We start from the raw sequence: 57,671 nt of genomic DNA, 5'->3' as shown, positions 1-57,671 counted from the left end.
CGCGACGAGTCAGGGCGCGTCTGGCCCGGCGGATGACCGCCACCCGCAGCCCGGTGCGGCCGGTGCTCGAACCACTTGCGACGCTGCATCGGGAGATCTACCCGAAGGCCGATGTCGCGCTGCTGCAGCACGCCTATGACGTTGCCGATGAGCGGCACACCGGCCAGAAGCGTAAGTCCGGTGACCCCTACATCACCCATCCGCTGGCCGTCGCGACGATTCTGGCCGACCTCGGGATGGACACCACGACGCTGGTGGCGGCCCTGCTGCACGACACCGTCGAGGACACCGGCTACTCCCTCGATCAGCTGGAGAAGGATTTCGGCGCCGAAGTGGCGCACCTCGTCGACGGCGTGACCAAGCTGGACAAGGTGGCGTTGGGCAGCGCTGCCGAGGCCGAGACGATCCGCAAGATGATCATCGCGATGGCGCGAGACCCGCGGGTCTTGGTCATCAAGGTGGCCGACCGGCTGCACAACATGCGTACGATGCGGTTCCTACCGCCGGAGAAGCAGGCGCGCAAGGCCCGCGAGACCCTGGAAGTCATTGCGCCGCTCGCGCATCGACTGGGTATGGCGACGGTCAAATGGGAACTCGAGGATCTGTCGTTCGCCATCCTGCATCCCAAGCGTTACGAGGAGATCGTCCGGCTCGTCGCCGATCGGGCACCGTCGCGGGACACGTATCTGGCTCGGGTGCGCGCCGACATCAACAATGCGCTCGGCGGCGCCCGGATCTCCGCGACCGTCGAGGGTCGGCCGAAGCACTACTGGTCGATCTATCAGAAGATGATCGTCAAGGGCCGTGACTTCGACGATATCCACGACCTCGTCGGGATCCGCATCCTGTGTGATGAGGTGCGTGACTGCTACGCCGCGGTCGGCGTGGTTCATTCGTTGTGGCAGCCGATGGCGGGTCGATTCAAGGACTACATCGCCCAGCCCCGGTTCGGGGTGTACCAGTCGTTGCACACGACGGTGATCGGCCCGGAGGGCAAGCCGCTCGAGGTGCAGATCCGGACTCACGAGATGCATCGGACCGCCGAGTTCGGCATCGCCGCCCATTGGCGCTACAAGGAGAACCGCGGAAAGGGCAAGGGGCCACGTAAATCCGACGCCGCCGAGATCGACGACATGGCGTGGATGCGTCAGCTGCTCGATTGGCAGCGTGAGGCCGCCGATCCCGGCGAGTTCCTGGAGTCCCTGCGCTACGACCTCGCGGTCCAGGAGATCTTCGTGTTCACCCCGAAGGGAGACGTGATCACGTTGCCCGCCGGGTCCACGCCGGTCGATTTCGCGTATGCGGTGCACACAGAGGTCGGTCACCGCTGCATCGGCGCCCGCGTCAACGGCCGGCTGGTGGCGCTGGAGCGCAAGCTCGAGAACGGTGAAGTGGTGGAGGTCTTCACGTCGAAGGCACCCAATGCCGGGCCCTCGAAGGACTGGCAGAACTTCGTCGTGTCGCCACGGGCGCGTGCCAAGATCCGGCAGTGGTTCGCCAAGGAGCGGCGTGAAGAAGCGCTGGAAACCGGCAAGGAGGCGATCGCCAAGGAAGTTCGACGCGGCGGACTCCCGTTGCAGCGCTTGATGAGTGCCGACTCCATGGCTGCGATCGCCAAGGAGTTGCGCTACCAGGATGTGACCGCGCTCTACACCGCGGTGGGGGAGAATCATGTGTCCGCGCGACACGTGGTCAACCGGCTGGTGGCGTCGCTGGGCGGCCTCGACGATGCGGTGGACGAGATCGCCGAGCGGTCGACGCCGTCCACATTGCCCACCCGCACACGCCACGGCGGCGATGCCGGCGTCATCGTGGAGGGCCTCGACAACGTGTTGGCGAAGCTCGCCAAGTGTTGTACGCCGGTACCAGGCGACGAGATCATGGGGTTCGTGACCCGCGGCGGTGGTATCAGTGTCCATCGCACCGATTGCACCAACGCGGCGTCGCTGCGTGAGCAGTCCGAACGGATCATCGGCGTCTCGTGGGCACCGTCACCGTCGTCGGTGTTCCTCGTGGCCATCCAGGTGGAGGCCCTCGATCGGCATCGGCTGCTCTCGGATGTCACCAAGGTGCTTGCCGACGAGCGCGTGAACATTCTCTCGGCGTCGGTGACCACCAGCCGTGACCGGGTGGCTATCAGCAAGTTCACCTTCGAGATGGGCGATCCGAAGCATCTCGGACACGTGCTCAACGTCGTCCGCAACGTCGAAGGCGTCTACGACGTCTACCGGGTGACCTCAGCCGCCTGAGCCTGAGCAGCGTGACCTCGGCCGCCTGAGCCCTGAGGAGCGAGGCGCTAGCCGAGTGTCACGAAGGGTCAGTCCTGATTGCCCGAATCAACAGTCGCGGAGGTGATTTCCACCGGCTGCTTCGGCTTGCCGTCCTCGGCGCTGCCGTTCGGCCCCGGCGTCAGGCCGTTGGCCGCGATCTTGTCGAGCACCGTGAGGCCGTCAGGGTCGACCTGGCCCACCACGGAGTAGTTCGCCGCCAACTGGCTGTCCTGGAGCACCAGGAAGACCTGGCTCGAACCGGTGTCGGTCTGACCGCTTTGCGGGTTGTTGCTGTTGGCGATCGCCACTGTGCCACGCGGGTAGATGACCGGAGCGGTTCCCGACATGGGGTCGGGCTCACCGGCCGGCTTCAGGTCGGTGGGCAACTCGTCGGGGCTCGACCATCCCGGACCACCGGCACCGGTACCGGTGGGGTCGCCGCACTGCAACACCTTGAGCGACTCGCTGTTGGTCAGTCGGTGGCAGGGGGTGTCGTTGTAGAAATCGTTCTCGGCCAGCGAGATCACCGCGCCGGTGTTGCATGGCGCGCCCGTGCGGTCCAGGGTGATGGGAACTGCGCCCTGGTTGGTGTCGAGCACCAGGTTCGCGGTGCCCTCCTTGAGTTGCTTCTCGTCGGGCTTGGGGGCGGTGCGCTGTTTGGACTCGCCGGCACGCATTTCATCGAGGTAGGCCTGGGCCTGTGCTCTCTGTTCGGCAGGGACCTCTGCCGGTACCTCGTCGGGGAGTTCGTCGAAGCGACTGGGTTGGTCGGTGTACGAGCATGCGGTCCAGCGGGCTGCCTCGCGATCGTCGAGCACCTTCTTGACGATCAACGTGGTGGCAGTGGCCACGATGGCGACGACGACCACGGTCGATACGGAGGCGATGATGATCTTGCGCCGCCGCTTCTCCTGCCGCTCCCGCTCGAGGCGCTCCTCGAGCTTGCGCTTGGCGGCTTCGCGGCGTTCCTCGTTGCTTGACACGCGGTTGGGTCCTCCTGAAGTCGTGTGCCGTGGCTCCCCCGGGGGATGGCATGGGCGTACGTGCGGTCGGGCGGCACGTGAATCGGCGCTGATGCTACATCGACAGGCCAGTGTGCCAGCTGAACCTGAGAGTTCCATGGTCGGGGCGAATCGAGCATGCGGAACCGGCGGATTCTCCGAGCGTGACCGTCGCGGGTGGAGGTGCCGAGCCGTTTGTCACAATGGACAGATGCTGATCACCGGATTTCCGGCCGGAATGTTCCAGACGAACTGCTATCTCCTCGCCAATGAGGCGGGCTCAGAGGCGGTCATTGTCGATCCGGGCCAGGACGCCGCGGTCCGAGTTCGTGAACTGCTCGCCGAGCACGATCTGACGCCGGTCGCGGTGTTGCTGACGCACGGGCACCTCGATCACACCTGGAATGCCACCGAACTGTGCGACGAGTTCTCCATTCCGGCGTATATCCATCCGGCAGATCGGCCGATGCTGACCGACCCCGGTATGGGGTTGGGGCAGGCCCTCGGTGGCCTGATCGGTTCGATGGAGTTTCGCGAGCCGGAGAAGGTGGTCGAGTTCGCCGACGATGAGGACGTGGAGCTGGCCGGTATCCGGATCACTGTCGACCTCGCTCCGGGGCACACCCGGGGATCGGTGTTGCTCGGCATCGAGGTGCCGGTGGAAGCAGACACCGCCGAGGGCGACGATTCCGTCCCCGAGGTCGTACCCGTGTGTTTCTCGGGAGATGTCCTGTTTGCCGGTTCCATAGGTCGAACCGACCTACCAGGCGGTGACCATCAGCAGTTGCTCGACTCGATCGCCGCCAAACTGATGCCGTTGCCCGATCACACCCAGGTGCTTCCGGGGCACGGCCCACAGACCTCGATCGGTGCCGAACGCGCTGGCAACCCATTCCTCGTCGACCTGCCCGGGCGCGGGGATTCCACACCCAAGAAGGGACGTTTCGGACTGTGAGCGCCGAATTTGCCGCTCCGCGGGGGATACCGGACTATTTTCCCCCGGCCTCCGCGGACTTCCGCCGAGTTCGTGACACCCTGACCGACGCCGCGCATCGCGCCGGCTACGGACACATCGAGTTGCCGATCTTCGAGGACACCGCGCTGTTCGCTCGGGGCGTCGGAGAGTCCACCGACGTGGTGAGCAAGGAGATGTATACCTTCGCCGATCGTGGAGATCGGTCGGTGACGCTGCGCCCCGAGGGCACGGCCGGTGTGATGCGCGCCGTCATCCAACACGGGCTCGATCGGGGGCAGCTGCCGGTAAAGCTGTGCTACGCGGGCCCCTTCTTCCGCTACGAGAAGCCGCAGACGGGTCGGTATCGCCAACTGCAGCAGGTCGGCGTGGAGGCGATCGGTGTCGACGACCCCGCGCTCGATGCGGAGGTGATCGCCGTCGCCGACGAGGGCTACCGGCGTCTGGGGCTCTCCGGATTCCGCCTGGAGATCACCTCGCTGGGTGACGCCGCCAGTCGCGGCCCGTATCGGGAGGCCCTGCAGCAGTTCTTGTTCGGCCTCGACCTCGACGAGGCCACCCGGCGCCGCGCAGAGATCAACCCGCTGCGCGTGCTCGACGACAAACGCCCCGAGGTGAAGGAGGCGACGGCGGACGCGCCGCTGCTCATCGACTATCTCTCCGATGATGCGCGTGCGCATTTCGATCTGGTTCTCACCCACCTGAAGCGGCTGGGCGTGCCGTACGAACTCAATCCGCGTCTGGTGCGGGGACTCGACTACTACACGAAGACCACCTTCGAATTCGTACACGACGGACTCGGTGCCCAGTCGGGTATCGGTGGGGGAGGCCGATACGACGGCCTGATGCAGCAGATCGGCGGCAAACAGGACCTTTCCGGGATCGGCTTCGGACTCGGTGTCGACCGCACGATGCTGGCGATGGAAGCCGAAGGCGTGGCGCACGCCGATGTCGCACGGTGTCGGGTGTTCGGAGTGCCGCTCGGTTCGGACGCCAAGGCTGAATTGGTCGGTGTCGCCGGACAACTGCGCGCCGCCGGGATCGCGGTCGATCTGGCTTATGGTGACCGGGGGCTCAAGGGTGCGATGAAGGCTGCCGACCGTTCCGGTGCCCGCCTCGCCCTTGTTCTCGGCGACCGGGAACTGGCCGATCGCCAGGTCGAGGTGAAAGATCTGTCGAACGGTGAGCAGCGCAAGGTCTCGCTGGATTCCATTGTGGACGAGGTGCTTTCGATCCTCAGCTAGTCACCGCACCCTCGATGGGCCACGACGATGAACGCTCTCGTCGTGGCCCGTGTGCGTTGTGGACGAGTTCGGTTGAGTTCGGTCACCGTGTTGGCAGCGCCCGGACCCCTTCGTATCCCCACGTCACCCCTGTTCCCCGAGGAGCGTCCGAGCTTGCGGGGCCGCGTCACGAAGGGTCCACCCACGCAACCACACTCACTCACCAAGAGTTGTCACATCCCGCCGATATCCTGAACCCAACAGCTCGCCGAACACGTCCATTCGCACCCCACCCGCAGCACCCCGAAGTTGTCAGACCTGACCGATAGTCTGATACCAGTCCGATTCCCCGCCAACGACTCCCGCCCTTCAGGTAACCGAGATAGACGCCGCACCCGGATCCCTGAGGAGCGTCCGAGCTTGCTAGGCCGCGTCACGAAGGGTCCACCCACGCAACCACTCTCACGCACACGAAGTTGTCACACCCTGCCGATATCCTGAACCCAGAACCTCACCGAAAGATCCATCCACACCCCACCCGTAGCGCACCAAAAGTTGTCAGACCCACCCGATAGTCTGCTAGCAGTTCGATTCCCCACCAATCCATCCCGACCTCAGAGGCCGTCTTCGCTGGAAAGGAGCGTTTCGTGTTCACGTTCACCGACCGTGCTGCCGACGACGCTCTGTTGGCTTCCAGCAGTCTCGATGAGTTGGCGCAGTACGGTCGCGATCTGTTGCGGTTGAGTAATCAAGCCCAGGCAATCGCGATGCAGATTGCCCGTCAGATCGGGCAATCCACTTACAACGATCGTCTGGCCGGGTACAACGATTTCGTTCCGAACCGGGTCCGCAATGCCGCGGACAAGGCCGCGAAAGGCGAAATCTCGCTGCAGTTGGGTATTTCTAGACGCACAGCCGGTGAATGGGTCGGTCTCGATGAATTGCTCGACGAGCACCCCAAGATCCGTGATGCCTTCCGTGCCGGCGATTTGAGGCCCCACCGGCTGGGTGTGGCCATCCGCGGCGCCGCCACCGGGCCCACCGGCGACCTGCGGGAGCGACTGGCAGACCTCGCCGACAACGCCCACACCGACGAACCCGACAGCAAGGATGTCGAGGAGGAACTCACCCTCGACCTCGACGACCCGGAGGCCGACCTCGACGCCGACAGCGACGACGCCGGCACAGACGGTGAGGGCACCGACGACACTGATAGCGCTGCGGCCGAGACTGACCCTGCCGCCACCGACGATCTCACCACCGACGATCCCGATGATGAGCCGTGGGATTTCGATGATGTGGTGCTCGATCTGGCCAGCCGACCCACCACCGACACTGCGCTGCGAGATGATCTCGACGCGATCATCATCAGTCTTGATCCGGATCGGGCGGCCGAGACCCGCGATGACATCGCCGACTTGTTTGGGGATGTGACGATCGGTGCCGAAGCGTTCGGGCACATGACCGTCGATGCCTGCATCCCCGCCGAACACGGCGTGCACCTGCGTGACCGCATCAGCGCCTTGATCAGCCGACGGGTGTGTCGTCGTGATGGGCGCAGCATCAAAGCCCAACGTGTGGCCGCGTTCGCCGAGATCATCAAGGCTCCCGGCGCGAAGCTGCGCTGCCACTGCGGCGATGACACCTGCCCCGCCACGCAGACCCGCACCAGCAACCGGGCGCAGGCCACGGATGCCACCCCGAGTTCGGTCACCGACAATGTCCGCGACTCGTCGGTCGACACCAGCACGGCTGACGGCGTCGACACAGCCGTCGAGACCCCCGACGAACCCGCGCGGGGCGGGCCTGATGCGGCCGAAGAACAGCCAATCACCCTCGCCGACATCAACGACGACATCGACTCGGACGTCGACCCCGCTCAGGATGTCGCGCCCTCCCCGGAACCGCGACGAGAGTTCATCACCGCACCACCTGCCGAGCACGACGCCGACGTGGCCGATGCGGAACCAGCCCACGACCCCGAACCGGACCCCGACTCCGACCTCGTCGTGCCCGGCCTGACGCTGCTCCACGACCCCACCGGTCTCGACCCGACCCGCCTGATGGGCTACGGCGCCATCGACCCGGCCCACGCCGCGCGGATCGCACCACACGCCACCACCATCACCGCCCGACCGAGTGACACCCGCACCGCCAGCGGGTTGATCATCTTCGGCAACCGCGCACCAGCCCCACCGATCGACCTGACCGGGCACGGTGGGTTCGCCGCCCCACCACCGGGGGCGCTGACCTACAGGCCGTCAGCCGCGTTGCGGGCGGAGATCATCCAACTGGACCGGCGCTGCCGTTATCCCTACTGCGGTCGCCCGTCTGAGGAGTGCGAACTCGACCACCTGCTCAAGTTCTGCCATGCCGACCCGGTGGCCGGTGGCTGGACCGTGGCGTTCAACCTCGCACCGCTGTGCCGCCCCGACCACGACCGTAAGCATGACGGGCCGTGGATACCGACCATGCACACCGACCGCACCATCTCCTGGCGCAACGCGCGCACCGGACAGGTCATCGTCACCTACCCCAGATGACAGCGGGAGCTCACCCCGACGCGAGTTCACCGGCCAGCACATCGAGGGAAACTCCGCCGAGGGCCAGTGCGCGAGTATGGAAATCCCTCAGCGTCCAGTCGCGGTGGGTGGCGAGCGCTGCGGTTCGGGTCTCTTCCCATACCCGCTGTCCGAGCGCATACGACGGCGCCTGACCGGGCCATCCCAGGTAGCGGTCCAGTTCGAAACGCAACACCGAACGGTCCATCGCCACCGAATCGGTGAGGAACTGCCAGGCCTTGGCTGCGTCCCAGGTCCCGCCGCCCATCGCAGCGGGGGCGCGGAGCCTGCAGTGCACACCGATGTCCACCACCACGCGTGCCGCTCGCAGACGTTGCGAGTCGAGCATGCCCATCCGATCGCCAGGATCGTCGAGCCATCCGAGTTCGGCCATCAGTCGCTCAGCGTAAAGAGCCCAACCCTCGCCGTGGCCCGAGGTGAACGACGCCAGTTTCCGCCACGCGTTGAGATCGTCACTGACGATCGCAGCGCCGAGTTGCAGATGATGCCCCGGAACCCCCTCGTGGAAGACCGTGGTGGTCTCCTGCCATGTGTGGAACACCTCCTGCTCCGGCGGTACCGACCACCACATGCGCCCGGGGCGGGACAAATCTGCACTCGGCTGGGTGTAGTAGATGATCCCGGTCGACGAAGGCGCCAGGCGACACTCCAGCCGGGTCAACCGCACCGGGATGTCGAAATGTGTTCCGGCCAGGCCCTCCACTGCGCGATCGGATAACTCCTGCATCCACGCGACGAATTCGTGGCGATCGTGAACTGCATAGCGCGGCAGCGTATCCAGATGGGCCATCGCCTCGGCGACCGATGCACCCGGCAACAGGTCGTGGGCGAGCGCCGCCTGCTCGGCGACGATCGCCGACAGTCGGTCGGTCGCCCACGCATACGCTTCGTCCGGGTCCACGTCGGCGCCGAGGTAGGCCGGGAGAAAACGCAGATATCGTTCGCGCCCAACCCCATCCACCGCGGTTGCCGACGGTGCGGCCTCCGCACGCAGCACCGCGACGAGGGCCCCGAACGCCACCCGCGCGTCACTCAACGCCACCTCGAGCGGACCCTGCAGGCGGGGGTCGGCGGCGAGCGGACCCGTGTTGGAGGCGATCGCGTCGGCTGCGGTGCTTGCCTGTGCCGCAACGAGTTCGACCTGCCTCTGGGCGAGCGGCGGGCCGTGAGCGATCCGATGACGCAGGCCGTCGATGATCGTGTCGACACACTCCGGCAGCGCGCGCAGACGCTCCAGGAAAACGTCGCGCTGCGTCGGCGTGTCGGCGGGCATGAGGTCGAAGATGTCGCGGACCGCCTGGAGTGGCGAAGCGATCACATTGCAGTCTCCGACACGTTCACCGGCTTCGGCGAGGGCGATCTCGCGGCGCAACGATGCACACATGGTGGCGACCGTGACCCGATCCACATCGTCCACGCAATGGGCCTCGGCCAGTGCGTGGACGGTCGCCCGCGCCGACGATGCGCGCGCGGCACAGGCGGCGGGGGAGAAGTCGGTCAACAGGTGATCGTGCCCGGCCACGCCGATCTCGGTGGCGAACAGCGGATCCTGGGCCGTCAGATCCGATAGGTACTGCTCGGCGATGCGATCGATCGCACTCGGTTCGCGTGGCATCGATCCGGCGGGCCCGGTCATAGGTCGTTGGTCGCGAAGGTGTCGCAGCGCCGCGGGTCACCGGAGTCGTAGCCGACGGTGAACCAACGGGCGCGTTGCTCGGACGAGCCGTGGGTCCAACCCTCGGGGTTGGAATTCGCGCCCTGGATGGTGTCGTCGCCGATCGCCTTCGCGGTCTGGATCACCGTGTCGATCTGTGTGGGGGTCAACGGCTCGAGCATCGCGTCCGGGCCGTTGTCGGCGTGATACGCCCACACCCCGGCGAGGCAATCGGCCTGCAGTTCCACGCGGACCGAACCGGAGCGCGGACCCTGCGACCCCATGCGGTTGCCCTGCTGGAGCACCCCGGTCAGATTCTCGATGTGATGGCCGTACTCGTGGGCAACCACATACTCCTGCGCGAGTGGCCCGTCGCTGCCGCCCATCTGTTCGAGCTGGGCGAAGAAGGAGGGATCGAAGTAGGCCGTCTGGTCGGCCGGGCAGTAGAACGGCCCGGTCGCCGACGTCGCCGGGCCGCAGCCGGTACTCACCGCACCGGTGAAGATCTTGGTGCTCGGCGGCGTGTAGCCCGGCATCAGGTCCGACCACACGGCGTCGAGACTGTTGGTGGTGGCGACGATGCGGCAGATGGTGTCCACGTTCGCCTTTTCGATGGTGCACGACTGGATGTGCTGGTTGATCTGCGCCACGTCCCGGTTGTCGGCGGTTCCACCGCCATACGACGAACCACCGGTGAGTGAACCGGGGTCGATTCCGAAGAACAGCGCGACGATGGTGATGATCAGACCGGCACCACCCCCGACGGCGATACGGCCCACACCGCCACCGCCACCACCACCGGAGACCGAGCCGGTGTCGAGTGGCCCGTCGCCCTGAAAAACCATCCCCGCTCCTCGCGTTCTGCGCCACGGCCCGACCGTCCCGCACCGTTGTCCGGTCCGGCAGGGTCGAGCATATTCGCCCACCTGCCCGGTTGCGGGTCGGTCCTGGTCACGACAGTAGGATGAGCCGAGATTCGCCTCGATCTCCATTGGGAAGGACTCCTGAGTGCTCCGCACGCATCTCGCCGGCTCGCTTCGTCGCGCCGACGCCTCGCAGACCGTCACCGTCGCCGGGTGGGTCGCGCGCCGCCGCGATCACGGTGGCGTGGTCTTCATCGATCTGCGCGACAGCTCCGGGCTGGTCCAGGTCGTCTTCCGCGACGAGGCGGTGGCAGAGGCCGCACACCGGTTGCGCGCAGAGTTCTGTGTCGCGGTCACCGGCGTCGTCGAGGTGCGCCCCGAGGGCAGCGAGAACCCGAACCTGCAGTCGGGCGAGATTGAGATCAATGCCGTCTCCCTCGAGGTCCTCAACGCCGCGGCGCCGTTGCCGTTTCAGCTCGACGAGAACCCGGGCGAGGAAGCGCGGCTGCACTATCGTTACCTCGACCTGCGCCGAGAGGGGCCGGCCCGCGCGCTGCGGCTGCGCTCCAAGGTGAACGCGGCCGCGCGTGGCGTACTCGCCGAGCACGACTTCGTCGAGGTGGAGACCCCGACCCTGACGCGATCGACGCCGGAGGGGGCGCGCGACTTCCTGGTGCCCGCCCGCCTACAGCCCGGCACGTTCTACGCCCTGCCGCAGAGCCCGCAGCTGTTCAAACAGCTGCTGATGGTCGCCGGGATGGAGCGCTACTACCAGATCGCCCGCTGCTATCGCGACGAGGATTTCCGTGCCGACCGGCAGCCCGAGTTCACCCAGCTCGACATCGAGATGAGCTTCGTCGATCAGGACGACGTGATCGCGCTGGCCGAAGACATCCTGCGCGCACTGTGGCAGCTGATCGGCGTCGAGATCACCTCGCCGATCCCACGGATCACCTACGCCGACGCGATGCGGCGGTTCGGCACCGACAAGCCCGACCTCCGGTTCGACATCGAACTCGTCGAGTGCACCGAGTACTTCAAGGACACGCCGTTCCGGGTGTTCCAGGCGCCCTACGTCGGCGCGGTGGTCATGCCCGGCGGCGCGTCGCAGCCACGCCGGCAGCTCGACGCCTGGCAGGAATGGGCCAAACAGCGCGGCGCCAAGGGACTGGCCTATGTCCTCGTGGGTGAGGACGGCGAACTGGGCGGCCCGGTCGCCAAGAACCTGTCCGACGCCGAACGCGCCGGGCTCGTCGAGCACGTGGGTGCGAAGCCAGGGGACTGTGTCTTCTTCGGCGCCGGCGCGGTCAAGTCGTCGCGCGCTCTGCTCGGTGCCGCCCGTGGTGAGATCGCCGATCGCCTCGGCCTGATCAAGGACGGCGACTGGGCGTTCACGTGGGTCGTCGACGCCCCACTGTTCGAACCGGCCGACGACGCGACGGCCTCCGGTGACGTCGCCGTCGGCTCCGGCGCCTGGACCGCCGTGCACCACGCGTTCACCGCCCCGAAGCCGGAATCGATCGAAGCTCTCGAATCCGACCCGGGTTCGGCGCTGGCCTACGCCTACGACATCGTGTGCAACGGCAACGAGATCGGCGGCGGTTCGATCCGTATCCATGAGCGTGACGTGCAGGAACGGGTGTTCGAGATCATGGGCATCGGCCACGACGAGGCGCAGGAGAAATTCGGCTTCCTCCTCGACGCCTTCGCCTACGGTGCGCCGCCGCATGGCGGCATCGCCTTTGGCTGGGACCGCATCACCGCGCTGCTGGCCGGGGAGAGTTCCATCCGCGAGGTCATCGCCTTCCCGAAGTCCGGTGGCGGCGTGGACCCGCTCACCGATGCACCGGCGGCGATCACTGCCCAGCAGCGCAAGGAGTCGGGAATCGACGCGAAGCCGATTCCGCGCAAACAGACCGGGACCGGCGACGGCCCTACGACCACCGAGTCGGCGGCTACCGCCGAACACACCACCGGCGAATCCTGACGTGGTCCACCGTCGGTCGATCCGGATATGTCATCCCGATCGGCCGACGGCGCTTCGGCTATGTCGGTGATGCCCACCGCAAACCCGGCATCGGATCGGTAATTGTGATGTGATTTCTGACCATGACGATCAAGGTGGCCCTCGAGCACCGCACGAGTTACGCATTCGATCGCCCGGTCAAGATCTTTCCGCATGTGGTGCGGCTGCGACCTGCGCCGCACTCGCGCACGCCGATCGAGGCGTACTCGCTCAATGTCGAACCGGCACAGCACTTCCTGAACTGGCAGCAAGATGCCTTCAGCAACTATCAGGCCCGGTTGGTGTTCCCGGAACCCTCGTCGGTGCTGTCGATCTCGGTGAGTCTGATCGCCGACCTCACCGCGATCAACCCGTTCGACTTCTTCATCGAGGACTGGGCCGAGAACTACGGTTTCGACTACCCCGAAGAGCTGCGCCACGATCTGGAGATCTTCTTGCGGCCCGTCGGCGTCAGCGAGGGGGAGTTCGTGGGTGCGCCGGTGCATCCGTCGGTCGCCGAATTCGCCGCGCGACACAAACCCACCGCCGAGATCCGGATCATCGACTTCCTGGTCGCGCTGAACCAGGCCGTCCAGCAGGCCGTCGGCTACACCGTCCGGCTCGAGGCCGGTGTCCAGACGCCCGAGCACACCCTGGCCAGTGGGATCGGATCCTGCCGTGATTCGGCGTGGCTGCTCGTCGCGATCCTGCGGGAACTGGGGCTTGCGGCGCGCTTCGTCTCCGGCTACCTGGTGCAGCTGACCTCCGACATCAAGTCGCTGGACGGCCCGTCGGGCCCCGACGCCGACTTCACCGACCTGCACGCCTGGACCGAGGTCTACCTGCCCGGCGCCGGCTGGGTGGGTATGGATCCCACCTCGGGCCTGTTCGCCGGCGAAGGCCACATCCCGCTCGCCGCCACCCCGAACCCGGGCGGTGCGGCACCGATCGCCGGTGCGACCGGTCCGTGTCACGCCACCCTCGACTTTTCCAACACGGTCACCCGATTCCACGAGGATCCCCGCGTCACGCTGCCCTACACCGCGTCGCAGTGGAAACGCGTGCAGGAACTCGGCGCCGACCTCGACCAGAAGATGGCGGACAACGATGTCCGGCTCACCATGGGCGGTGAGCCGACGTTCGTCTCCATCGACAATCAGACCGACCCCGAATGGAACACCGCCGCCGACGGCCCGCACAAGCGGGCGCTGGCCTCCGACCTCGCCGGGCGCCTCAAGGATGCCTACGCACCGACCGGGCTGGTGCAGCGCAGCCAGGGCAAGTGGTACCCCGGTGAACCGCTGCCGCGCTGGCAGATCGCGTTGCTGTGGCGCACCGACGGCCACCCCATCTGGCGTCGTCCCGAGTTACTGGCCGATCCGTGGCGCAATCGCGCCGCGGCGCAGGCCTCCATCGAAGTCGAGACCAGCGGCCCGGCGCCCGGCACGCGCGGTACCTCGGAGACCGCGCAGAAACTGCTGACCGCTTTTGCCGGCCGGCTCGGACTTCCGTTGTCGCAGGTGATGCCCGCATTCGAGGACCCGCTGGTGCGGATGCGGGAACTCGCCGCCCTCCCGCCCGGCGACCCCGGCGCCGATCCCACGCTGCGCACCGTCGTCACCTCCAAGCTCGCGGAGGCGGCGGTCGAGGCCGCCGACTCCGACGAGGACCTCGAACCACCGGCCGACACCACGCCGGCGCGGCGGGCACTGCTGGCCAAACTGGATGAAGCGGTGAATGCGCCGACGGCCTATGTGCTGCCGTTGAGCCGCTCCGAAGACGAGACCGCATGGCACAGTGCCCGCTGGACCACGCGCCGCGGACGGTTGGTGCTCACCCCGGGCACCTCCCCAGCAGGCCTGCGGTTGCCCCTGAACTCGTTGTCTTGGGGGCCCGCGCCGACCCTGTTCGAATCCGACCCGTCGGCCCGCCCCGACCCGCTGCCCGACGATCCCGCCGAAGCGTTGGGCGTGACGGTCCGCGAGATGGACCCCGCTGCCTTCGTGCCACGTAGCGCCGTGGTCGCCGAGATGCGTGGGGGAGTGCTGCACGTCTTCCTGCCGCCGACCGCCACGCTGGAGGAGTTCCTGGCCATCGTCGAGATGGTGGAGGAAGCCGCCACTGCCATCGACACCCCCGTGGTGGTCGAGGGGTACGGCCCGCCCACCGATGGTCGTCTCACCACGCTTACCGTGACCCCGGATCCGGGAGTCATCGAGGTCAACATCCAACCCACCAACAGCTTCGGAGAACAGTCCGAACTGCTGGAATCGCTATACGACCACGCGCGACGGGCCCGCCTCGGGACCGAGACCTTCGACCTGGACGGCAGTCACGGCGGCACCGGCGGAGGCAATCACATCACGCTGGGCGGGCCCACGCCCGCCGATTCCCCGATGCTGCGCCGACCGGATCTGTTGGTGTCGATGCTGACGTTCTGGCAGCGGCATCCGTCGCTGTCGTACCTGTTCTCCGGGCGGTTCGTCGGTACCACCTCACAGGCGCCCCGCGTCGACGAGGGGCGGGAGTCGTCGCTGTACGAACTCGAGATCGCGTTCGCCGAAATCGACCGACTCGCGGTGAAGGCAGCCGCCGGCGAAGGCGTCGACGCGCCCCCCAACCCGTGGGTGACCGATCGCGCGCTGCGACATCTGCTCACCGACATCACGGGCAACACCCACCGTGCGGAGTTCTGCATCGACAAGCTCTACAGTCCCGACTCGCCCCGCGGACGTCTGGGGCTGCTGGAGTTGCGGGCCTTCGAGATGCCGCCGCATCATCAGATGGCGATGGTGCAGTCGCTGCTGGTGCGCTCGCTGGTGTCCTGGTTCTGGGAACAGCCCTACCGCGGCCGACTGATCCGACACGGCGCCGACCTGCACGGCAAACACCTCCTCCCGCACTACGTCATCGCCGACATCGCCGCGGTCGCCGAGGAACTGCGCGAAGCCGGCTACGCATTCGATACGGCATGGCTCGATCCGTTCACCGAGTTCCGCTTCCCTCGGTTGGGGACTGTGCAGATCCGCGACCACGAGGTTGAACTGCGCGGCGCGATCGAGCCGTGGAACACCCTCGGCGAGGAGTCCACCGGTAGCGGCACCGCCCGCTACGTCGACTCGTCGATCGAGCGGGTGCAGGTACGGGTGCTCGGCGGCGACGACGACCGGTTCCTGCTCACGTGCAACGGTTACCCGATACCGCTGCGGCCCACCGGACGCACCGGCGAGCAGGTGGGCGGTATCCGCTTCCGCGCCTGGCAGCCGCCGAGCTCGCTGCATCCCACGATCACTGTTGACACCCCGCTGACCTTCGATCTGGTCGACACCGTCTCCGAACGATCCGTCGGTGGTGCCACCTACCACGTGGTGCACCCCGGCGGGCGGGCCTACGACCGTCCGCCGGTCAACGCCGTGGAAGCCGAATCACGACGCAACGGCCGCTTCGAGGCATCCGGCCACACGAGCGGTTCCGTCGACGTCGGGCTCCTGCGGGAGCGGCAGGCGCGCATCGCCACCGACACCGGGGTCCCGGCAATTCTGGATCTGCGTCGGGCACGTACAGTTCTCCGGTGACTGTTTCGTCGGACCACCCTGCCGGCGTCGGCCTGCCCGCGGTGTTCGACCGGTACCGTCCAGACGGTTCCGCCCTGTTCGACGTGGCACGACTCGCCGCGCCCACCGCATCACCGAGTGCGACGACTCCGTACGACGAGATGCTGGACACCGACGGTCGAGTGCGAACGGCGTGGACAGATCTGGTGGCCGGATACGGGCTGCGCGGAGACGCGCGACTGCGGTCCGCGGCCGGTCGGCTCGCCACCGCGATCGGCGACGAGGGTGTGGTCTACAACCAGGTCGTCGGTGGCGTCACGGTGGCGCGCGACTGGCAGGTCGACCCGGTACCACTGGTGGTCGACGGGGTCGACTGGTCCGATCTGGAAAAGGCGATCATCCAGCGATCGACAGTGCTCGACCTGTTGCTGCGCGACCTGTACCGCGACCAGAAGACCATCCGCTCGGGGCTGGTCCCACCCGAGATGGTGTTCGGCCACCCCGGCTACATCCGCAAGGCGGTACGCCTCGAACTGCCCGGTCCGCACGCGCTGTTCCTGCACGCGCTGGATCTGGGACGCGCCCCCGACGGCCGTTTCGAGGTCTTCGCCGACCGCACTCAGGCGCCGTCGGGCATCGGCTTCGCGATGATCGACCGTCGGCTGCTGTCGCGTACCTTCCCACAGCTGTTCCAGACGTGTGCACCTCGTCCGGTCACCAACTTCGCCGGCACCGTCCGGCTGGCCCTGTTCGACTACGCGCCACCCGGCGTCGATGACCCCACCGTGGCGGTGCTGAGTCCGGGCAGCATGTCCGAGACAGCCTATGACCAGGCATATCTGGCTGCGGTTCTGGGCTTCCCCCTCGTGGAGGGCAGCGACCTCACCGTGCGAGACGGGGTGGTCTACATGCGCTCGCTCGGCAAGTTCAAACGTGTCGACGTGCTGCTGCGGCGGATCGACGCGGAGTACGCCGACCCGCTGGACCTTCGCACCGACTCACGCCTGGGTGTCGCGGGCCTGGTGGAGGCCGTGTCGCGGGGCACGGTGACCGTGGTCAACACTCTCGGCAGCGGGGTGGTCGAGAATCCCGCCATCCACACGGTCCTGGACAGGCTGGCCCCGGTTCTCGTCGACGAGGAGCTCGCCTTACCGTCGGTGCCCACCTACTGGGCCGGCGATGACGTGCAGCGCGGAAAGATCCGTGCCGACCTCGACCACCTCGTGCTGACCAACTTCCGCACCGGCGAAGAGGTCGTGGCGCCGCTGGTCGACGCCGCGGCACGCGCCGAACTGGCCGCCCGCGTCGAGGTCGAGTCCTGGCAGTGGGTGGGACGGGAGCTGCGTTCCTATTCGGTGGCGCCGAGCATGACACCCGGCCGAAACGATGCGCCGGGTGCCGGTTCGGTACGGCCCGCGCCGGTCGGCATCCGAGCCTTCAGCGTCGCGCAGGGCCCCACCTACGCGGTGATGCCCGGTGGTCTCGGTGCCGTGTTGACCGATGGACCCGCGGGAGCTGCACAACGTACGATCGCCGCCAAGGACGTCTGGGTCACCAGCTCGGACATCGGCGGTCACGTGTCGCGGCGTTCGACCACCACGGCGACCGGGGCGGTCGACGAAGCGGTGTCGCGGGGCGCGGTGCGGCATGCCCGCGCACTCGAATACTCCGACGTCGCAGCGGCGGCCAGCCCACGCGTGCTGGCCGACCTGTTCTGGTTCGGTCGCTACGGTGAGCGCACCGAGGCCACCACCCGGCTGGCGAAAGTGGCCCGCGAGCGCTACCAGGAGGTGCAATACCGGCCCTGGATGAGCGGTACCGCGGCCGTGCCGCTGGTGCTGCATGCCGCCGCCACCGTGACCGGAACTGCCGCCTACCTGCGGACCGCCGAGCTCACCGCCGAGGCCGAGGACGGCACGCCGAGCCCGCAGCGGGTCGTCGACGCGATCGCGAAACTGACCGATCTCACCGTGGCGCGGGTCGTGCCGGGAACGATCGCGCACTCGGCAGAGCGGTTGGTGTCGACCGCCCGCGCGGTGCGCGACCAGATGTCGACGAGCACGTGGATGGTGCTGGCGCCGGTCGAACGCGCCATCGAGCAGCTCGCTGCCCAGGTCCGCGCGGCCCGCGAGACCGGCGGCACCGATGCGGGGCTCGACCTCGGTTCCGAACTGGGTCACACCCACGACGAGGTGCTCCACGGTGTGCTGGCCCTGGCCGGTCTGCAGGCCGACTCGATGGTGCACGACGCCGGGTGGCGGTATCTGGACATCGGCCGACGTATCGAACGAGCGGTCAACCTGGCCGAGTTGACCCGCGCCCTCTTCGTCGAACATCACGACCGGGAGGTCGAACAGACGCTGCTGGAGTCATTCCTGGTCGCCAACGAGTCGTCGGTCATCTACCGGCGCCGTAACCGCGGCCTCTACCAACTCGACGCCGTCGCCGAGCTGCTCTTCTTCGACGAGACCAACCCACGAGCGATGGTCTTCCAGTTCAACCGGCTCCAGGAGAACCTCGGCGCCCTGCCGGATGCGCTGCGATCCGCGGCCGCCGAACGCATCATCGAGGATCTCATCGCCGAATTGCGCCGCTCGGACCCGGACGATCTGGCCACCGTCGACACCGCAGGCCGACGGACCGACCTCGAGGAGTTGATGACCGCCATCGGTGCCGGGGTGCGCGAGCTGTCCGACGTGCTCAACCGGACCCGATTCGCACCGCCGCGCGAGGCGCAGCCCATCTGGGGCGGGGGAGGTGCGCTGTGATGAGCAGTCCCGAGCAGGGCCGGGCCGTCGAACCCGGTGCCACCCGCCGGTATCGGGTGATGCACCGAACCCGCTACACCTACGACGACGTCGTGTCGTCGTCGTACGGGCGGTGCTACCTCACGCCGCGCGACCTGCCCGGTCAGCGAGTGCTGGACGCCGAGGTGAGGATCGATCCGGAACCCGACGACTGGTCCACCGGGGTGGACGTGTACGGCAACAGTGACTCGTACTTCCATGTGCGCAGCAACCACGACGAGCTGACGGTGACCGCCACATCCGTCGTCGAGGTCGACCCACCCGACGCCACCGTGCTGTTGTCGGCGGCTGCGCTCGGACCGTGGGAGCTGGCGCGCCCGGCTGCTGCCGGGGTGGCCGGGGCGGCCGCCACCGAGTACGTCCTCGATCTGTACCCGCCGGAGATCACCGCTGCGGTCCGCGAGTACGCGGGCGACGTGTTCACTCCCGGTCGGCCGATGATCGAGGCGGTCACTGACCTCACCGGACGCATCTACCGTGACTTCGACTACAAGTCGGGATCGACGGCCATCAGCACCCGGGTCGACACCGTGATGCAGCGGCGGATGGGCGTCTGCCAGGACTTCGCGCGGGTCGCGATCGCATGCCTGCGTTCGGTCGGGCTCGCTGCACGCTACGAATCCGGCTACCTCGCGACCGACCCGCCACCGGGTCGCGAACGCATTTTCGGCGCCGATGCCAGCCACGCGTGGGCGGCCGTGTGGTTGCCCGATGACCACTGGGTGGCCTTCGATCCCACCAACGACAAACTCGTGGACGAGCGGCACGTCACCGTCGCGTGGGGGCGCGACTACGATGACGTACCGCCGCTACGGGGTGTGATCTACACCGAGTCGAAGAAGAGCCGGATCGACGTGTCGGTGGACGTGAGTCCCATCGAGAGCGCACCCGATGAGGTGCCCGAGACATCGATCGGCGTCACCGACTGATCCCGCGCTTGTCACGGGCTCGCGACGATGGTGGTCCGAACGTACGACATGTGCTGACGTGGAGTCTTAACGGCGCGACCCTTGTTGTGCGAGACAAGATCTGGGGTTTTTGGAGGGGTTGCGTGCGGCAACTGGGTTGCAGATGGATGAAGACGACGACACCGCGATCGCGGATTGGGTAGGTTGGTAGACGACATGACGGTAATAACTGAGAGTCGCATCACCAGTGTGGTGCGTGCAGCCGAGGCGGTGCTGTCGCACCGGGCCGGCGCCCCCGTCACCCTCGCCGACCCAGAAGACCTCGGCGGCAGCGGCCGTACGGTCGTGGTCCGGGCGCGGGTGCTGGCCAACCCCTTGTCGATGGACCGCACGCTGGTCATCAAGGTGCTCCCCGCCGACGAGGATCCGCGCGCATTCCACCGCGAGCTCGCGTCCTACAAGTACGCCAATGCGTTGCCGAGTGAGTCCCGGCCGGGACCACAGCTGATCGCCTCTGATTCGGAGACCCGGGTGTTGGTGCTCACCGACCTGGGACACGGGCGCTCGATGAACTCACTGCTGGCAGGCCCCGACGCTGCCGACGCCTCCCATGCGGTCAGCGCGTGGGGGCAGGCGCTCGGGCGGATGCATGCCGCGACGGTCGGCGGAGAGATCGACTTCCTCGCCATCCTGCGTCGCGACGCGGCGGGTTCCGAGGATGTCGACATCCTGGCCGAATCGGCCGGTCGCGCGATCGCCGACGCGCCCGCACAGTTGTCACGGCTGGGAGTGGACCTTCCCGACGACATCCGGGACCGCCTCGCCGCGGCGTGCACCCTGTTCGTCGACGGCGATCACCGCGCTTTCAGCCCGTCGGACGTCGGCCCGGAGAACATCCTGCTCAACGATGACGGCGTCCAGTTCATGGACTACGAATGGGGTGGATTCCGGGACGCGACCCTCGACATCGCCTACGCCCTGGTCACCTGCGGCGCGCAACTGTCACCGGTCAACGCCGGGCACCGGGCGGATCTGGAGATCGCGCTCGTGGACGCGTGGCGATCCGAGGTCCACGCCATCTGGCCGTCGCTGGGCCGCGACGCCGACTGCGCCCGCAAGATCCTCACCGCACGACTGCTGTGGACCTGGCTGTCGACGACGTGGATGCTGCCGGCCAAGGACGCCTCCACGGCTGCGGAGATCGATCAGTTGAATCAGGCCGGCTTCGCGATCAGTCCGGCCGGCTACACCCACGACTGGGCGTTGCACACCAACGATCCGCGAGTCGTCGTGGCCCGGTGGACCGACCTGTCCGCCGCTGCGGTGCGCGGTGGTGATCCGACGATCGCCGAGTTCGCCGCGCAACTAGGGGCGGCCTTGCAGCGCACCTGGCTCACCTGACCCGGTATGGATGGGCTCTTCGACCCTCCGCCCGGCCCGATCGCCGCGCCCGGTGGTGGTGCGGTGACCGGCGGTGCGCTGACGAGCACGCCGTCGCCGTCTGCGCCGCTGGCGGTGCGGATGCGGCCACAGTCGCTCGACGAGATCGTCGGTCAGCAGCATCTGCTGGGCGCCGGCTCCCCGCTGCGTCGCCTGATCAACGGTTCCGGTGCGGCGTCGGTGATGCTCTACGGACCGCCGGGTACCGGCAAGACCACCATGGCCGCGTTGATCTCGCGCGCCACCGGTGGCCGGTTCGAGGCCCTGTCGGCGTTGTCGGCCGGGGTCAAAGAGGTCCGAGCCGTCATCGACGTGGCACGACGGCGGTTGGTCGACGGTCAGCAGACGGTGTTGTTCATCGACGAGGTCCATCGGTTCTCCAAGACACAGCAGGATGCGCTGCTCGATGCAGTGGAGAACCGCATCGTGCTGCTCGTCGCCGCCACCACCGAGAATCCGTCCTTCTCGGTGGTCGCGCCGTTGCTGTCGAGGTCTCTGGTGTTGCAGCTGCGGTCCTTGACCGACGCCGACATCCGCGAGGTGCTCACCCGGGCCATCACCGACCCCCGGGGACTCGACGCCGGTGTCGAGGTCACCGACGCCGCGCTCGATCATCTGGTCGCGGTGGCCGGCGGTGACGCGCGCAGAGCGCTGACCGCACTGGAGGCCAGTGCGGATGCGGCACTGCGGGGCGACGACCGTGCACGCGACCCCGACGACGACCCGACTGATGCCGACCCGACCGACGATGCCGACCCGACCGACGACGAATCGACGTTCGAATCCGGGGCGTCCGCTGCGCCCGTGATCGACATCGCCGACGTGGAGGCCGCGATCGACCGCGCTGCGGTCCGCTACGACCGCGACGGCGACCAGCACTACGACGTCACCAGCGCGTTCATCAAATCGATCCGCGGTTCCGATGTCGACGCCGCGCTGCACTATCTCGCCCGGATGATCGTCGCGGGGGAGGACCCGCGATTCATCGCGCGGCGGCTGATGATCCATGCCAGCGAAGACATCGGTATGGCCGATCCGATGGCACTGCAGACCGCCGTCGCCGCAGCGCAGGTGGTCGCCCTGGTGGGCATGCCGGAGGCCCGCCTGGCACTGACCCAGGCGACCATCCACCTGGCGACCGCGCCCAAGTCCGCCGGAGTGGTATCGGCGATCGGTGCCGCGATCGCCGACGTCGAAGCAGGCAAGTCGGGTGCGGTGCCGGCGCATCTGCGGGACAGCCACTATGCGGGGGCACAGGGTCTGGGCAGCGGGATCGGCTATCGCTACCCTCACGACGACCCCGATGGAGTGCTCGCGCAGCAGTATCCCCCCGACGATCTCGTCGGCGTCGACTACTACCAGCCGACCGATCACGGCAATGAGCGAGAGATCGGCCCGCGACTGGGCAAGTTGCGTTCCATCGTGCGGGGTGTCACCAGCCGGGCGCGCCGACGGTAGGCTGGTGTGTCGACCAGCCCGGACACGAGATCACCGGGGCAGCGGGACGTCGACGGCGTGACCGACCACCACTTCAAGGACGAACTCAGTGCAGACGCATGACATCAGGCAGCGCTTCCTGGATCACTTCATCAAGGCGGGCCACACCGAAGTGCCCAGCGCCTCGCTGGTCCTCGACGATCCGAACCTGCTGTTCGTCAATGCCGGCATGGTCCCGTTCAAGCCGTACTTCCTGGGCGAGCAGACCCCGCCGTTCGACCGTGCGACCAGCGTCCAGAAGTGTGTGCGCACCCTCGACATCGAGGAGGTCGGCATCACCACCCGGCACAACACCTTCTTCCAGATGGCGGGCAACTTCTCGTTCGGTGACTACTTCAAGCGCGAGGCGATCGGGTTCGCCTGGTCGCTGCTGACGAACAGTGTCGACGAGGGCGGCTACGGGATCGACCCGGAGAAGCTGTGGCCCACCGTCTACCTCGACGACGACGAGGCCGAATCCATCTGGCGCGACGAGATCGGGGTACCCGCCGAGCGCATCCAGCGTCGGGGGCTCAAGGACAACTACTGGTCGATGGGCGTGCCCGGCCCGTGCGGCCCGTGCTCGGAGATCTTCTACGACCGCGGACCCGCCTACGGTGTCGAGGGCGGGCCCGAGGCCGACGAGGACCGCTACATCGAGATCTGGAATCTCGTCTTCATGCAAAACGTCCGCGGCCCGGGCGGCGGCAAGGACAACTACGAGATCCTGGGTCCGCTGCCCAAGAAGAACATCGACACCGGTCTGGGCATCGAGCGGGTCGCCTGCATCCTGCAGGGTGTCGACAATGTCTACGAGACCGACCTGCTCAAGCCGATCATCGACCTGGCGTCCCGGCTGACCGGTCGCGCCTACGGGGCCGGCAACCACGACGACGACGTGAAATTCCGGGTGATCGCCGACCACGCCCGCACCGCCGCACTGCTGATCGGCGACGGGGTCCTGCCCGGCAACGACGGACGTGGCTATGTGCTGCGCCGATTGCTGCGGCGCGTGGTCCGGTCGGTGCGGCTGTTGACCGCCGGGAGCGAAGCGAGCGGGACGGCTCCGGCAGCGGCGGATCAGCCGACGATGGGCGACATCATCTCGCTGGTCGTCGACACCATGTCGCCGTCCTATCCGAACCTCGCCGAGCAGCGTGAGCACATCGTCGATGTCGCCGTCGCCGAGGAAGCCTCGTTCAGCAAGACCCTCGCCGCCGGCTCGAAGTTGTTCGCCGACGCCGCAACGGCCACCAAGGCCGCCGACCGTTCGACGATCAGCGGTGACGACGCGTTCACCCTGCACGACACCTACGGATTCCCGATCGACCTCACCCTGGAGATGGCCGCCGAGGCCGGCCTCTCGGTCGATCGTGAGGGGTTCACCGAGCTCATGGCCGAGCAGAAGCAGCGTGCCAAGGCCGATGCGACGGCCCGCAAATCCGGCCATGCCGACCTGTCGGTGTACCGTGAGTTCCTCGACCGTGGGCCCACCCTGTTCACCGGGTTCGACGAACTCATCTCCGAGGCGACCGTCCTCGGCCTGGTCGCCGATGGCGCCCGCGTGCAGAGCGCAACGCCGGGCCAGGAGTTGGTGGTGGTACTCGACCGCAGCCCGCTCTATGCCGAATCCGGTGGCCAGATGGCCGACGTCGGCACCATCACCACCGGTGACGGTGTCCGGTTGCGCGTCACCGACGTGCAGAAGGCGGGCAAATCCGTCTGGCTGCACAAGGTCACCGTCGACGAAGGTGAGATCGCCGAGGGGGATGAGGTCATCGCCGCGGTGGACCAGTCCTGGCGCCACGGAGCGACGCAGGGCCACTCCGGCACGCACATGGTGCACGCCGCGCTGCGTGAGGTGCTCGGACCCACCGCCACCCAGGCCGGCTCGCTCAACCGTCCGGGATATCTGCGCTTCGACTTCCACTCCGGCAAACCGTTGTCGGACAGTCAGCGTCGCGAGATCGAGGAGATCAGCAACGCCGCCGTGGAGGCCAACTATCCGGTGCACACCTTTGAGACCGGGCTGACCGAGGCCAAGCAGATGGGCGCAGTCGCGTTGTTCGGTGAGAACTACGGGGACGTCGTACGCGTCGTCGAGATCGGCGGGCCGTTCTCGATGGAGTTGTGCGGCGGCACACACGTCGCGTCGTCGGCGCAGATCGGTCCGGTGACCGTGATCGGCGAGTCGTCGGTTGGTTCGGGGATCCGGCGTGTCGAGGCCTACGTGGGCATGGATTCGTTCCGGTACCTGTCCAAGGAACGGGCCCTGATGGCCGGCCTGGCGTCCTCGCTGAAGGTGCCGTCGGACGAGGTGCCCGACCGTGTCGAGCAATTGGTGTCACGCCTCAAGGACGCCGAACGTGAGGTCGAGCGGCTGCGTGCGGACTCGGCTCGCGCTGCCGCCGGCGGTCTGATCGATGCGGCGACCGTGTCGGGCGACACCCTGCTCGTGGGTGGACTGGTGCCCGGCGGGCTTGACGCCAACGGTCTGCGGGGTCTGGCGACCGATCTGCGCGGCAAGGTCGCCGATCGACTCGCGGTGATCGCGCTGTTCGCACCGAGTGCCGACGGCACCAAGGTGCCGTTCGTGGTCGCGACGACGGAATCCGCCCGGAGCCACGGCATCAAGGCAGGTGACCTCGTGAAAGAGGTCGCCCCCCTCGTCGGGGGCCGTGGCGGCGGTAAACCCGACCTGGCGCAGGGAGCCGGCTCGGACCCGGCCGGGGTCGAACCGGCCATGGGCCGGATCCGCGACGTCGTGCGGGATCGATGACCTGGACTCGCGGACGGCGTCTGGGGGTCGACGTCGGTTCGGTGCGTATCGGGATCGCCGTGTGCGACCCCGACGGCATTCTCGCCACCCCGGTCGAGACGGTACGGCGTACGCCCGGTGGTCACTCGGATCTCACGCGGATCGCCGCGCTGGTCGAGGAATACGAGGCCGTCGGTGTCGTGGTGGGGTTACCCAAGACTCTGCGCAACGAGAGTGGTACCGCAGCCGGACTGGCGCGGGAGTTCGGTGACCTCCTCGCCGAGCGCATCGCGCCCGTGACGGTCGAGTACCACGATGAACGACTGACCACCGTCACCGCGAGCCAGGCCCTGCGAGCGAGTGGACGCAACGCCAAGTCCTCGCGTGCCGTGATTGATCAGGCGGCCGCGGTCGCTATCCTGCAAGGGTGGCTGGACTCGCGACGATGACTTCTGCATGCGTCCGTCCAGACGGCACAACGCAATTCGCGATCACGAAGACTGCGTGTCCCGCGACCGAATCATGCCCGACCCGGGGAGGAATCGCTCGGTGACCGACGAACGCCACCGACCGAGGCGGCACGATCTGTCCGACCAACCCACCGAACAGCTCGATCTCGAGCGGTTGCGGTACTTCACCCAACCCGCCGACGGAAAGCCCTCCACACGCCACCGGCGGCGCCGGGCCGTGCCGGGTGACCCGACGATGACCGGGCCGCAACCAACGGTGCAGCCGCCCGCGACGACGGGTTCCGGTGGAGCCCGCGGCATCGATCCGCAGGCCCACGACGCACCCGCACCAACCACCGGGCCGACGCCGTCCTCACCGCCGTCACCGTCGGCGGCTACCGGCGGGTGGCCGGCTCCGCCGCCCGCAGGGCGACCGGGCCGACCGCAACCCGAACGGGTGACGCCACGCCGCCTACCGCCACGTCAACCCGTCGATCATTTCCACGAACCCGACAACGCCATTCCGGTTCGCGGTGGCGAGTTCGACGACCCCATGCGGCGCGCCGTGCCCCACCGGGTTCCGCCGCGACCCGTTGCGGCGCCCCCCAACGTGCTCGACGAGGACCGTGCGGACGCCGGTGACAGCGCCGAGGGTGTCCTGGACCTCTGGGACGACCGCGACGATCCGGAATCGGTGAACCCCGGGCGCCGTGACGGCGGCCGGACCCGCCGTTCGGGCGCGGGGAAGTCGGGACGTACTCGGCCGGCCACCGCGGGTCGGCTCCGCAAGCGTGTCGTGTTGGCGATCGTGCTCACCTGCATGCTGATCCTGGTCGTCGGCGTCGGTTTCGTCGGTCTGCGAGCCTTCGGGGTCTTCGAGAACACCAAGGACTACACCGACGCCGCGGGCACTGCCGACGTGATCGTGGACATCCCGGAGAACTCGACGCTGATGGACTTCGGCCAGATCCTCGAGGACAACGATGTGGTCGGTAGCGTGCAGGCGTTCATCAACGCCGCCGACGGACAGCCGATGTCCGGCGGGTACTACAAGCTGCGCACCCAGATCCCGGCAGCGACGGCGGTAGAGATGATGACCGACGACACCGCGCACCGGGTCGGGCGCATGGTGGTGCCCGAGGGGCTGCAGCTCGACAACAAGGAGGGGGTCGACGGCAAGATCACTCCGGGCATCTTCCAGATGATCGAGAACGCCACAGCGGTCACCGTGAACGGGGAGCGCATCGGTACCGACGTCGCCGAGCTGGAACAGGCAGCGGCGCAGGACACCCCCGAACAGCTCGGCGTGCCCGACTGGGCGCGTGCGGAGGTGCAGAATCTGGACGGAGATCATCGGCGGATCGAGGGCCTCATCGCGCCGGGCACCTGGGAGACCATCGACCCCAACGATTCGGCGACGTCGATCCTGCACGATCTGATCACGGCCAGCACATCTCGATTCGAGCAGTGGGGGCTGCTCGAACCACACGACTCGGGGTTGACCCCGTACCAGACGCTGGTCGCCGCGTCGGTCGTCGAACGGGAGGTCACCGACCCCGACGACTATGCCAAGGTCGCCCGGGTGATCCTCAACCGCCTGGACAAAGGTCAGCGGCTGGAGATGGACTCCACCGCCAACTACACCGCCGAGGTCACCAACATCGACGTCTACGGTGAGGCCTACCGCGCCGACAACGTGTGGAACACCTACCGCATCGAAGGCCTGCCGGCTACGCCGATCGGTGCGGTCGGGGAGCGTGCGCTGACCGCCGTGGAGTACCCGACCCCCGGAAACTGGCTCTACTTCGTGACCATCGATCGGGACGGCACCACGCTGTTCGCCGACACCTTCGAACAGCACAAACGCAATCGTGAGCAGGCCTGTGAGAACCAGTTGCTGACCACCGGGTGCAGTTGACGACGATGACATCCACCACACGCCGGGCCGCCGTGCTCGGATCCCCGGTCGGGCACTCGCGTTCCCCGGACCTGCACCTGGCCGCCTACCGGGCGCTCGGGCTCACCAATTGGACCTATGACCGCATCGAGTGCACCGCCGAAGCGTTGCCGGAGTTGGTGTCGGGGCTGGGGCCGGAGTTCGTCGGGTTGTCGGTGACCATGCCGGCCAAGCTGGCGGCGTTGGCGTTCGCCGACGAATGCACGGCTCGTGCAGAGCTGGTCGGCTCGGCGAACACGTTGGTGCGCACCGAGCGGGGCTGGCGGGCCGACTGCACCGACATCGATGGAATGGCCGGCGCCCTCTCCGAAGTGGGGGCCGACGCGCAGGTCAACGCCACCGCAACGATGATCGGAAACGGGGGCACGGCGTTGCCGACGGTCGCCGCGCTCGCCGACCTCGGGTTCACCGACCTGGCCGTCGTGGCCCGAGACGCGGGACGCGCAGAGCCGGTCATCGATCTCGCGCAGCGACTCGGCCTGACGGTGTCGGTGTTGCCTTTCCACGCCGACCATGTGCTCGCCGAGCGCGCGCGCATCAGCGGGGTGGTGATCTCGACAGTGCCCGCGAGTGGCGCCGACGCCCTGGCGGGTGCGCTCGCCGGGGCTCCACGGCTGGTCGACGTCATCTACGACCCATGGCCGACGCCGCTGGCCGAGGCGGTATCCGCCGCGGGTGGCCACGTCGTCGGCGGGTTGGTGATGTTGCTGAATCAGGCATACAGCCAGGTCGAGCAGTTCACGGAGATGCCGGCGCCGCGCGAGGCGATGGCTGCCGCGCTCGGCGCGATCTGAGCCGCCGCCGTAACGCGTCGACGGTGACTCGTCGACCAATCCATCCACAGGCCGGGACCGGTCCACAAGCGGCGGACGCGGGCAACGCCGCCGCCGCGGCGTGGCGGGCACGGTGGGTCGATGGCCACCGTTCTCGTCCTCTGCTGGTTGGCGACCATCGCCGAGCGCGACCGCCGCACGGGGCGCATCCCGGTGGCGTTGATGTGGCCAGGTCTGGTGATACCCGTCACGCTCATCCCCACAGACCCGGCGGTGGGGGCCGCAGCGACACTCGCCGCGGTCCCGTATCTGATCGCGGCGCTCGTGGGTCACGGCGGCGGTGGTGACATCAAGTTGGCCTTCGCCATCGGCGGGCTGGTCGCAGATCCGACCCTCGCCTTGCTGGTGGTGCTCCTCGCCGCGACACTCGGGGGTCTCGATCATTTGTGGGTGCGCTCGGGTGGTCCGCGGCCGCACGCTCCGGCGCTCGTGGCCGCCGCCGTCATCGGGCTGGGCCTCGGCTGAGGGCACCGCACTCGTGCGGGTGGGATGCGCGCACCGCAGGTCGATGGTCGCATGGAACAATTGATCACTGTGTTGCGCTGGATGACTGCCGGAGAATCGCATGGCCCGGCCCTGGTAGCCCTGATCGAAGGCATGGTGGCCGGTGTCGAGGTCACCTCGACCGACATCGCCGAACAACTCGCCCGCCGCCGGCTCGGTTACGGCCGTGGCGCCCGGATGAAATTCGAGGCGGACAAGATCACCATCGTCGGTGGACTCCGCCACGGCCGCACCATGGGCGGCCCGGTGGCCGTCGAGATCGGTAACACCGAGTGGCCCAAATGGGAGACGGTGATGGCCGCCGACCCGGTGGATCCGGCCGAGCTGGAGGGCAGCGCGCGCAATGCGCCGCTGACTCGGCCGCGCCCCGGCCATGCCGATTACTCCGGGATGCTCAAGTACGGGTTCGACGACGCTCGGCCCGTGTTGGAGCGGGCGAGCGCGCGCGAGACTGCCGCCCGCGTCGCCGCCGGGACCGTGGCTCGCAACTTTCTGCGACAGGTCCTGGGTATCGAGGTGCTCTCGCACGTCATCTCGATCGGCGCCAGTGAACCCTACGACGGTCCGGCGCCGCGTCACGGCGACCTCACCGCCATCGACGAGAGTCCGGTACGTGCCTTCGATTCTGCATCCGCGGATCGGATGATCGCCGAGATCGAGGCGGCCAAGAAGGACGGCGACACCCTCGGTGGTGTGGTCGAGGTGGTCGCCACGGATGTGCCGGTCGGCTTGGGCTCGCATGTAAGCGGCGAGACGCGACTGGATGCACGACTGGCCGGTGCGTTGATGGGCGTCCAGGCGATCAAGGGGGTCGAGGTCGGCGACGGGTTCACCACCGCCCGGCGGCGCGGCAGTCAGGCCCACGACGAGATGGTGCCGGGACCGGACGGGGTGCTTCGCTCGACGAACCGTGCCGGTGGCCTCGAAGGCGGGATGACCAACGGCGAGGACCTGCGTGTGCGGGTCGCGATGAAGCCCATCTCAACGGTGCCGCGCGCACTGGCCACCGTCGACATGGCGACCGGAGACGAGGCGGTCGCCATCCATCAGCGCTCCGATGTGTGCGCGGTCCCCGCCGCCGGCGTGGTCGCCGAGGCGATGGTCGCCCTCGTCCTGGCCCAGGCGGCGCTGGAGAAGTTCGGTGGCGACTCGGTCGCCGAGACCGCCGACAACGTTGCCGCCTACCGCAAACGCGTCGACGCCCGGTTCCCACGTTCATGACCGGAGAGTTCACCGACCGCGGGCCGTCGGCCGTCCTGATCGGATTCATGGGGGCCGGTAAGTCGACGGTGGGTCGTATCCTCGCCGACCGGCTGGGAGTCGATTTCGTCGACACCGACTCCGAGATCGTTCGTACCACCGGCCGCAGCATCCCGGACATCTTCACCTCCGACGGGCCCCAACATTTCCGCGAGATCGAACGCGACGTGGTGCTCGACGTGTTGCGCACCCATCGCGGCGTGGTGGCCCTCGGCGGCGGGGCCGTGATGACCCCTGCGGTCGAGTCCGCGCTCGCAGGTCACCGGGTGATCTATCTGCGCATCGATGCCGATGCGGGCTTCGCCCGGGTCGCCGACAGCGATCGGCCGCTGATCGCCGGAGACGATCCGCACGCGCGCTATGCCGAGCTGCTCGCCGCGCGCGACGACACCTATGTACGTGCGTCGGTGTTCGTCGTCGACGCCGGCGCCGGTGAGCCCGATACGGTGGCCGATGCCATCCTGACCCGACTGGCCCACGCCCTGACGGGCGAGAGAGTGGGAGAAAGGCCGTGACTTCATGAGTGGGGACCACACGACCGAACCGACGGCGATCACCGTGAACGCCGGATCACCCTATGACGTGATCATCGGCCGCGGCCTGCTCGACGACGTCGGCCTCGCCGCCACCGGGGCCGACCGGATCGCGATCCTGTATCAGCCCACGTTGGCCCAGACCGCCGAACAGGTCCGGGCTTTTTTGGCGGACAAAGGATTCGACGCCCACCGGGTGGAGATCCCGGACGCGGAAGCGGGCAAAGACCTGTCGGTGGCGGCGTTCTGCTGGGATGTCTTCGGACGGATCGGCCTCAAACGCAACGACAAGGTGATCAGCCTGGGTGGGGGAGCGGCCACCGATCTGGCCGGTTTCGTCGCGGCCACCTGGATGCGCGGCATCGGCGTGATCCACATCCCGACAACTCTGCTGGCGATGGTCGATGCGGCGGTGGGCGGTAAGACCGGCATCAACACCGATGCCGGCAAGAACCTGGTGGGTTCGTTCCACGAGCCCGACGCGGTGTTGATCGACACCGCAACCCTGGAGACCGTCCCGCACAATGAGGTGGTCGCCGGCCTCGCCGAGGTCATCAAGACCGGCTTCATCGCCGACCCGGTGATCCTCGACCTCATCGAGGCCGACCCCGGTGCCGCCGTCGACACCAGTGGTCCGGTACTGCCCGAGCTGATCCGACGCTCGGTGCAGGTGAAGGCCGACGTCGTCTCTGCCGATCTGAAGGAGTCGTCGCTGCGCGAGATCCTTAACTACGGACACACCCTGGGTCATGCCATCGAGCGTCGCGAGCGTTATCGCTGGCGCCACGGCGCCGCGGTGTCGGTGGGTCTGGTGTTCGCCGCCGAGCTCGCCCGGCTCGCCGGCCGTCTCGACGACGAGACCGCCGACCGCCACCGGTCGGTGCTGGATCTGGTGGGTCTGCCGACGACCTACGGTCCGGACGCGCTGCCGGACCTGCTGGAGACCATGTCGGGAGACAAGAAGAACCGTTCGGGGGTGTTGCGCTTCGTCGTCCTCGACGGTCTCGCCAAACCGGGCCGGCTCGAAGGACCCGACCCGGGCCTCATCGCCGCGGCGTACTCTGCGATCGCCGGTGAGGCCCCGGCATCCGGCGGCGTCCTGCTCTGACGCCTTGTTTCCTCAGGGCGGGGTGGCCCCGAGCGTGCTGATGGCTCAGCTCGCCGCGTGCTCCGGATCGCGATCCGGGTGAACCGACCAGTCGTCGTCGGCCGCGGTCTTGCGCTGGTCGCGACGGACGAGCCAGCGGCCGACCGCCGCACCCATGAAGGCCGGTACGAACACCAGTAGTGCGGTGAACGACCCGCCGGCGATCACCTCGATGAACAGGCTGGCCTCGCCGATACCGGCGAACACGAACCGACCGAGGAACCAGCCGATCACGCCGGACGCGACACCGGCGAGCAGGCCCGCCTGCAGCCACCGCACGGTCAGGTCCGCGTAGTCGTCGGGGTCCGGGTTGGCGCGAGCGTCGGCGACACCGTCGAACCCGCCCCACACCAGCGCGACGAGCACCACGGCTGCGATGGCGATGGTCTTCCACACGGTGGTGTGCAGCGGTGCATTGACCACCGCCACACCGAGAAGCACACGGGCTATGACGTGTACGGCGGTCATCACCAGACCGCGCGGCAACCACGAAGACATAGCGGACAGGGTACGCAACGTGGAACGTGTTCGAAAACACATCCCGTCCAACCGGCGTGGGCGCGGCGGTCCCACCGGGACCGCGAGTGGCGCGCGGTAGCGTGAAGGGATGTCCGCCACAGCCATGACCAGCGACTATCGGGCCCGCCGCGACCGCTTTCGTGACCAACTCGCCGGATCGGACCGTCCGGTGGATGCGTTCGTGGTCAGCGATCTGATCAATGTCCGCTACCTGACCGGGTTCACCGGCTCCAACGCCGCACTGCTCATCGGTGCCTCGCCCGAGGCCGACCGGATCTCTACCGACGGCCGCTACCGCACCCAGGTGGCCGAGCAGTCCGGTGATCTCGAGGCGATCATCGCCCGCGACTGTCTCACCGAACTCGCCCGCCGGGCACGCGCCGCAGGCGCTGTCACCGTCGGGTTCGAAGCCGACGCGGTCACGGTCGCAGCCCACGACGCCCTGGTCGACGCGCTCGACGACGACAACGGGGTGGTGCCGGAGTTGGTCGCGCACACCGGAGCGGTGCAGCGACTGCGCATCGTCAAGGACGCCGGCGAGATCGAGCTGCTGCGGGCGGCCTGCACCATCGGCGACAAGGCGTTGGCGACCATCATCGAACGGGGTGTGATCCACGTGGGTGCCACCGAACGCGAGGTGGCCCGGTCTCTCGAGTGGGAGATGTACGCACTCGGCGCCGATGACATCGCGTTCGAGACCATCGTCGCGGCCGGGCCGAACTCGGCGATCCCGCACCATCGGCCGACCCAGGACGTGCTCGCCGACGGCGACTTCGTCAAGATCGACTTCGGCGCGGTGGTCGGTGGCTACCACTCGGACATGACGCGCACCTACGTGCTCGGACGCGCCTCCGACTGGCAACGCGAGATCTACGACCTGGTCGCACGCGCACAGGCAGCCGGTCGTGCGGCGTTACGGCCGGACGCAGACCTGCGCGATGTCGATGCCGCGGCGCGGTCGGTGATCGCCGATGCGGGGCACGCCGAGCACTACGTGCACGGGCTCGGTCATGGCGTCGGACTGCAGATCCACGAAGCGCCGGGAATCGGCGCGCTGGCGACGGGTACACTGCCATGCGGCGCGGCGGTGACCGTGGAGCCCGGCGTCTACCTCCCCGGCCGAGGTGGCGTCAGGATCGAGGACACGTTGGTCGTCACCGACGATGCACCGGAACTGCTGACCGCCACCGACAAGACGTTCACCGTCATCTGACGGTCATTCATCGACGACTGCAAGGGAAGAACACCGCATGGCGACCACCGCCGACTTCAAGAACGGCCTCGTACTCCGCATGGACGATCAGCTTTGGCAGATCCAGGAGTTCCAGCACGTCAAGCCCGGCAAGGGGCCGGCTTTCGTGCGCACCAAGATCAAGAACGTGATGTCGGGCAAGATCGTCGACAAGACATTCAACGCCGGCGTGAAGGTGGAGACCGCGACCGTCGATCGCCGGGACATGACCTACCTGTACAACGACGGCACCGACTTCGTGTTCATGGACGCCCAGGATTTCGAGCAGATCTCGATCTCGCCGGCCACGATGGGCGATTCCGCGCGTTTCCTGCTCGAGAACATGACCGTTCAGGTGTCCGTGCACGAGGGCAACCCGCTGTTCGTGGAACTGCCGGTCACCGTCGAGTTGCTCGTGCAGCAGACCGATCCGGGCCTGCAGGGCGATCGTTCCACCGGCGGCACCAAGCCCGCGACCATGGAGACCGGTGCCGAGATCCAGGTGCCCCTGTTCATCAACACCGGCGACAAGCTGAAGGTCGACTCGCGCGACGGCAGCTACCTCGGTCGCGTCAACGCCTGAGCCGTCCGACCCGTGAAACAACCCGGTACTCGACACAAGGCCCGCCGCCGCGCAGTCGACCTGCTGTTCGAGGCGGAGGCCAAGAAGGTCAGCGCGACACAACTCGTGGCAGAACGCCGCGAGTATGTGCGCGAGGACGAGAGCGTGGGGACGATCCACGACTACACCGCTACCGTCATCGACGGGTTGGCCGCCGATCTGCCGCAGGTGGACGCGGTGGTCTCCTCACACCTGAAGGGCTGGACCCTGCAGCGGCTACCGGCGGTCGATAGGGCCATATTGCGCCTGGCGACATGGGAGTTGTTCCACGCGACCGACGTCGACCCGATTGTGATCGTCGACGAGGCGGTGGAATTGGCCAAGGAGCTGTCCACCGATGACTCGCCCGCGTTCGTCAACGGGGTGCTGGCCCAGATCGCCGACCTCGCGCCTCAGGTGCGCGCGGCCGCCGCGGCCGAGGAGCCGCCCCGCCGGGACTGAGCCTCGGTTGCCTGCAGGCTCGGCGACATATTGACGAAGCCCACATCGCGTTGCCTCGTTCGTGCGAGGTGGGCCGGTGTAGAGTCCTTCGGGACAGACATCCTTTAACGATCCGTCCCGCGAGGCGGAGAAGGAGGTCGGCTTGGTCATGTCGACAGACGGTGCACCACCAACCGATGGTTCCCGGCCCCCCGGCCGGGTTCTGCTCGACGATTCCGATGTCTCGCGCACAATCGCCCGGGTCGCGCACGAGATCATCGAGAAGACGGCGCTCGACTCATCCAGCAGCCCACATGTCGTCATCATCGGGATTCCCACCCGCGGCACCTATCTCGCCTCTCGGCTGGCCGCCCGGATCAATGAGTTCGCCGGCACCGACGTCCCGGTCGGTTACCTCGACATCACGCTCTACCGCGACGATCTGCGCGCCAAACCGCATCGACCGCTCGAACGGACCGTCGTCCCGGCCGGCGGGGTGGACAACGCCATCGTGATCCTGGTCGACGACGTGCTCTATTCCGGTCGTACCGTCCGCGCCGCTTTGGACGCGTTGCGTGATCTCGGACGTCCGGCCGCGGTACAGCTCGCGGTGCTGGTGGACCGAGGGCATCGTGAGTTGCCGCTGCGCGCCGACTACGTCGGCAAGAACATCCCCACCTCCCGCGACGAGAACGTGTCCGTGCATCTCGAGGAGCACGACGGTGTCGACGAGGTCGTGCTGAGCGCAGCAGGGTCGCAGCCGACCCCGCACACCGGGGGTGGGATCTGATGCGTCACCTGCTGACCACGCAGGATCTGTCGCGCGACGAAGCGACCGAATTGCTCGACGAGGCCGAGCGATTCGAACAGGCCCTCACCGGACGTGAGGTGCGTAAGCTCCCGACCCTGCGGGGTCGCACCGTGATGACGGTGTTCTACGAGAACTCCACGCGTACCCGGGTGTCGTTCGAGGTGGCCGGAAAGTGGATGAGCGCCGACGTCATCAACGTGAGCGCCTCGAGCAGTTCGGCCGGCAAGGGTGAGTCGCTGCGCGACACGGTCAAGACCCTGCATGCCGCGGGCGCCGATGCGCTGATCGTGCGACATCCCGCGTCGGGCGCGGCCCATCAGATCGCGGCGTGGACCGCCGATGAGGACGGTGCGGGACCGGCAGTGATCAACGCCGGCGACGGCACCCATGAACACCCGACGCAGGCCCTGCTCGATGCCCTGACGTTGCGGCAGCGACTCGGTTCGCTCGACGGCCGTCGGATCGGCATCGTCGGCGACGTCTTACATTCGCGGGTGGCTCGTTCCAACGCGCACCTGCTGGCCACCCTGGGTGCCGAGGTGGTGCTGATCGCACCGCAGACGCTGCTGCCCGTCGGTGTCGATCAGTGGCCGGTGACGGTGTCCCACCACCTCGACGGTGAACTACCCACGCTCGACGCAGTGATGATGCTGCGCGTCCAGGCGGAGCGGATGAACGGCGGGTTCTTCCCGAGTTCACGCGAGTACTCCGTCCGCTACGGACTCAACGACCGACGTCTGGCTCTGCTCGACGACCACGCGGTGGTGCTGCACCCCGGGCCGATGTTGCGCGGTATGGAGATCGGCTACTCGGTGGCCGACTCGCCGCGGGCGACCGTGCTGGAGCAGGTGCGCAACGGCGTGCATGTGCGGATGGCGGTGCTGTTCCGACTGCTCGTCGGCACGGAGAACCCAGGAACTTGAGTGATGAGGAGATCGCAGTCAGTGGAGACGGCGCAATGAGCATCCCGGCAACCGGATCGGTACTGATCGCCGATGTCCGTCCCTACGGCGAGGGCGACCCGGTCGACGTCCTGGTCGTGGACGGTTCGATCGCGCAGATCGGCGCCGACCTGTCCACACCCGACGCCGCCGACCGGATCGACGGTGGCGGCGCGATCCTGCTCCCGGGTTTTGTCGACCTGCACACCCATCTGCGTGAGCCGGGCCGCGAAGACACCGAGACCATTCGCACGGGCTCGGCCGCCGCCGCGCTCGGCGGCTACACCGCGGTGTTCGCCATGGCCAACACCGACCCAGTCGCCGACAACTCCACGATCACCGACAACGTTTGGCGCACCGGCCGCGACATCGGCCTCGTGGATGTGCATCCGGTGGGGGCGGTCACGGTCGGCCTCGCCGGCAAGCAGCTCGCCGAGATGGGTATGATGGCCGCCGGAGCGGCCGGGGTGCGCATGTTCAGCGACGACGGTAAGTGCGTCGACGACCCGCTGCTGATGCGCCGCGCGTTGGAGTACGCGAAGAGCCTCGATGTCCTGATCGCGCAGCACGCCGAGGAGCCGAGGCTCACCGTGGGCGCGGTCGCGCACGAAGGTCCGACGGCCGCCCGGCTGGGTCTGACGGGATGGCCGCGCGCCGCCGAGGAGTCCATCGTCATCCGCGACGCACTGCTCGCCCGCGATGCCGGGACCCGGGTGCACATCTGCCATGCCTCGACCGAAGGCACTGTCGAACTGCTCCGGTGGGCACGGGAGCAGGGCATCGCGATCAGCGCGGAGGTCACCCCACATCACCTGTTGCTCGACGATTCCCGACTGGCCACGTACGACCCGGTGAACAAGGTGAACCCGCCGGTGCGCGAGACCCGCGACAACGACGCACTCCGCCGCGCCCTGGCCGACGGCGTGATCGACTGTGTGGCCACCGATCACGCGCCGCATGCCGCACAGGAGAAGGCCTGCGAGTTCGCCCAGGCCCGTCCCGGCATGCTGGGTCTGGAGACCGCGCTGCCGATCGTCGTCGACACCATGGTGAACCCCGGTCTGCTTGACTGGCGCGGGGTTGCTCGGGTGATGAGCGAACGCCCGGCGCAGATCGTCGGGCTCGCCGATCAGGGCCGCCCGATCGAGGTCGGAGAGCCCGGATCGCTCACCCTTGTCGATCCGGACCGTTCCTGGGTGGTACGCCCGGACGAACTCGCGAGTCTGTCGCGCAACACGCCGTATGCGGCGATGACCATGCCCGCGACGGTCACCGCGACAGTGTTGCGCGGTGTGGTGACCGCGCGTGACGGCGAGGTCACCCGGTGAGCGGTCTCGAGGTCGTGGTGGTCGTCGTCGTGATCGTGGTGTGGCTCGGCCTGGTGGCCCTGGCCCTGCGCGGCTGGCGCAATCGTGGTCGGCGGCAGGCCGAGGCGATCGGCACACCGCCGCCGGTGCCGGCCGATCTGCCCGCCCCGCTCCGCGGTCCGGACACCGGCCTGTATGTGGGCAGCACCCTCGCGCCGAGTTGGCAGGACCGCGTCGCCGTCGGGGACTTCGGCGACCGTGCGGCCGCATCGATCTCGGCGTACCCGCAGGGAATCCTGGTCGATCGGCAAGGGGCCTCCGAGATCTGGATTCCGCGCGAGTCGATCACCGCCGTCCGCACCGAACGAGGGCTGGCCGGCAAGGTGATGACCGCCGACGGTGTGCTGGTGATCCGGTGGCTGTTGCCCAGCGGGACCGCGGTCGACTCCGGTGTCCGGGCCGACGACAAGACCATCTACCCGGGGTGGGTGAGTGAGTTCGCCGATGCTGCGGGCGCCCCCGATCAGACCGGGTCAGACCAAGCCGAACAGGGGAATGATCAATGAGCACAGCAGTTCTCGTGCTGGAGAACGGACAGGTGTTCCGCGGGCTGCCTTACGGCGCCGTCGGCGAGACCCTGGGTGAGGCGGTGTTCTGCACCGCGATGACGGGCTACCAGGAGACCCTCACCGATCCGAGCTATCACCGGCAGATCGTGGTCGCCACGGCGCCGCAGATCGGCAACACCGGGTGGAACGACGAGGACGGGGAGAGCACCGGCAGCGCCGGCAGCGATTCGGCCACCGGCGATTCCGGCAAGATCTGGGTGGCCGGCTACGTGATCCGCAACCCCACCCGACGGGTGTCGAACTGGCGCGCGACCACCTCCCTGGAGGACGAGCTGCGTCGCCAGCAGGTGGTGGGAATCGCCGGCATCGACACCCGCACCGTCGTGCGCATCCTGCGCGACCACGGGTCGATGCGGGCCGGGGTGTTCTCTGGGCCCGCACTGGCCTCCGACGACGAGCTCGTCGCACGGGTGCGCAATCAACCGCCGATGACCGGTGCCGACCTCGCCGGCGAGGTGACCACCGCGGCGGCATACGAGGTGAGCCCCGCGTCGGCCGACGGCCAGGCTCGGTTCACCGTCGCCGCCATCGATCTGGGGATCAAGACGAACACTCCCCGGATGTTCGCGCAGCGGGGCGTGCGGGTGCACGTCCTGCCGGCGAACTCGGGGATCGATGCGGTCACCGCGCTCAACCCGGACGGGGTGTTCCTGTCCAACGGGCCGGGGGACCCGGCCACCGCGGACACCGCCGTCGAGCTCACCCGAGGCGTCCTGGGGGAGGGCCTGCCGCTGTTCGGCATCTGCTTCGGCAACCAGATCCTCGGACGCGCCCTGGGGCGTAGCACCTACAAGATGAAGTTCGGCCACCGGGGTATCAACATTCCGGTCATCGACCACGCCACGGGCACGGTGTCGATCACCGCACAGAATCACGGGTTCGCCCTCGAAGGTGAGGCCGGCGAGGAATTCGACACCGACTTCGGGCGCGCCCGGGTGAGCCACGTCTGCGCCAACGACGGCACCGTCGAAGGTGTGGAACTCCTGTCCGGACAAGCATTCTCGGTTCAGTACCACCCGGAGGCGGCGGCCGGGCCGCACGACGCCGCCTACCTGTTCGACAAATTCGTCACCCTCCTCGAGGGTGACCGTGCACGAGGAACGAGCGCCTGATGCCACGCCGCGAAGACATCTCCCACGTACTCGTCATCGGCTCCGGACCGATCGTCATCGGTCAGGCGTGCGAGTTCGACTACTCCGGTACCCAGGCCTGCCGCGTGCTCAAGGCCGAGGGGCTGCGGGTCAGTCTGGTGAACTCCAACCCGGCGACCATCATGACCGACCCGGAGTTCGCCGACGCCACCTACATCGAACCGATCACCGCCGAATATGTCGAGAAGGTGATCGAGGCCGAACGCGACGCCGGGCATCCGATCGACGCGGTGCTGGCCACCCTCGGTGGTCAGACCGCGCTGAACACCGCTGTCGCACTGCACGACCGCGGGTCGTTGGAGAAGTACGGCATCGAACTGATCGGCGCCGACTTCGACGCCATCCAGCGCGGCGAGGACCGCCAGATGTTCAAGGACATCGTCGCCCAGGTCGGCGGCGAGAGCGCACGGTCATGCGTCTGTCACACCATGGACGAGGTGTACGCCACGGTCGAGGATCTCGGTTACCCGGTGGTGGTGCGGCCGTCATTCACCATGGGCGGACTCGGCTCCGGTATGGCCTATGACCGCAACGATCTCGAGCGGATCGCCGGCGGCGGCCTCGCGGCCTCACCCACCGCGAATGTCCTCATCGAGGAGTCGATCCTCGGGTGGAAGGAATACGAACTCGAGTTGATGCGCGACAACCGCGACAATGTCGTGGTGGTCTGCTCGATCGAGAACGTGGACCCGGTCGGTGTGCACACCGGTGACTCGGTGACCGTCGCACCGGCAATGACGCTGACCGACCGCGAATACCAGATCATGCGGGACCTCTCGATCGCGATCCTGCGTGAGGTCGGCGTGGACACCGGTGGCTGCAACATCCAGTTCGCGCAGGACCCCCGCGACGGACGGCTGGTCGTCATCGAGATGAACCCACGCGTGTCGCGGTCGTCGGCGCTGGCATCCAAGGCGACCGGTTTCCCGATCGCCAAGATCGCGGCAAAACTCGCCATCGGCTACAGCCTCGACGAGATCGTCAACGACATCACCAAGGAGACCCCGGCCTGCTTCGAGCCGACTCTCGACTATGTCGTGGTCAAGGCGCCGCGGTTCGCCTTCGAGAAGTTCCCCGGCGCCGACGACACGCTCACCACCACGATGAAGTCGGTGGGCGAGGCGATGAGCCTGGGCCGCAGCTTTGCCGAGTCACTCGGCAAGGTGATGCGCTCGTTGGAGACCAAGGCCGCCGGCTTCTGGACCGAGCCCAATCGCCCCGACCCGGCCACCCTGGACCTCGACGCCCTGCTGGAGTCGCTCAAAACACCCAGGGACGGGCGACTCTACGGGCTGATGCTGGCGTTCGAGGCCGGTGCGAGTGTCGAACAGCTGTATGAGGCGACCGCCATCGACCCGTGGTTCCTCGCCGAGATCGGCGGCATCGCCGCACTCGGTGCCGACATCCGTGATGCCGACACCCTCGACGAATCCTTGCTGCGCCAGGCCAAGAGCAACGGCTTCTCGGATCGGCAGATCGCCGCGCTGCGAAGGGATTTCGCCGACGAGTCGGCGGTGCGGAGCCATCGCCTGGGGCTGGGTGTGCATCCGGTCTACAAGACGGTCGACACGTGTGCGGCGGAGTTCGAGGCGAAAACGCCCTATCACTACTCGACCTACGAGCTCGACCCGTCTGCCACGAGTGAGGTTGCACCCCAGCCGGACCGGCCCAAAGTGTTGATCCTCGGTTCGGGTCCCAACCGCATCGGTCAGGGCATCGAGTTCGACTATTCGTGTGTGCATGCCGCGCTGACCCTGTCGGAGGCGGGCTACGAGACGGTCATGGTCAACTGCAATCCGGAGACGGTGTCCACCGACTACGACACCGCCGACCGACTCTACTTCGAGCCGCTGACCTTCGAGGACGTCCTCGAGGTGTATCGGGCCGAGTCCGAATCGGGCACCGTGGCCGGCGTGATCGTCCAACTCGGCGGACAGACGCCGCTGGGACTTGCCCACCGGCTCGCGGCCGCGGGCGTCCCGATCGTCGGCACCAGCCCGGAGGCGATCGACCTCGCCGAGGACCGTGGCGAGTTCGGCAAGGTACTCACCGCCGCCGGCCTGCCCGCACCGGCCTTCGGCACCGCCATCAGCTTCGACGAGGCCCGCGCTACGGCGGCGCGGATCGGCTACCCGGTGTTGGTCCGGCCCTCCTACGTACTCGGCGGGCGCGGCATGGAGATCGTCTACGACGAGAAGTCCCTGGAGGACTACATCTCCCGTGCCACCGAGTTGACCGAGGACCATCCGGTGCTCGTCGACCGCTTCCTCGAGGACGCGGTCGAGATCGACGTCGACGCGTTGTGCGACGGCAACGAGGTCTACATCGGCGGCGTGATGGAACACATCGAGGAGGCGGGCATCCACTCCGGTGACTCGGCGTGTGCGCTGCCGCCGGTGACCCTCGGTCGGTCCGATCTGGCCATGGTCCGGGCCTCCACCGAGGCGCTGGCCAAGGGCATCGGGGTGCGCGGGCTGCTCAACGTGCAGTACGCACTCAAAGACGACATCCTCTATGTGCTCGAGGCCAATCCCCGGGCGAGTCGCACCGTGCCGTTCGTGTCCAAGGCCACTGCCGTGCCGTTGGCCAAGGCATGCGCGCGGGTGATGATGGGGGAGACGATCGCCGAACTCCGCACCCAGCGGGTGCTACCCGCCACCGGCGACGGGGGCGAGGCGCCCGTGCACGCGCCGATCTCGGTCAAAGAGGCGGTGCTGCCGTTCAACCGGTTCCGCCGCCACGACGGCAGCGGGGTCGACTCGCTGCTGAGCCCCGAGATGAAATCGACCGGCGAGGTGATGGGCATCGACGCCGACTTCGGTCAGGCGTTCGCCAAATCGCAGACCGCCGCCTACGGATCGCTGCCCACCGGTGGTGCGATCTTTGTCTCGGTGGCCAACAAGGACAAGCGGGCGCTCATCTTCCCGGTGAAACACCTGGCCGATCTCGGCTTCGACATCCTGGCCACCGAGGGCACCGCAGACGTCCTGCGGCGCAACGGAATCGAGTGCCGAACCGTCCGCAAACACTACGAGGCCGCCGACGATGTGCAGACCATCGTCGACATCATCCGGGCCGGTGAGGTCGCGATGGTGATCAACACCCCTTACGGCAACTCCGGTCCGCGGGTGGACGGCTATGAGATCCGAAGTGCCGCGGTCTCGGTGAACATCCCCTGCATCACCACGGTGCAGGGCGCGAGCGCCGCGGTGCAGGGCATCGAGGCCGCGATCAACGGTCAGATGGGCGTGCAGTCGCTGCAACGACGGCACGCGGTGCTGGTGAACCGATGACCACGTCGGCACCCCACGGCTATGCGTCGCGCCATCGCGCGGCGGTCGAGCAGCGCGGACGGCTGTGCGCCGGGATCGATCCGCACACCGAGCTGCTCGAGCAGTGGGGACTGCCGGTCTCTGCCACCGGGCTCGAGCGATTCGCCGATATCTGTGTGGCAGCGCTCGCGCCGGTGGCTGCGGTCGTCAAACCTCAGGTCGCGTTCTTCGAGGTGTTCGGGGCGGCCGGTTTCACGGTGCTCGAACGAGTGATCCGGGACTGTCGAGAAGCCGGTGCGCTGGTGTTGGCCGACGCCAAGCGTGGCGACATCGGGACCACCATGGCCGCCTACGCCGACGCCTGGCTCGAGGACCGCTCGCCGCTGTGTGCCGACGCCGTGACAGTCTCGCCGTATCTGGGTTTCGGGGCGCTGAGACCCGCCCTGGACGCGGCGAGTGCCGCGCAGCGGTGTGCCTTCGTGCTGGCGCGCACCTCCAATCCGGATGGCGCCGAAATCCAGCTCGCCGACGCAGGCGGCCGCGCGGTGGGGCAGACCGTGGTCGATGCGGCCGCCGCCGAGAACACGGACGGCAGCGGATCGGTAGGGCTCGTCGTCGGCGCCACCAGGGCGCACGGACTAGATCTGTCCGGGCTGCACGGACCGATCCTCGCGCCTGGGCTGGGCGCCCAGGGCGCCACCCCCGGGGACCTGCCGGAGGTCTTCGCCAGCGCCGACACCCGCTGGCTGGTTCCCGCGAGCAGCCGCGGTGTTTTGCGTTCGGGACCCGATGTCGACGCCTTGCGCGACGCGTTCTGTCACACCCGGGACGCGGTGGAGACCGCCCTGGGCTGACAGCCCTGCGGCGAGCCGACATGGTCGCGACCCGATCGATCTCGCCGCGACACGCGCGACCGCGACACCGAAAGCAGGAAATCCGCGATCGTCACTCTCGTCACACAGGTATCACCGCAGGCAGGGGGCCAATTTGCGGTTCGATTGCGGCGACGTGAGCGTTCCTCGTGCCCGTGACGCCCTGACCTGCGGTTTCGAGGCAAAGTGCGTAGTCAGGGGCTTGCCCGGGTGACGTGTCGGCGTCATACGTTAGGTTCGTGGGGCAGTGGCGCTACAGCATGCCGTTCCGACGGTTGCGCAGGGGGTGGCACTCGCAAATGCCTGCTCACGTGGGTACGGTCGCTTTCGCCGCACCATTGCGCGGCGATGGCAGGCCCGCTCATGGCGACCGCCATGGTCGCGTGGGCGACCAACCGCCATCAGGAGCAACACGCGACTGATGACAGTCCAATCGAAGACTAGAAAGACGGAGGAACCCGTGGCCCTTCCGCAGTTGACAGACGAGCAGCGCGCTGCCGCGTTGGAGAAGGCAGCTGCCGCTCGGCGGGCCCGCGCCGAGCTCAAGGAGCGCTTGAAGCGCGGCGGCACCAACCTCGAGCAGGTGCTCAAGGATGCCGAGAACGACGAGATCCTGGGCAAGATGAAGGTCTCGGCGCTGCTGGAGGCACTGCCCAAGGTGGGCAAGGTCAAGGCACAGGAGATCATGACCGAGCTCGAGATCGCCCCGACCCGCCGCCTGCGTGGCCTCGGCGATCGTCAGCGCAAGGCGCTGCTCGAGAAGTTCAGCTCCTGACCGAGTGAACGAGACGAGCGTGATGACGGCACAGGTTCGGCGGTGAGCCGCCCGACACCGGGAGAGCCGCAATCCACGCCCCCGAGGGGCCGACTGGTTGTACTGGTCGGCCCCTCGGCCGTGGGGAAGTCGACCGTGGTCTCCCGGGTACGTCAGCTACTACCGGAACTGTTCTTCAGTGTCTCGGCCACCACCCGGGCACCGCGCCCCGGAGAAACAGCCGGACGTGACTACCATTTCGTCGACCGCGCCGAGTTCGACCGGATGATCGACGACGATGAGCTGCTGGAGTGGGCGGAGATCCACGGCGGACTGCAGCGCTCGGGTACGCCGCGCCGGCCGGTCATCGAGGCGATGGAGCGTGGCGTGCCCGTGTTGGTGGAGGTCGACCTCGTCGGGGCGCGCAATGTGTTGCGGCGGATTCCGGAGGCGACCGGTGTGTTCCTGGCGCCGCCGACGTGGGACGACCTGGTTGCCCGGTTGACCGCACGCGGGACCGAATCGGCCGACGCCGTGGCGCGCCGGTTGGAGACCGCGCGGGTCGAGATGGCCGCCCAGGACGAGTTCGATCACGTCCTGGTGAACCACGAAGTCGACCAGGTGGCCTCGGAGTTGGTATCCTTGCTGGTCGGGTCCGACGATTCAACAACTGATCCGTCACGAGTCGATGGGTCGAGCCCGGCGCCGTCGTCCACCCGACAGTCGACGTGAAGACGTTTCCATCGCCGACACCTGTCGAACCCGGCAGGCCGGCGCCACCAGAGCACACAGTGATGCAGGAGTTTGCGTGAGCACCCCCACCAATTTCGACCTGACCGAAGTTGCCGACGCCCCGACCTATGACACCCCGCTGGGCATCACCAACCCGCCCATCGACGAGCTGCTCGAGCGCGCGTCGTCGAAGTACGCACTGGTGATCTACGCGGCCAAGCGTGCCCGGCAGATCAACGACTACTACAACCAGCTCGGCGACGGCATCCTGGAGTACGTCGGTCCGCTGGTCGAGCCAGGCCTGCAGGAGAAGCCGCTGTCGATCGCGATGCGGGAGATCCACTCCGATCTCCTCGAGCACACCGAAGGCGAATAAGAGCCTCGGGCGCGGGGATGGCAACGGCGCACACCAGCACTCCCGGCAATCACCGTCGGGTCCTCATCGGCGTAGGCGGCGGTATCGCCGCCTACAAGGTCTGCTCGGTGATCCGGCACTTCACCGAGGCCGGTCACGACGTGCGCGTCGTGCCGACCGAATCCGCGCTGAAGTTCGTCGGCGCGGCGACCTTCGAGGCCCTGTCGGGTAACCCGGTCTCCACCGACGTCTTCGACGATGTCGACCAGGTCGCCCATGTCCGCCTCGGGCAGGGCGCCGAATTGGTGATCGTGGCACCCGCCACCGCCGACCTGATGGCCCGCGCCGCGTCGGGGCGTGCCGACGACCTGTTGACGGCCTCACTGCTCACGGTGCGCTGTCCGGTCCTGTTCGTGCCCGCGATGCACACCGAGATGTGGGAGCACCCGGCCACCCAGGCCAATGTCGCCACCCTGCGCGCCCACGGCAACACGGTGATGACACCGGCGTCGGGCCGGCTCACCGGTACCGACAGTGGTCGTGGACGACTGCCCGATCCGCAGGAGATCGCGATGATCGGCGAACTCCTGCTCGACCGTCCCGACGCGTTGCCCTACGACCTCGCCGGGGTGCGGGTGGTGATCAGCGCCGGAGGTACCCGCGAGCCGCTCGACCCGGTGCGCTACCTGGGCAACCACAGTTCGGGTAAGCAGGGTTTCGCGTTGGCGCGTGCCGCAGCCCAACGCGGCGCCACCGTCACCGTCGTCGCGGGGTCGACGGCCGACCCCGGTGATCCTGCCGGTGTCGACATCGTCCGTGTGGCCAGTGCGCAGCAACTGGCCGACGAGATGACAAAACGCGCTGCCGAGGCCGATGTGGTGATCATGGCGGCTGCTGTCGCCGACTTCCGGCCCGTCGCGTTCACCGAGTCGAAGATCAAGAAGACCGATGCGGGACCGGCGCCGATCGAGCTCACCACCAACCCCGACATCCTGCGCGGGCTCGTCACCGACCGATCCGCCGGGCGTATCCCGGCCGAGACGGTCATTGTGGGCTTCGCCGCCGAGACCGGAGACGAAACGGGCGGCGTCCTCGATCACGGGCGCGCCAAGTTGCGTCGCAAGGGCTGCGATCTGTTGGTGGTGAACGCGGTGGGGGAAGGCAAGGCATTCGGCACCGAGGACAACACCGGCTGGCTGCTGTCGGCCACCGGTACCGAAACGGCGCTGCCGTTGGGGTCCAAGACGTTGATGTCGAGCCGAATCCTCGACGAGGTACGGGCATTGCTGCCCGAAGGAGATGGTGTGGCCTGACGGCACGGCCGTCGGAGCCGATGTGTAGGTTGGAACGCGTTCACAGCCGGGCGATTCCCGGGCTGCGAGAATGCTCGGCAGAAGAGACAATCGACGGCACCCGTCGTCGGCACACGCGCCCGAGACGGGGCCCGGAAAGAGCCTGAGAGGATCAGATGACCACCTCTGCGTCACGCCTGTTCACCAGCGAATCCGTCACCGAGGGGCATCCCGACAAGATCTGCGACGCAATCAGTGACTCGATCCTCGACGCGATGCTGGCCAAGGATCCGACCGCGCGGGTGGCGGTGGAGACCCTGGTCACCACCGGGCAGGTTCATGTCGCCGGTGAGGTCACCACGAGTGCCTATGTCGACATCCCCGACATCGTGCGCAGCAAGATCCTCGAGATCGGCTACGACTCGTCGACCAAGGGTTTCGATGGCGCCTCGTGCGGTGTGAACGTCGCCATTGGTGCCCAGTCGCCGGATATCGCCGGTGGTGTGTTCACCTCCCACGAAAGCCGCAGCGGTATCTCCGAGGACGAGATCGACAGCCAGGGAGCCGGCGACCAGGGCCTGATGTTCGGCTATGCGACCGACGAGACGCCCGAGTACATGCCGGTGCCCATCGCGCTGGCGCACCGACTCTCGCGCCGACTCACCGAGGTCCGTAAATCCGGCGTGCTCCCATACCTGCGGCCCGACGGCAAAACCCAGGTCACCATCGAATACGACAAGGACAAGCCGGTCCGGCTCGACACCGTCGTCCTGTCCACCCAGCACGCGGCCGACATCGATCTGGACAACATGTTGACCCCCGACATCCGCAGCAAGGTCGTCGACACGGTCCTCGCCGAGTTGGCGTTGCCGACTCTGGACACCTCCGAGGTGCGGCTGCTGGTGAATCCGACGGGCAAGTTCGTGCTCGGCGGGCCCATGGGTGATGCCGGCCTCACCGGCCGCAAGATCATCGTCGACACCTATGGCGGCATGGCCCGCCACGGTGGCGGGGCCTTCTCCGGCAAGGACCCGTCGAAGGTCGACCGCAGCGCCGCCTATGCGATGCGGTGGGTGGCCAAGAACGCGGTCGCCGCCGGTCTGGCCGGGCGGATCGAGGTTCAGGTCGCCTACGCGATCGGCAAGGCCGCGCCCGTCGGCCTGTTCGTGGAGACCTTCGGCACCGAGCGCGTCGATCCGACCGTGATCGAGAAGGTCATCTCCGAGGAGTTCGATCTGCGTCCGCTCGCGATCATCCGCGACCTGGATCTGCTGCGCCCGATCTACGCGCCGACCGCGGCCTACGGCCACTTCGGACGGACCGACGTCGATCTGCCGTGGGAGCGCACGGACCGCGCCGAAAAGCTCCGCGCTGCGGCCGGACTCTGAGCTGCCGCATCGTCTGAGCACTGTGTCCGCCCGCGGCGGGTCGCGGGTGCCCGCAACGCGCAAGCCGATCGGCAAAGTGCTGCCGATGCTCGGACTGGCGCACCTCGACCGTGAGTTCGACTACCTCATCGATGAACAGCAGGATGAGGTCGCGACTCCGGGAGTGCGTGTGCGCGTGCGATTCTCGGGCAGACTGATCGACGGCTTCCTGCTCGACCGGGTCGACGAGACCGCCCACACCGGTCGGCTCGGCTGGCTGGAGCGGGTCGTGTCGGGCGAACCGGTTCTCGATCCGGCACTGATCGGAGTCTGTCGGGCGGTGGCCGACCGGTATGCGGGAACACTGTCTGATGTGCTGCGCCTGGCTGTACCGCCGCGGCACGCCCGGACCGAGAAAGAAGACCCACCGAATGCGGCGAGTGCAGTCGCAGCGGTGCCGGACCTGACGGCATGGCAGGCATACCCCGCCGCCCCGTCCTTCATCGACCTGCTGCCGGCCGGCCATCCTCGCGCGGTCTGGCAGGCCACCGCCGGTGAGGACTGGCCGACGCGGTTGGCCGAATTGGCCGCGGTGACCGCGGCGGCGGGCCGCGGAGCAATCATCGTCGTGCCCGATCAGCGGGATCTCGATCGGCTCGAACGGGTCTGTGCACCGCTGTTCGGCGACCGGTGCGTGACACTGGCCGCCGGACTCGGGCCCACCGCGCGGTACCGGCGTTGGCTCGCGGTCCGGCGCGGGGCGGCCGACGTGGTGCTCGGTACCCGCAGCGCGATCTTCGCGCCGGTACACGATCTCGGCCTGCTCGTGGTGTGGGACGACGGCGATGACAGTCTCAACGAGCCGCGCGCGCCCTATCCGCATCCGCGGGAGGTCGCGGTCATCCGTTCCCATCAGCAGCGCAGCGCGTTGGTTGTTGGGGGACTGGCCCGCACGACCGAAGCCCATGCGCTGGTGGCCGCCGGCTGGGCGCACGATCTTCTCGCCGACCGCACCACCGTCCGTGCGCGGACCGCGCGCGTGTTGGCATTGAGCGCCGAGGACCGTCGGGTCGCCGGCGATCCATTGGCCCGGTCGGCCCGGATCCCGGGTATCGCCTTCGATGCGGCTCGGCGGGCCGTCGCCGCCGACCGGCCGGTGTTGTTCAGCGTGCCGCGCCGCGGATACGTGCCGTCGCTGGCGTGTGCGCGGTGTCGGGCGCACGCGCGTTGTCGCGCCTGCCACGGGCCCCTGCAACTCGACGTAGGCGATCAGATCTCGTGTCGCTGGTGTGGGCGCGCCGAACGGGCGTTTCGCTGCGCGGAGTGCGGCGGTTCGCAGGTGCGGGCGCTGACCACCGGAGCAGGACGGACCGCAGAGGAACTCGGTCGTGCCTTTGCCGGCGTGCCGATCACCACCTCGGGTGGAGCGAACATCGCCGCGACGGTGCCCGACGGCGCCCGCATCGTGGTCGCGACGCCGGGCGCCGAGCCGATCGCCGACGGCGGGTACGGCGCGGCGATTCTGCTCGACACCTGGGCGCAACTCGACCGAGCGGACCTGCGCGCCGCCGAGGACGCGGTCCGGCACTGGATGGCGGTCGGGTCGATGGTCCGATCACACACCGACGGTGGCAGCCTCGTCATCGTCGCCGATGCGGGCCTGGCGCCGGTGCAAGCGGTGATTCGTTGGGACCCGGTGGGTTTCGCCGACGAAGAACTGAATCAACGAGGCGAGCTGGGCTTCCCGCCCGCAGTGACCATGGCGTCGGTCGATGGGGCTCGGGACACGGTGTCGGCGTTCGTCGACGCCATGGTGCTGCCGCCGACCGGTGAACTCCTCGGTCCGGTTCCGCTGCCCGTCGGCGTTCGTCCGCCGGCCGGATCGGGCGACGCGTTCGACGGAGCCGTGGAACGCATCCTGGTGCGGGTGCCGCGACGCGACGGCCGGCAGTTGAGTGCGGCGTTGACCGCCGCGCAGGTCCACCGCAACGCCCAGCACGAGACCGGACCGATCCGCGTCCAGGTCGATCCGCCTACGATCGGATGAGCGCGGACATCGTCGTGGTCCGAGACGAATCCGAGGCCATCCGCCGCAGAGGTGACCTCGATGCAGGTCGCGAACGCCGTGAAAGGGTCATATGAGGGTCGTATTCGCCGGAACTCCGGACGTCGCGGTGCCGTCGCTGCGCCTGCTGATCGAGTCCCCGCAGCACGAGGTGGTCGGGGTGATCTCACGCCCCGACGCAGCCGCCGGGCGGGGCCGCAAGGAGGTCCGGTCGCCGATCGCGGCACTCGCCGATGAGTACGGCATCGACGTGATCACCCCGCGCCGACTCAGCGACGCCGGCGTGCTGGATCGGCTGCGCTCGTGGCGTCCGGACTGCGGTGCGGTGGTCGCCTACGGCGGCTTGGTACCGCCCGGCCTGCTGACGCTGCCGACCCACGGATGGATCAATCTGCACTTCTCGGTGCTGCCGTCGTGGCGCGGGGCCGCACCGGTGCAACACGCCATCGCCGCAGGCGACGAGGTCACCGGTGCCACGACGTTCGAGCTCGAGGAAGGACTCGACACCGGACCTGTCTACGGCATCATCACCGAGGCCATCGGGTCCGCCGACACCAGTGGTGATCTGCTCGAACGACTGGCCGGGGCCGGATCCCACCTGCTGGTGTCCACCCTCGACGGCATCGAGGACGGCTCGCTGACCCCGGTTGCGCAGTCCTCAACAGGTGTCAGCCACGCACCGAAGGTCGGCGTCGACGACGCACGCATTCGCTGGGATCTGCCCGCACACATCATTGACCGGCGTATCCGGGCACACACCCCCGCGCCCGGTGCCTGGACGACGCTGGACGGAGCGCGGATCAAGGTCGGGCCGGTCGAGATCCTCGACGCAGGTGGCGACAGGGCTCCGACACCGGGTGCCGCGGGGTCGCTGCGGGTCGCGAAGAAGTGGGTCGATGTCGCGACGGCGACGGGACCGGTGCGGTTGTCGTGGGTACAGCCTCCGGGGAAGAAGGCGATGCCGGCGGCCGACTGGGCGCGTGGCGCGCGGCTGACCGACGGGACGGTACTGGCATGAGCGACCGGCACAGACGGCCCGACAGTGCGCGCCCGGGTCGTGCGCGACCCGCCGAAGCCGGGCGAATGAAGAAGGCGGCGCTGCGGGACAAGGCGGTCGACCCGGCCCGGGAAGCCGCCCGGGACACCCTGCGCGCAGTGCGGGAGCGCGACGCCTACGCCAACCTGGTGCTGCCGAGGATGCTGACCGACCGCGGGATCACCGGTCGTGACGCCGCGCTGGCCACCGAACTCGCCTACGGGGCCGCGCGAGCGCAGGGGTTGCTCGACGCGGTCATCGCCGCGGCGGCGAACCGCCCGGTCGGCGAGATCGACGGGGCCGTCCTCGATGTGCTGCGCCTGGGCACATATCAGCTGCTGCGCACCCGGATCGGCTCCCATGCGGCGGTGTCGACGTCGGTGGACCTCGTCCGGTCCGAGATGGGTATGGGGCCGTCGGGTTTCGTCAACGCCGTGCTGCGCAAGGTGTCGCAGCGCGACGAGGATCTCTGGATCGACGAACTCGCACCGTCGATGGCCGACGACCTCGTCGGCAACCTCGCCTTCCGGTACGCCCATCCGCGCTGGATCGCCGAGGTGTTCGACGAGGCGCTCGGCGGGTCCGCGGGAGCGCTGCAGGCCGCGCTGGCCGCCGACGACGAACGGCCACCTGTACACCTGGTGGCCCGACCGGGACTGATCACCGCCGAAGAACTGGCGCTCGTCAGCGGCGGCGATGTCGGCCGGTACTCGCCATACTGCGTCTACCTGCCCGGCGGCGACCCGGGGGAGCTGGACGCGATTCGCGACGGCTACGCCGGTGTGCAGGACGAGGGGAGCCAACTGGTGGGACGGGCGCTGACCGTCGCCGAGGTGGCCGACGACGCGGGCCGTTGGCTGGACATGTGCGCCGGCCCCGGCGGGAAGGCCGCGCTGGTCGCGGCCATCGCGGACATCGACGGTGCCCACCTCGACGCGGTGGAGGTCTCCGAGCACCGGGCCGAACTCATCCGCAAGGTGGTGCGTGACCTGCCCGTTGACGTCCATGTCGCCGATGCGCGAGAGAGCGGGTTGACTCCCGGATTCGACCGGATTCTGCTCGACGCGCCGTGCAGTGGCCTCGGATCGCTACGGCGGCGACCCGAGTCGCGGTGGCGCCGTGGCCCGGCGGACATCCCCGGGCTGGTCACGCTGCAGCGCGAGTTGCTCACCGAGGCCGTGCGGCTGCTCCGTCCGGGTGGTGTCGTCGTGTACTCCACCTGCTCGCCGCACCCGGCGGAGACCGTCGGTGTGGTCGCCGACGTCCTCGCTGCGCAGCCCGAGGTCGAGCAGATTGACGCCCGGACGCTGGTACCCGCCGACCATCTCGGCGACGGCCCCCACGTCCAACTGTGGCCGCACATCCACGGCACCGATGCGATGTTCCTGGCCGTCCTGCGGCGCTGACGATCGTCGTCGTCCGAGCTCGCCCTACAATCTGTGCTCATGTGTGCCACCGGTGCCCCGATGATCGCCCCGTCCATCCTCTCCGCCGACTTCGCCAACCTGGCCGCCGAGGCGCAGGCCGTCGGCGGGCCGGGCGCCGACCGTGCCGACTGGTTGCACGTCGACGTGATGGATGCCCACTTCGTGCCCAATCTCACACTGGGGCTGCCAGTGGTGGAGAGCCTGCTCAAGGCCACCGACATCCCGCTCGACTGTCACCTGATGATCGAGAATCCGCAGCGGTGGGCGCCGCCGTACGCCGAGGCCGGCGCCCACAATGTGACGTTCCACGCCGAGGCCACCGACGACCCGCTCGCGGTTGCCCGGGATATCCGCGCCGCCGGCGCCAAAGCGGGGCTGAGCATCAAACCCGGCACACCACTCGAGCCGTACCTGGAGATCATCCGCGACTTCGACACCCTGCTCATCATGAGCGTCGAACCGGGCTTCGGTGGGCAGAAGTTCATGCCCGAGGTGCTCGCCAAGGCGCGGGCGATCCGCAAGGTCATCGACACCGAGGACCTGCGCCTGCTCGTCGAGATCGACGGCGGGATCAACGCCGACACCATCGAACAGGCCGCGGAGGCGGGCATCGACTGCTTCGTCGCCGGATCAGCGGTCTACGGCGCCGACGACCCGGGGGCGGCCGTTGCCGCGCTGCGCGACCAGGCGCTCGCCGCGCGCACGACGCGCGCCTGACGACGTGGTGGCGAATCGTCGGCCGACAGACTTCGACATCGCTCGCGCGATGCGAATGGCGATCGACGAATCGGCGGCCGCGCAAGGTGTCAGCTCGCCGAACCCGCCTGTCGGTGCGGTCATCCTGGACCGCGACGGCACCGTCGTCGGACGCGGGCACACCCAACCGCCCGGCGGTCCGCACGCAGAGGTGATGGCGCTGCGAGCGGCGGGCGCCGCGGCAAAAGGTGCCACCGCCGTGGTCACCTTGGAACCTTGTGATCACACCGGACGTACCGGACCCTGCACGGCAGCCTTGATCGATGCGGGTGTGGTCGCCGTGCATTTCGCGGCCGAGGATCCCAACCCGGCGGCAGCCGGGGGTGCCGCGACCTTGCGGGCGGCGGGACTGACCGTGGCGGCGGGCGTCGAGCGTGCTGCCGCGGAGTCGGGGCCGTTGCGGCCGTGGCTGTTTCGTCACCGCCACGGCAGGCCGCTGGTCACCGTCAAGCTCGCCTCCACCATCGACGGCAGGATCGCGGCGCCCGACCAGACGAGTCGCTGGATCACCGGCGAGCAGAGTCGACGGCGTGTGCACGCACAGCGAGCACGGCTCGACGCCATCGTCGTCGGTACCGGAACAGTGCTCGCCGACGACCCGGCGCTGACCGCCCGCACCGACGACGGGGCGTTGCTCCCGCATCAGCCCAGTCGAGCTGTGATGGGCCGGCGCGCGATCCCGGTCGGTGCGCGGGTCGCCGACGGTATCGCGCCCCTGCATCACATCCGCAGCCACGACCCGGCGGCCGTGCTCGACGCGCTCGACGAAGCGCTGTGGGTGCTGGTGGAGGGCGGTCCGTCGATCATCGGTGCTTTTCTCGCCGCGGGACTCGTCGACGAGATCGATGCCTATCTCGCACCCATGGTGCTCGGCGGGGGCGCCGCGTCGGTGGAGATCCCGGGGATCACCACCCTGACCGATGCGCACCGGTTCTCACTCGCCGCGGTCGACACCCTCGGCGATGACGTGCTCGTGAGGCTGACCCGCACGGGTGACGCGGTCTGACCGTCGCCGGCGTCAGCCGACGGGTCCGCGCTCTCATGCCGCACAGGGACGCCGCGTGCCGTCGCGGGTCAGTGCGTGCTAATTTCGATGTCAGAGTTCTCGGGGCGGGGTGGAATTCCCCACCGGCGGTGATGGCGTACTCATACCTCGTGAGGATGCCGAGCCCGCGAGCGCCTGCCCTCCGGCAGGGACAGCAGATCCGGTGTGAATCCGGAGCCGACGGTCATAGTCCGGATGTGAGAGAACCGGGCCGGCCAGTGCCTGCCCTCCTTCTCACATCGCCGTATGCACCGAGCGAGTTGTGAGGAGTACACACCCGTGTTCACCGGCATCGTCGAGGAGCTCGGCACGATCGTCCGCCGAGACGACCTGGCCGACGCGGCCCGACTCACCGTCCGAGGCCCCCTGGTGACCAGCGACGCCGGCTTCGGCGATTCCATCGCCGTCAACGGCGTGTGCCTGACCGTCGTGGAGCATCAGACCGACGAGTTCACCGTGGACGTGATGGCCGAGACGTTGCGTCGCAGTTCGCTCGCCGACCTGACTGCCGGCAACCACGTCAACCTCGAACGCGCGATGGCGGCCGGCGGCCGCTTCGGCGGCCACATCGTGCAGGGCCACGTGGACGGGGTGGGACGCATCCTGTCGGTGACCCCGTCACAGAACTGGACCGTCGTACGGATCGCGGTACCCACCCAACTCGAGCGCTACATCGTGGAGAAGGGATCGATCACCGTCGACGGCGTCTCACTGACCGTGTCGTCGATCTCCCAGCCCGCAACCTCCGAGCCCGGAACCTCGGGGCCCTGGTTCGAGATATCGCTGATCCCCACCACATTGCAGGAGACCAACCTCGGGGCGGCGGCCGTCGGCGCCCCGGTGAACCTCGAGGTCGATGTGATCGCCAAGTACGTCGAACGTCTCCATCCCGCTCTGCAGGAGGCGCACTCCCCGCCGGCGCAACCGGTGGGCGACACTGGTGGACGAGACGGATCGGCGGCGGAGTAGACATGATCAGCAGTGCAACGGTAGGTGGTGAGGGCATGACGGGTCCGGCAGATCCGGCGGTTCGTGAGAAGGTGCGTTTCGACTCGGTCGAGCGGGCCATCGCCGACGTCGCCGCCGGCAAGGCGGTGGTGGTGGTCGACGACGAGGACCGTGAGAACGAGGGTGACCTGATCTTCGCGGCCGAGAAGGCCACGCCCGAACTCGTCGCCTTCATGGTTCGCTACACCTCCGGTTACCTGTGCGTCCCGCTGGCAGGCGACGATTGCGATCGGCTCGGCCTGCCCCCGATGTACTCCATGAACCAGGACAAACACGGCACCGCCTACACAGTGACCGTGGACGCCCGGGAGGGGATCGGCACAGGCATCAGCGCCGCCGACCGTGCCACCACCATGCGGTTGCTCGCCGACCCGGCCAGCAGCGCCGTTGATTTCACGCGACCGGGCCACGTCGTGCCGTTGCGCGCCAAGGAGGGGGGCGTGCTGCGACGGCCGGGCCACACCGAGGCCGCGGTGGACCTGTCGCGGCTGGCCGGACTCGCGCCTGCCGGCGTGATCTGCGAGATCGTCAGCCAGAAGGACGAAGGGTCGATGGCGCAGACCGACGAATTGCGGGTCTTTGCCGACGATCACGATCTTGCCCTCATCTCGATCGCCGACCTGATCGCCTGGCGTCGGCGGCACGAGAAGCACGTGGTCCGCGTCGCCGAGGCCCGGATCCCCACCCGGCACGGTGATTTTCGCGCTGTCGGCTACTCCAGTATCTACGACGACGTCGAACACGTCGCGCTGGTGAAGGGCGACGTCACGGGCCCGGACGGAGCCGGCCACGACGTGCTGGTGCGGGTCCACTCCGAGTGTCTGACCGGTGATGTCTTCGGCTCCCTGCGTTGCGACTGCGGGCCACAGCTCGATGCGGCGATGGAGATGGTCGCTGCCGAGGGCCGCGGCGTGGTGCTGTACATGCGTGGTCATGAAGGCCGCGGCATCGGACTGCTACACAAATTGCAGGCCTACCAGCTTCAGGACTCCGGTGCGGACACGGTGGACGCGAACCTGCAGTTGGGGCTGCCCGCGGACTCACGCGACTACGGGCTCGGGGCGCAGATCCTGGTTGACCTCGGCGTGAGTTCGATGCGCCTGCTCACCAACAATCCGGCCAAACGCGTCGGTCTCGACGGCTACGGACTACAGATCGTCGACCGGGTACCGATGCCGGTCCGCGCGAACTCCGAGAACCTGCACTATCTGCGTACCAAGCGCGACCGGATGGGCCACGACCTGGTGGGACTGGAGGACTGGGTGGAGCGCAACGATGAGGCGGATCCGGCGTGAGCGGACACGGTGAGCCGACACTCGACCTCGCCGATGCGAGTGTTCTGCGGCTGGCAATAGTGTCCTCCCAGTGGCACGACACCATCTGCACTGCACTACTCGAGGGCGCGCTGCGGGTGGCGGAGTCCCATCACGTCGTCGACCCCACCGTGGTCCGGGTGGCCGGGGCGATCGAACTGCCGGTCATCGTGCAGGCGCTGGCACGCACCCACGACGCCGTGGTCGCGCTGGGTGTGGTGATCAAGGGGGAGACCCCCCACTTCGAGTACGTCTGTGACGCTGTCACCGCCGGGTTGACCAGGGTGTCGTTGGATGAGTCCACGCCGGTGGGCAACGGGGTGCTGACCACGCTCACCGAGGAGCAGGCATTGGCCCGAGCGGGCCTGCCGGACTCGAAAGAGGACAAGGGCGCCCAGGCCACCACAGCGGCACTCGCATCAGCGCTGACCCTGCGTGCGCTGGCTCGGGGCGAGTCGCTGGGATGAGTGCGGACACAGCCGTGGAGTGGGACCTGATCTACCGTCCCCGGCGGATGCCGCGGATCGCGATCGCGGCGGCCGCGGTGGT

At 68.1% G+C, this 57,671-nt stretch carries 46 protein-coding genes and 1 riboswitch (2 of these 47 cut by a window edge); of the genes, 42 read left to right on the top strand and 4 right to left on the bottom strand.

Going from position 1 to position 57,671, the window contains the following annotated elements; genetic code table 11:
• Positions 1–2,249, top strand: the 3' portion of a protein-coding gene (locus tag L1892_RS03690; protein ID WP_272492737.1) for a RelA/SpoT family protein. It extends 244 nt beyond the left edge of the window; only the last 2,249 of its 2,493 coding nucleotides appear in the window; the start codon falls outside the window, past its left edge; its stop codon occupies positions 2,247–2,249.
• 68 nt (positions 2,250–2,317) lie between these two features.
• Here the strand turns inward: L1892_RS03690 and L1892_RS03685 are convergent, their stop codons facing one another.
• Positions 2,318–3,253: a peptidylprolyl isomerase gene (locus L1892_RS03685; RefSeq protein WP_235722102.1), complete on the bottom strand. Its 936-nt coding sequence runs from the start codon at positions 3,251–3,253 to the stop codon at positions 2,318–2,320.
• 229 nt (positions 3,254–3,482) lie between these two features.
• On the opposite strand from L1892_RS03685, the gene L1892_RS03680 reads away from it, so the two are divergent.
• The 3 genes from L1892_RS03680 (at position 3,483) to L1892_RS03670 (ending at position 8,010) form a co-directional block, all read left to right on the top strand.
• On the top strand, positions 3,483–4,226 hold the full coding sequence (locus L1892_RS03680; protein ID WP_235722101.1) for an MBL fold metallo-hydrolase: 744 nt from the start codon (positions 3,483–3,485) through the stop codon (positions 4,224–4,226).
• Positions 4,223–5,488: a histidine--tRNA ligase gene (hisS, locus tag L1892_RS03675; protein WP_235722100.1), complete on the top strand. Its 1,266-nt coding sequence runs from the start codon at positions 4,223–4,225 to the stop codon at positions 5,486–5,488. The genes L1892_RS03680 and hisS overlap by 4 nt, the downstream gene beginning before the upstream one ends.
• A 626-nt stretch (positions 5,489–6,114) precedes the next feature.
• Positions 6,115–8,010 (top strand): HNH endonuclease signature motif containing protein, encoded by a 1,896-nt coding sequence (locus L1892_RS03670; protein ID WP_235722099.1) that lies wholly within the window; start codon positions 6,115–6,117, stop codon positions 8,008–8,010.
• Between the two features lie 10 nt (positions 8,011–8,020).
• Here L1892_RS03670 and L1892_RS03665 read toward each other — a convergent pair whose 3' ends face one another.
• Together L1892_RS03665 and ypfJ are read right to left on the bottom strand one after the other, a co-directional pair.
• Positions 8,021–9,685: a DUF885 domain-containing protein gene (locus L1892_RS03665; protein WP_235722098.1), complete on the bottom strand. Its 1,665-nt coding sequence runs from the start codon at positions 9,683–9,685 to the stop codon at positions 8,021–8,023.
• Positions 9,682–10,548, bottom strand: a complete 867-nt coding sequence (ypfJ, locus tag L1892_RS03660) for a KPN_02809 family neutral zinc metallopeptidase (RefSeq protein ID WP_235722097.1) — start codon at positions 10,546–10,548, stop codon at positions 9,682–9,684. Before ypfJ ends, L1892_RS03665 begins: the two co-directional genes overlap by 4 nt.
• A gap of 163 nt (positions 10,549–10,711) precedes the next feature.
• Here ypfJ and aspS point away from each other — a divergent pair, with 163 nt between their 5' ends.
• The 14 genes from aspS to aroB all read left to right on the top strand — a co-directional run bounded on the left by aspS (position 10,712) and on the right by aroB (position 32,158).
• On the top strand, positions 10,712–12,553 hold the full coding sequence (gene aspS, locus L1892_RS03655; protein WP_235722096.1) for an aspartate--tRNA ligase: 1,842 nt from the start codon (positions 10,712–10,714) through the stop codon (positions 12,551–12,553).
• A gap of 122 nt (positions 12,554–12,675) precedes the next feature.
• Positions 12,676–16,146, top strand: coding sequence for a transglutaminase family protein (locus tag L1892_RS03650; protein ID WP_235722095.1), 3,471 nt, complete (start codon positions 12,676–12,678; stop codon positions 16,144–16,146).
• A gap of 41 nt (positions 16,147–16,187) precedes the next feature.
• Positions 16,188–18,893, top strand: a complete 2,706-nt coding sequence (locus tag L1892_RS03645; RefSeq protein WP_235722367.1) for a circularly permuted type 2 ATP-grasp protein — start codon at positions 16,188–16,190, stop codon at positions 18,891–18,893.
• Positions 18,893–19,861: a transglutaminase family protein gene (locus tag L1892_RS03640; RefSeq protein WP_235722094.1), complete on the top strand. Its 969-nt coding sequence runs from the start codon at positions 18,893–18,895 to the stop codon at positions 19,859–19,861. Before L1892_RS03645 ends, L1892_RS03640 begins: the two co-directional genes overlap by 1 nt.
• Before the next feature lie 195 nt (positions 19,862–20,056).
• Positions 20,057–21,241, top strand: coding sequence for a phosphotransferase (locus L1892_RS03635; protein WP_235722093.1), 1,185 nt, complete (start codon positions 20,057–20,059; stop codon positions 21,239–21,241).
• Positions 21,242–21,247: 6 nt separating this feature from the next.
• Complete coding sequence (locus L1892_RS03630) at positions 21,248–22,738, top strand: replication-associated recombination protein A (protein ID WP_235722092.1); 1,491 nt, start codon at positions 21,248–21,250, stop codon at positions 22,736–22,738.
• Between the two features lie 88 nt (positions 22,739–22,826).
• Positions 22,827–25,535, top strand: coding sequence for an alanine--tRNA ligase (gene alaS, locus L1892_RS03625; protein WP_235722091.1), 2,709 nt, complete (start codon positions 22,827–22,829; stop codon positions 25,533–25,535).
• A complete protein-coding gene (gene ruvX, locus L1892_RS03620; protein ID WP_235722090.1) occupies positions 25,532–25,963 on the top strand; it encodes a Holliday junction resolvase RuvX in 432 nt (143 codons plus the stop codon). The genes alaS and ruvX overlap by 4 nt, the downstream gene beginning before the upstream one ends.
• A 100-nt stretch (positions 25,964–26,063) precedes the next feature.
• The gene (locus L1892_RS03615; protein ID WP_235722089.1) at positions 26,064–27,881 is read left to right on the top strand and encodes an endolytic transglycosylase MltG; all 1,818 of its coding nucleotides are present in this window, start codon (positions 26,064–26,066) and stop codon (positions 27,879–27,881) included.
• A 5-nt stretch (positions 27,882–27,886) separates the two neighbouring features.
• Positions 27,887–28,714 carry a shikimate dehydrogenase gene (locus L1892_RS03610; RefSeq protein WP_235722088.1) on the top strand — a complete coding sequence of 276 codons (828 nt, stop codon included), beginning with the start codon at positions 27,887–27,889 and terminating at the stop codon, positions 28,712–28,714.
• A 120-nt stretch (positions 28,715–28,834) separates the two neighbouring features.
• Complete coding sequence (locus L1892_RS03605) at positions 28,835–29,218, top strand: prepilin peptidase (protein ID WP_235722087.1); 384 nt, start codon at positions 28,835–28,837, stop codon at positions 29,216–29,218.
• A gap of 51 nt (positions 29,219–29,269) precedes the next feature.
• Complete coding sequence (gene aroC / locus L1892_RS03600) at positions 29,270–30,478, top strand: chorismate synthase (RefSeq protein ID WP_235722086.1); 1,209 nt, start codon at positions 29,270–29,272, stop codon at positions 30,476–30,478.
• On the top strand, positions 30,475–31,032 hold the full coding sequence (locus L1892_RS03595) for a shikimate kinase (protein WP_235722085.1): 558 nt from the start codon (positions 30,475–30,477) through the stop codon (positions 31,030–31,032). The genes aroC and L1892_RS03595 overlap by 4 nt, the downstream gene beginning before the upstream one ends.
• 4 nt (positions 31,033–31,036) lie before the next feature.
• On the top strand, positions 31,037–32,158 hold the full coding sequence (aroB, locus tag L1892_RS03590) for a 3-dehydroquinate synthase (protein WP_235722084.1): 1,122 nt from the start codon (positions 31,037–31,039) through the stop codon (positions 32,156–32,158).
• 45 nt (positions 32,159–32,203) lie between these two features.
• Here aroB and L1892_RS03585 read toward each other — a convergent pair whose 3' ends face one another.
• Positions 32,204–32,695, bottom strand: coding sequence for a B-4DMT family transporter (locus L1892_RS03585; RefSeq protein ID WP_235722083.1), 492 nt, complete (start codon positions 32,693–32,695; stop codon positions 32,204–32,206).
• Positions 32,696–32,804: 109 nt separating this feature from the next.
• Between L1892_RS03585 and L1892_RS03580 the strand changes: the two genes are divergently transcribed.
• From L1892_RS03580 to L1892_RS03465, 24 genes are all read left to right on the top strand, one after another.
• Positions 32,805–33,929 carry a M24 family metallopeptidase gene (locus L1892_RS03580; protein ID WP_235722082.1) on the top strand — a complete coding sequence of 375 codons (1,125 nt, stop codon included), beginning with the start codon at positions 32,805–32,807 and terminating at the stop codon, positions 33,927–33,929.
• Between the two features lie 37 nt (positions 33,930–33,966).
• Positions 33,967–34,530, top strand: coding sequence for an elongation factor P (gene efp, locus L1892_RS03575; protein ID WP_235722081.1), 564 nt, complete (start codon positions 33,967–33,969; stop codon positions 34,528–34,530).
• A gap of 12 nt (positions 34,531–34,542) precedes the next feature.
• Positions 34,543–35,010 carry a transcription antitermination factor NusB gene (gene nusB, locus L1892_RS03570; RefSeq protein ID WP_235722080.1) on the top strand — a complete coding sequence of 156 codons (468 nt, stop codon included), beginning with the start codon at positions 34,543–34,545 and terminating at the stop codon, positions 35,008–35,010.
• A gap of 148 nt (positions 35,011–35,158) precedes the next feature.
• Entirely contained in the window at positions 35,159–35,779 is a 621-nt protein-coding gene (gene pyrR / locus L1892_RS03565) for a bifunctional pyr operon transcriptional regulator/uracil phosphoribosyltransferase PyrR (RefSeq protein WP_235722079.1), read from the top strand.
• Positions 35,779–36,723 carry an aspartate carbamoyltransferase catalytic subunit gene (locus L1892_RS03560; protein WP_235722078.1) on the top strand — a complete coding sequence of 315 codons (945 nt, stop codon included), beginning with the start codon at positions 35,779–35,781 and terminating at the stop codon, positions 36,721–36,723. Before pyrR ends, L1892_RS03560 begins: the two co-directional genes overlap by 1 nt.
• Positions 36,724–36,758: 35 nt before the next feature.
• Positions 36,759–38,069, top strand: coding sequence for a dihydroorotase (locus L1892_RS03555; protein ID WP_235722077.1), 1,311 nt, complete (start codon positions 36,759–36,761; stop codon positions 38,067–38,069).
• Positions 38,066–38,614 carry a PH-like domain-containing protein gene (locus L1892_RS03550; RefSeq protein ID WP_235722076.1) on the top strand — a complete coding sequence of 183 codons (549 nt, stop codon included), beginning with the start codon at positions 38,066–38,068 and terminating at the stop codon, positions 38,612–38,614. Before L1892_RS03555 ends, L1892_RS03550 begins: the two co-directional genes overlap by 4 nt.
• Positions 38,611–39,789, top strand: a complete 1,179-nt coding sequence (gene carA, locus L1892_RS03545) for a glutamine-hydrolyzing carbamoyl-phosphate synthase small subunit (RefSeq protein WP_235722075.1) — start codon at positions 38,611–38,613, stop codon at positions 39,787–39,789. Before L1892_RS03550 ends, carA begins: the two co-directional genes overlap by 4 nt.
• On the top strand, positions 39,789–43,121 hold the full coding sequence (carB, locus tag L1892_RS03540; RefSeq protein ID WP_235722074.1) for a carbamoyl-phosphate synthase large subunit: 3,333 nt from the start codon (positions 39,789–39,791) through the stop codon (positions 43,119–43,121). The genes carA and carB overlap by 1 nt, the downstream gene beginning before the upstream one ends.
• A complete protein-coding gene (gene pyrF / locus L1892_RS03535) occupies positions 43,118–43,954 on the top strand; it encodes an orotidine-5'-phosphate decarboxylase (protein WP_235722073.1) in 837 nt (278 codons plus the stop codon). The genes carB and pyrF overlap by 4 nt, the downstream gene beginning before the upstream one ends.
• Before the next feature lie 478 nt (positions 43,955–44,432).
• Positions 44,433–44,747, top strand: coding sequence for an integration host factor, actinobacterial type (gene mihF, locus L1892_RS03530; RefSeq protein ID WP_160902413.1), 315 nt, complete (start codon positions 44,433–44,435; stop codon positions 44,745–44,747).
• 42 nt (positions 44,748–44,789) lie between these two features.
• Positions 44,790–45,458, top strand: coding sequence for a guanylate kinase (gmk, locus tag L1892_RS03525; protein ID WP_235722072.1), 669 nt, complete (start codon positions 44,790–44,792; stop codon positions 45,456–45,458).
• A gap of 76 nt (positions 45,459–45,534) precedes the next feature.
• Positions 45,535–45,834, top strand: a complete 300-nt coding sequence (rpoZ, locus tag L1892_RS03520; protein WP_235722071.1) for a DNA-directed RNA polymerase subunit omega — start codon at positions 45,535–45,537, stop codon at positions 45,832–45,834.
• A 17-nt stretch (positions 45,835–45,851) separates the two neighbouring features.
• Positions 45,852–47,126 carry a bifunctional phosphopantothenoylcysteine decarboxylase/phosphopantothenate--cysteine ligase CoaBC gene (gene coaBC / locus L1892_RS03515; RefSeq protein ID WP_235722070.1) on the top strand — a complete coding sequence of 425 codons (1,275 nt, stop codon included), beginning with the start codon at positions 45,852–45,854 and terminating at the stop codon, positions 47,124–47,126.
• Positions 47,127–47,281: 155 nt separating this feature from the next.
• Positions 47,282–48,493 (top strand): methionine adenosyltransferase, encoded by a 1,212-nt coding sequence (metK, locus tag L1892_RS03510; protein ID WP_235722069.1) that lies wholly within the window; start codon positions 47,282–47,284, stop codon positions 48,491–48,493.
• A gap of 13 nt (positions 48,494–48,506) precedes the next feature.
• Entirely contained in the window at positions 48,507–50,519 is a 2,013-nt protein-coding gene (locus L1892_RS03505; protein ID WP_494516547.1) for a primosomal protein N', read from the top strand.
• A gap of 91 nt (positions 50,520–50,610) precedes the next feature.
• Positions 50,611–51,555 (top strand): methionyl-tRNA formyltransferase, encoded by a 945-nt coding sequence (fmt, locus tag L1892_RS03500; RefSeq protein ID WP_235722068.1) that lies wholly within the window; start codon positions 50,611–50,613, stop codon positions 51,553–51,555.
• A 65-nt stretch (positions 51,556–51,620) separates the two neighbouring features.
• Positions 51,621–52,979, top strand: a complete 1,359-nt coding sequence (locus tag L1892_RS03495) for an RsmB/NOP family class I SAM-dependent RNA methyltransferase (RefSeq protein WP_235722365.1) — start codon at positions 51,621–51,623, stop codon at positions 52,977–52,979.
• A gap of 39 nt (positions 52,980–53,018) precedes the next feature.
• The gene (gene rpe / locus L1892_RS03490) at positions 53,019–53,717 is read left to right on the top strand and encodes a ribulose-phosphate 3-epimerase (protein WP_235722067.1); all 699 of its coding nucleotides are present in this window, start codon (positions 53,019–53,021) and stop codon (positions 53,715–53,717) included.
• A gap of 49 nt (positions 53,718–53,766) precedes the next feature.
• On the top strand, positions 53,767–54,762 hold the full coding sequence (ribD, locus tag L1892_RS03485) for a bifunctional diaminohydroxyphosphoribosylaminopyrimidine deaminase/5-amino-6-(5-phosphoribosylamino)uracil reductase RibD (RefSeq protein ID WP_235722066.1): 996 nt from the start codon (positions 53,767–53,769) through the stop codon (positions 54,760–54,762).
• A gap of 91 nt (positions 54,763–54,853) precedes the next feature.
• Positions 54,854–55,012, top strand: a riboswitch (FMN riboswitch).
• A gap of 68 nt (positions 55,013–55,080) precedes the next feature.
• Positions 55,081–55,770 carry a riboflavin synthase gene (locus L1892_RS03480; RefSeq protein WP_235722065.1) on the top strand — a complete coding sequence of 230 codons (690 nt, stop codon included), beginning with the start codon at positions 55,081–55,083 and terminating at the stop codon, positions 55,768–55,770.
• 35 nt (positions 55,771–55,805) lie between these two features.
• Complete coding sequence (locus tag L1892_RS03475; RefSeq protein WP_235722364.1) at positions 55,806–57,104, top strand: bifunctional 3,4-dihydroxy-2-butanone-4-phosphate synthase/GTP cyclohydrolase II; 1,299 nt, start codon at positions 55,806–55,808, stop codon at positions 57,102–57,104.
• Positions 57,101–57,589 (top strand): 6,7-dimethyl-8-ribityllumazine synthase, encoded by a 489-nt coding sequence (ribH, locus tag L1892_RS03470; protein ID WP_235722064.1) that lies wholly within the window; start codon positions 57,101–57,103, stop codon positions 57,587–57,589. Before L1892_RS03475 ends, ribH begins: the two co-directional genes overlap by 4 nt.
• Positions 57,586–57,671: the start of a PH domain-containing protein gene (locus L1892_RS03465; RefSeq protein ID WP_235722063.1), read on the top strand. 403 nt of this gene lie beyond the right edge of the window; the window shows 86 of its 489 coding nt (coding positions 1–86); it begins with the start codon at positions 57,586–57,588; its stop codon lies beyond the right edge, outside the window. The genes ribH and L1892_RS03465 overlap by 4 nt, the downstream gene beginning before the upstream one ends.

This window comes from Gordonia tangerina, from assembly GCF_021556435.1.
Lineage (GTDB): Bacteria > Actinomycetota > Actinomycetes > Mycobacteriales > Mycobacteriaceae > Gordonia > Gordonia tangerina.
This window is presented reverse-complemented; position numbering and strand designations above follow the sequence as displayed.

Coding starts and splice junctions, on each gene's coding strand:
- ypfJ (WP_235722097.1), bottom strand. CDS start 10,548: ATGGTTTTTCAGGGCGACGGGCCACTCGACACCGGCTCGGTCTCCGGT.
- L1892_RS03475 (WP_235722364.1), top strand. CDS start 55,806: ATGACGGGTCCGGCAGATCCGGCGGTTCGTGAGAAGGTGCGTTTCGAC.
- carA (WP_235722075.1), top strand. CDS start 38,611: ATGAGCACAGCAGTTCTCGTGCTGGAGAACGGACAGGTGTTCCGCGGG.
- coaBC (WP_235722070.1), top strand. CDS start 45,852: ATGGCAACGGCGCACACCAGCACTCCCGGCAATCACCGTCGGGTCCTC.
- ruvX (WP_235722090.1), top strand. CDS start 25,532: ATGACCTGGACTCGCGGACGGCGTCTGGGGGTCGACGTCGGTTCGGTG.
- efp (WP_235722081.1), top strand. CDS start 33,967: ATGGCGACCACCGCCGACTTCAAGAACGGCCTCGTACTCCGCATGGAC.
- L1892_RS03650 (WP_235722095.1), top strand. CDS start 12,676: ATGACGATCAAGGTGGCCCTCGAGCACCGCACGAGTTACGCATTCGAT.
- aroB (WP_235722084.1), top strand. CDS start 31,037: ATGAGTGGGGACCACACGACCGAACCGACGGCGATCACCGTGAACGCC.
- L1892_RS03680 (WP_235722101.1), top strand. CDS start 3,483: ATGCTGATCACCGGATTTCCGGCCGGAATGTTCCAGACGAACTGCTAT.
- rpe (WP_235722067.1), top strand. CDS start 53,019: ATGTGTGCCACCGGTGCCCCGATGATCGCCCCGTCCATCCTCTCCGCC.
- L1892_RS03555 (WP_235722077.1), top strand. CDS start 36,759: ATGAGCATCCCGGCAACCGGATCGGTACTGATCGCCGATGTCCGTCCC.
- L1892_RS03665 (WP_235722098.1), bottom strand. CDS start 9,685: ATGACCGGGCCCGCCGGATCGATGCCACGCGAACCGAGTGCGATCGAT.
- L1892_RS03595 (WP_235722085.1), top strand. CDS start 30,475: ATGACCGGAGAGTTCACCGACCGCGGGCCGTCGGCCGTCCTGATCGGA.
- L1892_RS03560 (WP_235722078.1), top strand. CDS start 35,779: ATGCGTCACCTGCTGACCACGCAGGATCTGTCGCGCGACGAAGCGACC.
- L1892_RS03580 (WP_235722082.1), top strand. CDS start 32,805: ATGTCCGCCACAGCCATGACCAGCGACTATCGGGCCCGCCGCGACCGC.
- L1892_RS03635 (WP_235722093.1), top strand. CDS start 20,057: ATGACGGTAATAACTGAGAGTCGCATCACCAGTGTGGTGCGTGCAGCC.
- carB (WP_235722074.1), top strand. CDS start 39,789: ATGCCACGCCGCGAAGACATCTCCCACGTACTCGTCATCGGCTCCGGA.
- L1892_RS03640 (WP_235722094.1), top strand. CDS start 18,893: ATGAGCAGTCCCGAGCAGGGCCGGGCCGTCGAACCCGGTGCCACCCGC.
- L1892_RS03630 (WP_235722092.1), top strand. CDS start 21,248: ATGGATGGGCTCTTCGACCCTCCGCCCGGCCCGATCGCCGCGCCCGGT.
- pyrF (WP_235722073.1), top strand. CDS start 43,118: ATGACCACGTCGGCACCCCACGGCTATGCGTCGCGCCATCGCGCGGCG.
- metK (WP_235722069.1), top strand. CDS start 47,282: ATGACCACCTCTGCGTCACGCCTGTTCACCAGCGAATCCGTCACCGAG.
- pyrR (WP_235722079.1), top strand. CDS start 35,159: ATGTCGACAGACGGTGCACCACCAACCGATGGTTCCCGGCCCCCCGGC.
- L1892_RS03495 (WP_235722365.1), top strand. CDS start 51,621: ATGAAGAAGGCGGCGCTGCGGGACAAGGCGGTCGACCCGGCCCGGGAA.
- L1892_RS03585 (WP_235722083.1), bottom strand. CDS start 32,695: ATGTCTTCGTGGTTGCCGCGCGGTCTGGTGATGACCGCCGTACACGTC.
- fmt (WP_235722068.1), top strand. CDS start 50,611: ATGAGGGTCGTATTCGCCGGAACTCCGGACGTCGCGGTGCCGTCGCTG.
- L1892_RS03605 (WP_235722087.1), top strand. CDS start 28,835: ATGGCCACCGTTCTCGTCCTCTGCTGGTTGGCGACCATCGCCGAGCGC.
- aroC (WP_235722086.1), top strand. CDS start 29,270: ATGGAACAATTGATCACTGTGTTGCGCTGGATGACTGCCGGAGAATCG.
- L1892_RS03610 (WP_235722088.1), top strand. CDS start 27,887: ATGACATCCACCACACGCCGGGCCGCCGTGCTCGGATCCCCGGTCGGG.
- ribD (WP_235722066.1), top strand. CDS start 53,767: ATGCGAATGGCGATCGACGAATCGGCGGCCGCGCAAGGTGTCAGCTCG.